Genomic DNA, 55,721 nt, shown 5'->3' on the forward strand with positions numbered 1-55,721 from the left:
CACCCGGACGCCCAATCCCACCCGAACGCCGACGCCCACGCCCACGCCCCCGCCCACGCCCCCGCCGACACCCACGCCGACGCGAGCCGGCACGCGGAGGAGCAGCCGGCCACCCCGCGGCTGGCCGCGCGCGTGGCCTTCCGCCGCTTCTGGCCGCTGACCCGGGGTGACCGCCGCTGGCTGGTGCTGATCTGCGTCTGCGTGATCGTCGCCGCGCTCACGGAGACGGCCGCGATCCTGCTGTTCTCCGACCTGACCGACCACGCCCTGCGGCAGGGCTCGCTCAGCGCCTTCTGGTCCCCGGCCGGCCAGTGGTTCGCCGTAGCGGTCCTCGGCGCCATGGTCGGGTACGCCGGGAACTCGCTCGCGGTGTGGACCGCCGAGCGCTTCGTGCTGCGCCTGCGCGCCCGCGTGTTCGGACACGTCCAGGACCTGCCGCCGCACTTCTTCCAGCGCCACCGCCAGGGCGACCTGGTCGAACGCCTGACCGGGGACGTCGAGGCCATCGAGCAGATGGTGGTCTCCGGCGTCGTGGGCACCGTATCCGCCCTGTTCAGCACGGTCTTCTTCGCCACCGCCGCCTTCTGGCTGCGCTGGGACCTGGCGCTGGCCACCTTCGTGCTGGCGCCGCTGTTCTGGCTGGCCGCCCGGCGCTTCTCCGGCCGGATCAAGGCCGTCGCGCGCGAGGAGCGGGCCGCGGACGGCGCGATCACCTCGGTCGTCGAGGAGTCGCTGGGCAACATCGTGCTCACCCAGGCATACAACCGGAAGGCCGCCGAGGAGAAGCGGCTGCGCCGGGAGGCGCGCGCCTGGATGCGCGCGTCGGTTGCCGGGGCGCGGATGAGCGAGCTGTACGAGCAGCTGGTCGAGGTCATCGAGACGGTGTGCGTCCTGGCCGTCATCGGGCTCGGCGCCTGGGAGATCTCCCAGGGCCGGATGACGATCGGCCAGCTCCTGGCCTTCGCCGCCTTCCTCGGCTACCTCTACCCCCCGATCCGCAACCTCGGCCAGCTCGGCCTCACCCTCACCGCCGCGACCGCGGGCGCCGAGCGGCTGCTGGACGTCCTCGACGCCGAGCCCGCCGTGGCCGACCCGGCGCCGGGGGCGGCCGTCGCGCCCTGGCCGGTGCACGGCACGGTGGAGTTCAAGGGGGTCGGCTTCCGCTACCCGGGCGCCGACCGGCCCACCCTGGGCGGGGTCTCGCTCACGGCCCGGCCCGGGGAGTTCGTGCTGATCACCGGGGCGAGCGGGGCCGGCAAGTCGACCGTCTCCAAGCTGCTGCTGCGCTTCTACGACCCCGCGGAGGGCTCGGTGCGCCTGGACGGGGTGCCGCTGGACGCCGTGCCCCTCTCCTTCCTGCGCGAGAACGTCACGCTCCTGCCGCAGGAGACGCTCATCCTGCACGACACCATCCGCGAGAACATCGCCTGCGGCCGGCCGGGGGCCACGGACCAGGACATCGAGCGGGCTGCCCGGGACGCGGCGGCCCACGACTTCATCACCGCCCTGCCCGACGGCTACGACACCCGGATCGACCCGCACACCGCGCGGCTGTCCGGCGGCCAGCTCCAGCGCGTGGCGATCGCCCGCGCGATGCTGCGCGACTCGCCCGTCCTGGTCCTGGACGAGCCCACCACCGGGCTCGACGCGTTGGCCGCGCGCCGGGTGGTCAGGCCGCTGCGGCGGCTGATGTCCGGCCGTACGACGATCATGATCACACACGATCTGAACCTGGCACCGGACGCCCACCGGATCCTCGTCCTCGACCACGGGCGCGTGGTGGAGACCGGGACGCACCGGGAGCTGCTGGCCCTGGGCGGGGCGTACGCGCGACTGCACGGCTCGCACAACGGCACAGACACAGACACAGACACAGACACAGGCACGGACACCGGCATCGGCACTGGCACAGGCACAGGCACGGACACCGGCATCGGCACCGGCACCGACACCGGCACCGGCACCGGCACTGGCACTGGCACCGACGAGGCGGAACCCGGCCGCGACATCGGCCGGGAGATCGGCGGCTGTCCTGGCAGAAGGCTGACGTGACAGAAGGCCGACGCGCGGAAGCCGCTGACACGGGAAGCGGCTGAACGGGAGACGGCCGACGCGGCAAGCGGCCGACGCGGCAAGCCAACGGTCAGCCGAGTACCGGCGGCTCCGGCCGCTCCGGCCGCTCCGGCCGCTCCGGCGGCACCGGCGGCTCCGGCGGCTCCGGCGGCTCCATGGGCGCGCCCGGCAGCCGGATCCAGGCCACCGTCCCGCCGCCCGGCGCGGGCCGCAGCCCCACCTGGCCGCCGGACTGCTGGACCGTGCGGGCGACGATGGACAGGCCGAGCCCGGAGCCCGGGAGGGCGCGGGCGGACGGCGAGCGCCAGAACCGTTCGAAGACATGGGGCAGTTCGTCGGCCGGAATGCCGGGGCCATGGTCGCGCACCGTGAAGTCGCCGTCTTTGAGCACGACCTCGATCACACCACCCGAAGGGCTGAACTTCACGGCGTTGTCGAGCAGATTGACCAGCGCCCGCTCCAGCGCCGCCGGCTCCCCCCGTGCGTACCAGGGGCTCAGCGAGGCGTCGATCGTGAGGTCGGCGCCGCGCAGCCGGGCCCGCTTCAGCGCGGTCTCCGCCACCTCGTGCACAGCGACCAGCTGCGGCGGTCCGGTGCCGGGCAGCACGTCCGGGCGGGCGAGTTCCTGGAGGTCGCCGATGAGCGCGGCCAGCTCGGTCATCTGCGCCTTGACGCTGGCCAGGAGCGCCTTGCGGTCGTCGGGGGGCAGCGGCCGGCCGGTCTCCTCGCTGCGCGCGAGCAGTTCGATGTTGGTGCGCAGCGAGGTGAGCGGCGTGCGCAGTTCGTGGCCGGCGTCGGCGATCAGCTGCTGCTGCCGTTCGCGGGAGGAGGCGAGGGCGGCGGTCATGGAGTTGAAGGAGCGGGAGAGCCGGGCGATCTCGTCGTCGCCCTCGGCGGGGATGCGTACGGCCAGGTCCTCGGTACGGGCCACGTGCTCGACCGCATCGGTCAGCCGGTCCACGGGCTTGAGCCCGGTCCTGGCGATCCACAGGCCGGCGGCCCCGGCGCCGACGACGCCGCCGCCGGTGACCAGGAGCATGACCAGCGCGAGGGTGTTGAGGGGGCCGGTCACCTCGTCGAGGGGGCGGGAGACGGACACGGTCAGCACGCCCTCGCGGCCGTCGGCGCGGACCCGCATCTGCTGGGTGTAGACGCGGACGGCCTGGCCGGAGGTGGTGGTGCCGTCGCGGGTGACCTGTTGCAGCCGGCCTTCCGCGACGGCGATGTCCTGGGCCGTCACGTTGACCGCCTTGGGGCCGATGACGCACCGCCGGCCGTCCTGGTCGACGAACTGCACCCAGGCGGCGCCGGGCCCGAGGTGGTCGTCGGTCTGCGGCTTGGTGGAGCAGGGCAGGCCGACCAGGCGCTGGACACGGTCCGGGGACGCGCTGTCGCGCAGCTTCTGGTCCAGCGCGCTGGTGAGCTCCTGGCGAGTGAGGAACCAGCACGCGAAGGCGGCGACCGCCACCGCGACCGCCACCGCCACGGCGGTCAGCAGTGCCAGCCGGGAGCGGAGCGGCAGCCTGCGCAGCCGGCTCGTCACGGCGTGCCGCCCTCGGCCGTCCGCAGTACGTATCCGACGCCGCGGACGGTGTGCACGAGCCGCGGCTCGCCGCCCGCCTCGGTCTTGCGGCGCAGGTACATCACGTACACGTCCAGCGAATTGGACGACGGCTCGAAGTCGAAGCCCCAGACGGCCTTGAGGATCTGTTCCCGGGTGAGGACCTGGCGGGGGTGGGCGAGGAACATCTCGAGCAGGGTGAACTCGGTGCGGGTCAGCTCGACCCCGCGTCCGCCCCGGGTGACCTCGCGGGTGGCGAGGTTCATCCGCAGGTCGGCGAAGGTCAGCTCGTCGCCGCCGGCGGCCGGGACGGCCCCGGCGGCGGCCGCGTATGTGCTGCGGCGCAGCAGGGCGCGGATGCGGGCCAGCAGCTCGTCCAGCTCGAACGGTTTGACGAGGTAGTCGTCGGCGCCCGCGTCGAGCCCGGTGACCCGGTCGCCGACCGTGTCGCGGGCGGTGAGCATCAGGATGGGCACGGTCACGTGGGTGGCGCGCAGCCGCCGGGCGGCGGTCAGCCCGTCCATGCGGGGCATCAGCACATCGAGGACGATCAGCTCGGGGTCGTACGCCCGGACCTTGTCCAGCGCGTCGAGGCCGTCCACGGCGGTCTCGGTCTCGTAGCCCTCGAAGGCGAGGCTGCGCTGGAGGGCCTCGCGGACGGCCGGCTCGTCGTCGACGATCAGGATGCGGGCGGGCTGGTCGCCGTGCTCGGCGGGGCTCATGGGTCGGGTTCCTCACTCATGCCAACACTCGGTGTCAACGCCGGTCAGCCGCGGTCGACGGCGGTCGACGGCGGGGCGTCGACGAAGGCGTCATTGAAAGGCGGGGTTCCGCTGCTTTCAGCCTCGCACGGGCGGACGCGCCCGATGATCCCGGCGGCGACCCGGCGCGCCCGTGAGGCGTGGCTGTCGCCGCGCGCCGTCAAGGCCTGTCAGGCGTTGCTGTCGCCGCGCGCCGTCAAGGCCTGTCAGGCGTTGCTGTCGCTGCCACCGGCGCGCAGGTTGTCGAGGTCGGCCTTGACGGTGTTGATCGGGATGGAGAACCCCAGGCCGATGCTGCCCGCGCTGCTGGAGTTCTGGTCCGAAGCGGAGGAGTACATGGCCGAGTTGATCCCGATGATCTGGCCCTTCATGTTGATCAGCGCGCCGCCGGAGTTGCCGGGGTTGAGGGAGGCGTCCGTCTGGATGGCCTTGTAGGTGGTGGTCGAGGAGCCGACATCGCCGTTGTACTGGCCGCCGCCGAACTCGAACGGCCACTGTCCGCGGCCGCCGCCCGGCGCCTGCTGCCCCTGGCTCTCGTCGGTCGAGACGGTGACGTCCCGGTCGAGCGCGGAGACGATGCCGCTGGTGACGGTGCCGGTCAGCCCCTCGGGGGAGCCGATGGCGACGACCTGGTCGCCGACCCGGACCCCGCTGGAGTCGCCGAGCGTGGCGGGCCGCAGGCCACTGGCGCCCGAGACCTTGATCAGGGCCAGGTCCTTGCTGCGGTCGGTGCCGACGACGGTCGCGGACTTCTTGCTGCCGTCGCTGAAGGTGACCTTGATGGTGTCGGCGCCGGAGATGACGTGGTTGTTGGTGATGATCTCGCCACCGCTGGTGATGATCACGCCGGAGCCGGTGGACTGGCCGCTGCCGGAGGTGGCGCTGATCTCCACGATGCTGGGGCTGACCGCCGCCGCGACGGCGGCGACCCCGCCGGTCTTGCTGGAGGTGGCGCCCACGACGGTGGTCGTCGTGGTGGCGGCGTCCGGCTTCTCGGCGGCGTCCGTGACCAGAGCCGCTGTACCGCCGCCCACGAGCGCCGAGACCGCCGCCACGGCGGCGATCAGCAGGGCGGACCTGGGGACGCGCCGCTTGCGGTGGCCGCCGCCGGGTGGCGTGGGGACTGCCGCGGGGCCGGCGGGGTGACCGTGGCCCGCGCCCCCGCCCCCCGGCCACACGGTGATTCCGGAGGGGGTGGTGACGGGATCCTGCGGCCGGTGCGTGGGCGGCGCGGGGTAGCCGGACCACGCGCCGTACGGGTGCTGCTGGGGCTCGTGATCGCCGGTGCGGGGCGTGTTCTCCGTCATGTCTACGACTGTGCGCAGCGAAGATGAGAACTTTCTGAGTGCTCGCTGAGAAGCCCGGCAGAAGCCGGTATGCCCGGGATAAGGGACGAGGGCTACCGAAGACAACTCGGCGCGAGGCGCGGCGCGGGCGCCGGACGAGGCGGAACGGCGCGAGGAGCAGACAAGGCGGAACGGCGCGGGTCCCGGACGAGGCCGAACGGCACGAGGAACAGACAATGCGGAACGGCGCGGGTCCCGGACGAGGCCGAACGGCACGAGGAACAGACAATGCGGAACGGCGCGGGTCCCGGACGAGGCCGAACGGCACGAGGAACAGACAAGGCGGAACGGCGCGGGTCCTACGCGCAGCCGCAGGACCGCCGCACCACCAGCGCCGACGGGAACTGCCGCACCCGCTCGCGCCGCGAGGACACCGGCCGTACCGCGTCGTCCAGCACCAGGTCGACCGCCGCGCGCGCCATCGCGGGCCGGTCGGAGGCGACGGTGGTCAGCGGCGGGTCGGTCAGCGCCGCCTCCTTCACGTCGTCGAAGCCGGCGACCGCCAGCTCCCCGGGCACATCGATGCGCAGCTCGCGGGCCGCCCGCAGGACGCCGATCGCCTGGTCGTCGGTGGCGCAGAAGACGGCCGGCGGCCGGTCGGGGCCGGACAGCAGCCCCAGGGCGACCTTGTAGGCGTCGTACCGGTTGTACGGGGCCTGGAAGAGCCGTCCCTCGGTGGAGCGCCCGGCCTCCGTCATGGCCCGGCGCCAGCCCTCGACGTGGTCGGTGACCGGGTCGCCGACGGTCGGGGTGATCTCCATGCCGCCGATGCACGCCACGTACTCGTATCCGTGCTCCAGCAGATGGCGCACGGCGAGCTGCGCGCCGCCGATGTCGTCCAGCACCACGGCGACGTCGTCGATCGCCTCGGGGCGCTCGTGCAGCAGCACGACCCGGGCGTCCCAGGCCTCGATCTCGGCGGCGGCGTTCTCGCTGAGGCCCTGGCTGATGAGGATCAGCCCGGACACCCGCATGCCGAGGAAGGCGCGCAGGTAGTGCACCTCGCGCTCGTCGAGGTAGTCGGAGTTGCCGACGAGCACCATCTTTCCGCGCTCGGAGGCGGCCTGCTCGACGGCGTGCGCCATCTCGCCGAAGAACGGCTGGCGCGCGTCGGGCACGATCAGCCCTATGAGGTCGGTGCGCCGGCTGGCCATCGCCTGGGCGACCCGGTCCGGCCGGTAGCCGAGCTCCTTGATCGCGGCGAGTACCCGCTCGCGCGTGGCCGGGGCGACCGGCCTTGGTCCGTTATTGATGACGTAACTGACGACCGCGGTGGACGTCCCCGCCAGCCTTGCCACATCATCCCGTGTCACCTTGGCCACGCGCGGCAGTCTACGCGGGTCCAGCTATGTGTTGGCCGGGCGTGCGACGCCCGTTTTCACGTTCCGGTCGCGCTGCACCCCGGCGGTCGGCGCTTCGCCGTGCGCGGCCCTCGCGGCCTCGGACCGCCGCTTGGCCTCGTCGGCACCGCGGTCGCCCTTCTCCGGGGAGACGAAACGGTAGCCGACATTCCGCACGGTGCCGATCAAGGACTCGTGTTCCGGGCCGAGTTTGGCCCTCAGCCGCCGTACGTGCACGTCGACCGTGCGGGTGCCGCCGAAGTAGTCGTAGCCCCACACCTCCTGCAACAGCTGCGCCCGGGTGAACACCCGACCGGGGTGCTGGGCCAGGTACTTGAGGAGCTCGAACTCCTTGAATGTGAGATCCAGCACACGGCCCTTGAGCTTGGCGCTGTACGTGGCCTCGTCGACCGAAAGGTCGCCGTTGCGGATCTCCATCGGGCTGTCGTCGGTCGTGATCTGCTGGCGGCCCATCGCCAGCCGCAGCCGGGCCTCGACCTCGGCGGGGCCGGCGGTGTCGAGCAGGACGTCGTCGATGCCCCAGTCAGCGGTGACGGCGGCGAGGCCGCCCTCCGTGACCACGAGGATCAGCGGACAGCCCGGGCCGGTGGAGCGCAGGAGCTGGCACAGGCTGCGCACCTGGGGCAGGTCGCGCCGGCCGTCGATGAGGATCACGTCCGCGCCGGGGGTGTCCACGAGGGCCGGGCCCTCGGCCGGGGCCACCCGCACGTTGTGCAGGAGCAGCCCGAGCGCGGGGAGCACCTCCGTGGAGGGCTGCAGCGCGTTGGTCAGCAGCAGGAGGGAGCTCACCGGTCACCACCGCCCCTGGCCGCCGTCTTCTTATGGTCGTACACGCTTCGCTCGCCCATTACGTCGGTTCCTCCTCGGTCCCTGCGAGAGGGGGCACCTCCCAGGCCCCTGGCCTGGGGGAGTGTGCGGCTACTGGCTAGTACCGATACTGCTTCGTGCGGAAGGCGCTCGAAAGCACAAAATGCGCCTGAAAGCACAAAAGGACCCGGGGGCTGCTTTGCCCGGATCCTCTTCCCAGAAGAATAACCCACATGACACGTGGGCTTAAGGCGTCCTCCGCGCCGTCTCCCCTTCCCCCGGCCACCGCGCGAAGGCGCCTGACCGGGCTGCTGACGGACGACGGGGTGCGCATCGAGGCAGCGTACGAGCCCCTGGCGCCGGGCGCGGCGGATACGGCTGACCTGGGCGCGGCGGATACGGCCGACCGGGCGAGGGGCGGCGGCCTGGCGGGGGGCAGCCTGGCGGCGAGCGGCCTGGCGGCGGGCAGCCTGGCGAGGGGCGGCCAGGCGAGCCGCGACCTGGCGGCGAGCGGCCTGGCGGCGGGCGGCCTGGCGAGGGGCGGCCCGGTGACGGGCGGCCCGGTGACGGGCGGCCAGCCGAGGGGCGGCCAGGCGAGCCGCAACGTGGTGACGGGCGGCCCGGTGACGGACGACCCGGTGACGGACGACCAGGTGGCGGGCCCGGCGATCGTGGTGGCGCACGGCTTCACCGGCGCGCTGGAGCGGCCCGCGCTGCGGCGCGCCGCTGCGGTGCTGGGCCGGCACGCGGCCGTGGTCACGTTCTCCTTCCGGGGCCACGGGCGCTCCGGCGGGCGCTCCACGGTCGGCGACCGGGAGGTCCTGGACCTGGCCGCCGCGGTGCGGTGGGCGCGCCGACTCGGGCACCGGCGGGTCGCCACAGTCGGGTTCTCGATGGGCGGCTCGGTGGTGCTGCGCCACGCGGCGCTGTACGGGGCGGGTGCGGGGCCGGGGTCGGGGCCCGGATCGGGTGCGGGGTCGGGTGCGCAGCCGGGGGCGGGGGCTGCGTCGGAGCCGGGTATGGGACTGGGGGCATTGGAAGCGAAAGGGTGCGCGGGGGCGCGCGAAGCGGCGCACGCTGACGTGGTGGTGGCAGTGAGCGCCCCCGCCCGCTGGTACTACCGGGGAACCGCCCCGATGCGCCGCGTGCACTGGGCGATCACCCGCCCGACCGGGCGCCTGGTCTCCCGCTACGGGCTGCGTACCCGCATCGACTCCCGCGGCTGGGACCCCGAACCCCTCTCCCCGGTGGCGGCGGCCCCGCTGATCGCCCCCACGCCGCTGCTGATCGTCCACGGCGACCGGGACCCCTACTTCCCGCTTGACCACCCGCGGACCCTGGCCGAAGCGGCGGACCCGTCGTCCACAGAGCTGTGGATCGAGCCGGGCTTCGGCCACGCGGAGAACGCGGCGGACGCCGCCCTGTTGGACCGGATCGCCGCCTGGGCCACGGCCCACCTATGAGCACGCCGGCCGCCACACACCCCCGCCCTGCTGCACCGACGCACCTGCTGCACCAACGCACCTGCTGCACCGACACACCTGCTGCACCGACGCCCCGCCTGGGCCACGGCCCACCTCGCGAAATGCCCCCGCTCCGCCGGGCGCGGAGCGGGGGGACGCGGAAGGGGAAGGATGCGGAAGGGGAAGGATGCGGAAGGGGGAGCATGCGGGGGAGGCAGGCTCACTCCGTCTCGGCCAGCGGCTCCGCGAACTGCGCCTCGTACAGCCGGGCGTACGCCCCGCCGGCCGCCCGCAGCGCGTCGTGGGTGCCCTGCTCCACGATCCGCCCCGACTCCATCACGAGGATCACGTCCGCGTCGCGGATCGTGGACAGGCGGTGGGCGATCACGAAGCTGGTGCGGCCGGTCCGCAAGGAGGCCATCGCGTGCTGGATCAGCACCTCCGTACGGGTGTCGACCGAGCTCGTGGCCTCGTCCAGGACCAGGATCGCGGGCTCGGCCAGGAACGCCCGGGCTATGGTGATCAGCTGCTTCTCGCCGACGCTGATGTTGGAGCCCTCGTCGTCGATCACCGTGTCGTAGCCGTCCGGCAGAGTCCGTACGAAGCGGTCGACATGCGTGGCCTTGGCCGCCTCCACGATCTTGTCGAAGGAGGCGTCCTGCGACCCGTACGCGATGTTGTCCGCGATCGTCCCGCCGAAGAGCCAGGTGTCCTGGAGCACCATGCCGATGTTGGAGCGCAGCTCCTCCCGGCTCATGGCGGCGATGTCCACCCCGTCCAGCGTGATCCGCCCTCCGCTGACCTCGTAGAACCGCATCAGCAGATTGACCAGGGTGGTCTTCCCCGCGCCGGTCGGGCCGACGATCGCCACCGTCTGGCCCGGCCGCACCGACAGCGACAGGTCCTCGATCAGCGGCTTGTCCGGGTCGTAGCGGAAGGAGACGTCCTCGAACTCCACCCGGCCGCGCACCCGCTCCGGCCGCACCGCCTCCGCCGCGTCCGGCCGCTGCTCCGGCGCGTCCAGCAGCTCGAAGACCCGCTCGGCCGACGCGACGCCCGACTGCACCAGGTTGGCCATCGAGGCGACCTGGGTGAGCGGCTGGCTGAACTGGCGCGAGTACTGGACGAACGCCTGGACGTCGCCGATCGACAGCGCCCCACTGGCCACCCGCAGCCCGCCGACCACGGCGACCAGCACATAGTTGAGGTTGCCGATGAACATCATCGCCGGCTGGATGATCCCGGAGATGAACTGGGCCCGGAAGCCCGCCTCGTACAGCTTCTCGTTCTGCGCCCGGAAGAGTTCCGCCGACTCCTTCTGCCGGCCGAACACCTTCACCAGCGAGTGGCCGGTGTACATCTCCTCGATGTGGGCGTTCAGCTTGCCGGTGGTCTTCCACTGCGCCACGAACTGCGGCTGCGCCCGCTTGCCCACCTTCGTCGCCACCACCACCGACACCGGCACGGTCACCAGCGCGACCAGCGCCAGCAGCGGCGAGATCCAGAACATCATGGCCAGCACGCCCACGATGGTCAGCAGCGAGGTCATGATCTGGCTGAGGGTCTGCTGGATGGTCTGCTGGATGTTGTCGATGTCGTTGGTGGCCCTCGACAGCACCTCGCCGCGCGGCTGCTTGTCGAAGTACGACAGCGGCAGCCGGGCCAGCTTCGCCTCGACGTCCTCGCGCATCCGGAAGACCATGCGCTGCACCACGACCGTGGCGATCCGCGCCTGGAAGAGGTTCAGCAGCGAGGAGAACGCGTAGATCGCGGTCACCCACAGCAGCACGGTCCCCACCGCGTCGAAGTCGATGCCCTGTCCGGGCACCACGTCCATGGACGCGACCATGTCGGCCACCGTGCCCTGGCCCGACCGCCGCAGCCCTTCGACCGCCTCGGCCTTGGTGGCGTCGGCGGGCAGCTGCCGCCCGATGATGCCCGCGAAGATCAGGTCCGTCGCCTTGCCGAGGATCTTCGGGCCGAGCACCGACAGCGCGACGCTGACCGCGCCCAGCGCGAGCACCGTCAGCGCCATGCCGCGCTCGGGCCGCAGCAGCTTCAGCAGCCGGCGGCTCGAGCCCTTGAAGTCCATGCTGCGCTCGGTCGGCTGCCCGCCCATGAACCGCCCGGGTCCAGCCGCCGGCGCGGGGCCCCTCCGGGGCGCCGCGGCGGCGGGCGCCGGGGCGCTCTTCTCACTCATGCCCCTCTACCCCGCTCAGTCTCGGCACGCTCCAACGCGCAGGCTTCCCTCGTCACTGCTCGCTCCTCCGTCGCTGCGCGGCTCCTCAGTCCAGCCCGCGCAGCGCGCCAAGACACGCTCATGCCCCTCTACCCCGCTCAGTCCCGGCACGCTCCAACGCGCAGGCTTCCCTCGTCACTGCTCGCTCCTCCGTCGCTGCGCGGGACACGCTCATGCCGCCTCCTGCTCGGTGAGCTGGGAGAGCACGATCTCCCGGTAGGTCTGGTTGTGCTCCATCAGCTCGGCGTGGGTGCCGGTGCCGACGACGCGCCCCTCGTCGAGCACCACGATGCGGTCCGCGCCCCGGATCGTGGACACCCGCTGGGCGACGATGACGACCGTCGCGTTCTCCGTCTCCGCCGCCAGCGCGGCGCGCAGCCGCGCGTCCGTGGCGTAGTCCAGCGCCGAGAAGGAGTCGTCGAAGAGGTAGACGGACGGCCTGCGGACCAGCGCCCGGGCGATCGCGAGCCGCTGCCGCTGGCCGCCGGAGACGTTTCCGCCGCCCTGCGCGATGGGGGCCTCAAGGCCGCCGTCCATGCGCTCGACGAAGTCGCGGGCCTGGGCGATCTCCAGGGCGCGCCACAGCTCCTCGTCGGTCGCGTCCGGCTTTCCGTACCGCAGGTTCGAGGCGACCGTGCCGGAGAAGAGGTACGGCTTCTGCGGGACCAGCCCGATGGTCTCGGCCATCACGACCGGGTCCATGTCCCGTACGTCCACCCCGTCCAGGTGCACACTGCCGTCGGTCGCGTCGAACAGCCGGGGCACCAGCCCCAGCAGGGTGGACTTGCCGCTGCCGGTCGAACCGATGACGGCCGTGGTCTGGCCGGGCCTGGCGACCAGGGAGACGTCGCGCAGCACGGGCTCCTCGGCGCCCGGGTAGCGGAACTCCACGCCCCGCAGCTCGAGCAGCCCCTCGCGCCGCAGCGGCGGGACGGGCTTCAGGGGCAGGGCGACGCTGGTCTCGGTCTCCAGCACCTCCTGGATGCGCTCGGCGCACACCTCGGCCCGCGGCACCATCATGAACATGAAGGTGGCCATCATCACGGCCATCAGAATCTGCATCAGATAGCTGAGGAACGCCGTCAGCGCGCCGATCTGCATGTCCCCGCTGTCGATGCGGTGCCCGCCGAACCAGACGACGGCGACGCTGGAGAGGTTCACCACCATCATCACGGCGGGGAACATCAGCGCCATCAGCCGGCCGGCCTTCAGCGACACGTCGAACAGGTCGGTGTTGGCCTCGGTGAAGCGTTTCCGCTCGTGCTCGTCGCGGACGAAGGCACGGATGACGCGGATGCCGGTGATCTGCTCGCGCAGCACCCGGTTGACCGTGTCGATGCGCTCCTGGACGCCGCGGAACAGCGGACGCATCCGCCGCACGATCAGCGACACGATGACGCCCAGGACCGGCACGATGAGCAGCAGCAGCCCGGAGAGCGGAACGTCCTGGTTGAGCGCCATGACGACGCCGCCCACACACATGATCGGCGCCGAGACCATCAGGGTGAACGACATCAGGCACAGCATCTGCACCTGCTGCACGTCGTTGGTGGTGCGGGTGATGAGGGAAGGCGCGCCGAAGTGGCCCACCTCGCGGGCGGAGAAGGACTGCACACGGTCGAAGACGGCGGCGCGCACATCGCGGCCGAGCGCCATCGCCGTGCGGGCGCCGTAGTAGACGGCGCCGATGGAGCAGACGATCTGCGCCAGCGTGACGGCGATCATCACGCCGCCGACGCGCAGGATGTAGCCGGTGTCTCCCTTCACGACACCGTCGTCGATGATGTCCGCGTTGAGCGTCGGCAGATAGAGCGTCGCCAGCGTCTGCACCAGCTGCAGCACGACGATCAGAGCGATCGATCGGGTGTAGGGCCTCAGGTATGCCCGTATAAGTCGGACCAGCACACCGGAACCCTAAGCGAGCACCCCGGGCCGCGACCGGCGATTTACCGGTCTGCCGCCGGACCCCGTCATCATGGGGGACGGCAGATGACGGGAGAGGGATCGCGATGGCGATGAAGAACACGGCGGGACCGCCGGCCGGCACCATCCGGTACTGGGCCGCGGCCAAGGCGGCCGCCGGCACCGCCGAGGAGCCGTACGCTGCGGCGACGCTCGCCGAGGCCCTGGACGCCGCCCGGCGGCGGCACGCCGCGCGGCCGGAGTTCGCGCGGGTGCTGGGGCGGTGTTCGTTCCTGGTCGACGGCGACCCCGTCGGCACCCGTGATCACAAGACGGTCCAACTGGCCGAGGGCGGCACGGTCGAGGTGCTCCCGCCGTTCGCAGGAGGGTGACCCCGACGTCATGAGCAACCACTACGACCCGTACGGGTCGGCGGAGCAGCCGCCCTACCAGCAGCCGTACCAGGGCCAGGAGGGCCAGCAGGGCCGGCAGCACTACGAGGGCCAGCCGGGCTACGAGGGCCAGCCGGGCTACGAGGGCTACGCCGGGCAGGAACAGCACGGCCATCAGCACGGCCATCAGCACGGCCAGTACGGCTGGCCTGGGTACGAGGGCGCCGCCGCGTCGTACGACGGGCAGCAGGCGTACCAGCACCCGCAGCAGCAGGGGTACGCCCAGCCCCAGGCGTACCCCCAGCAGCAGACATACCCGGAGCAGGGATACGCCCAGCAGGGATACGCCCAGCAGGGACATGCCCAGCAGGGGTACGCGCAGCAGGGGTACACACAGCAGGGGTACGCCCAGCACGCCGAGCCACAGCAGTGGCACCCGCAGGACGGCCAGGGCCACCAGAGCGGCCAGGCATACCAAGGCCCGACGCAGCAGAACCAGACGTACCCAGGCCAGAGCCACCAAGGCCAGGGGCAGCACGGCCAGACCCACCAAGGCCAGGCGCAGCAGGGCCGGACGCATCAGAGCCAGGCACAGCACGGCCAGGCGTACCAGCAGCCATACGCCCCCTCCTGGGACGGGGGCGGACAGCCGCGCCAGGGCCCCGGACCGGGCGGCTACGGGACGACCGACACCGTCCAGTTCGCGGCCGCGCCGCACCACGCCGCCCAGGCAGAGCCCATCGGCCCCAGGCCCACCGCGCCGGCCCGGCTCGTCCCCAACGTCGTCCCCGAGCCCGCCGCCGCCCGTCCCGCCGCCGCCCGTCCCGCCGCCGCCCGTCCCGCCACCGCCCGTCCCGCCGAGGCCGCCGCGTCCGAAGCCGCCGCCCGTTCCGCCGAGGCCACCGCGCCCGAAGCCGCCGCCCGTTCCGCCGAGGCCACCGCGCCCGAAGCCGCCGCCCGTTCCGCCGAGGCCACCGCGCCCGAAGCCGCCGCCCGTTCCGCCGAGGCCACCGCGCCCGAAGCCGCCGCCAAGCCGCTCACCGCCGCGCAGCGGGCCCGCGCCGAGGGCCGCTCGCCGATCATCGCGCCGGGCCTGACGCCCGCCGCCCTGACCGCCGTGCTCGCCGCCCTCCTCGCGGTCACCGCGCCGCTGGCGCGGCCCGCCGTGGCCGTGGTCGTGGTGCTGCTGCAGGCGGTCACCGCGGCCGGCTGGTTCCGGCTCAACGGCATGTGGCCCGCCCGGCAGGGCATCGCGCTGGCCTTCGCGGGCGGCCTGGCCGCGGACATCGGCCTGCTGACCACCGAGCGCGCGCACGCCCCGACGGTGATCATGGGCACGCTCGGTGTATGGCTGCTGCTGGTGCTGATCCTCCAGCTGCGCAGCCACGCCTCGCCCGACGAGCGGCTGTACGGCCTGACGGCGACCGTCGCCTCGACCGCCGTAACCGTGATCGCGGCCGGGCACCTGGCCGCGGTGGCCGAGTCCTCGGACGCCGTCGTGGTGGGGGCGGCCGCCGTCGCGGTGGCGGCGCTCGTCCGGGCCCTGCCGCTGCCGGGCGCGGTCACCGTGGTGCTGGCCCTGGCGGCGTCCGCCGGGGCGGGCCTGGCGGCCACCCGGGTGACCGACACCGGCACCACCGGCGCCGTGTCGCTGGGCCTGGCGGCGGGGGTGTGCGCGCTGATCGGGCTGCGGGTGGCCAGCTACGACTATCCGTCCCGCTTCGTCCACATGACCGCGGGCGTCGCCCTCCCGCTCGCCGCCGCGGCCCCGGCGATCTATGTGATCGGCCGGGCGCTGGGGTGACCCGGACCTCGCCACACGTGTGACCGGCCCGGGCACGGGTGTGACCGGGCACAGGTGTGATCGGGCCCCGGTGTGATCGGGTCCGGGTGTGATCGGGTCCGGGTGTGATCGGGCACGGGTGTGATCGGGCCCCGGTGTGATCGGGCCCCGGTGTGATCGGGTCCGGGTGTGATCGGGCACGGGTGTGATCGGGCACGGGTGTGATCGGACCCGGGCACGGGTGTGATCCGGGCCTCGCCACCCGGCGACTCCCACACCGCGGCGGTTAGGCTCGCAGCCTCAGGCGCCGGCCTGAGCCAGAGCATGGGGGACCCAACGCAATGCGCGCACTGAGAATCACACTGATCGTCTTCGTCGTCCTCGGCGTCCTGTTCGTCGCCGCGGACCGCCTGGCGGTCTACCTGGCGGAGTCCGAGGCCGCCGACAAGATCAAGAGCAGCCAGGGGCTGACCAGCACCCCGGACGTCTCGATCAAGGGCTTCCCCTTCCTGACCCAGGTCGCCGGCAAGGAGCTGGACGAGGTCGAGATCGGCATGGACGGGCTGACCACGGACGCGGGGGGCGGCCGTTCGGTGCGCGTCACCGAGCTGACGGCCACGCTGCACGATGTCCGGATATCCAGCAGCTTCTCGTCCGCCACCGCCGACAGCGCCACCGGGTCCGCGCACATCAGCTACGCGGACCTGTCCACGGCCGCGGGCCAGGGGATCACGGTCGGCTACGCCGGGGAGGACCAGTCGGGCCGCGGCCGCGTCAAGATCACCGGGCAGCTCCTGGGCTTCAGCGTCAGCACGCTCTCGACGGTCACCATCGTCAACGGCGACACGATCCGGCTGCACGCCGAGTCCGTCCCGGGCGGCAACATCCCCGGTGCGGAGCAAAAGGTCCGGCAGCGGACGGACATGGAGCGGAAGATCGACGGTCTGCCGACGGGCATGCGGCTGGACAAGGTGGAGACGACCAAGGACGGCATAGACGTGTCGGTGGTGGGTAAGAACGTCGAGCTGGCGGGCTGACCGACCCGGCGGGGTCCACGACGAGACCCATAGCGGGCTCCGTGCCGAGACCCGTGCCGAGACCCGTGCCGAGATCCGTGGCGGGGTCCATGGCGGGGCCCATGGCGAGGTCCGTGGGGGGCCCATGGCGAGGTCCACGCCGAGAGGTCCAGGGCGTCGTCCACGCACTGAGACGATCCCGCTCGCGCTGATGGACATCCAGGGGCGCCCGGCACCCCGTCGACCGCCCCACAGGGCGCCGCACGGCCACGCCATCCCACATTCCGGACAATCTCGTCTCACGATACGACACCCCGGTGACATGCCCGGCCGTCCGTCCCTACGATCGGACGCATGAAGCGACAGGCGGATCTCACGAAGCGGCGGGCAGTAGACCTGTGCCGCGTGGCCGCCATGCTCTGTCGCGCCGCCTGACGAGGACGCGCGGCCTGCCCGGCGTACGGCCCGCGCTCCTATCGGCCCGTCAGCCGAGCCCGCCCGACTCCGTTCCCGCGCCCGCTACCGAACCCCGCGTAGCCCGCGTTCCGACGCGTACCCGTACCGCCGCAACTGCCCCGGAGGAGAGAAACATGAGCCGCAGTGACGTCCTGGTGGACGCCGACTGGGTACAGGCCCACATCGATGACCCCAAGACGGTCATCGTGGAGGTCGACGAGGACACCTCTGCCTACGACAAGAACCACATCAAGAACGCCATCCGCATCGACTGGAAGCAGGACCTCCAGGACCCGGTGCGCCGCGACTTCGTCGACCAGGCGGGCTTCGAGAAGCTGCTGTCCGAGAAGGGCATCGCCAACGACGACACGGTCGTGCTCTACGGCGGCAACAACAACTGGTTCGCGGCTTATGCCTACTGGTACTTCAAGCTCTACGGCCACCAGGACGTGAAGCTCCTCGACGGCGGCCGCAAGAAGTGGGAGCTCGACTCCCGCGACCTGGTCGCCGAGGTCCCGTCCCGGCCCAAGACCGAGTACAAGGCCAAGGCCCAGGACACCTCGATCCGCGCCTTCCGCGACGACGTCGTGGCGGCCATCGGCTCGCTGAACCTGGTGGACGTCCGCTCCCCCGACGAGTTCTCCGGCAAGCTGCTCGCCCCGGCGCACCTCCCGCAGGAGCAGTCGCAGCGGCCGGGCCACGTGCCGTCCGCCCGCAACATCCCGTGGTCGAAGTCCGCCAACGACGACGGCACCTTCAAGTCCGACGACGAGCTCAAGGCCCTCTACGAGGGCGAGGGCGTCGACCTGTCGAAGGACACCATCGCCTACTGCCGCATCGGTGAGCGCTCCGCTCACACCTGGTTCGTCCTGCACGAGCTGCTCGGCCAGCCGAACGTGAAGAACTACGACGGCTCCTGGACCGAGTACGGCTCGCTCGTCGGCGTGCCGATCGAGCTCGGCGCCAACGGCTGACCCTCCTCCCTCCCCGAACGTCTCCCCCGAACGTAAGGACAGTCCCCATGTGTGGAGCAACGGCCGGCGGCCCCGACGCGTCGACCATCAAGCCCGGCGAAACCACGATCCAGGGCTCGGTGACCCGTAACGGCGAGCCGGTCACCGGCTACGTGCGGCTGCTGGACAGCACCGGCGAGTTCACCGCCGAGGTCCCCACCTCGGCGACCGGACAGTTCCGCTTCTACGCCGCCGAGGGCACCTGGACGCTGCGCGCCCTGGTCCCGGGCGCGACCGCGGACCGCACCGTCGTCGCCCAGAAGGGCGGCCTGGCGGAGGTCGCCATCGCGGTCTGATCGCCGGTCTGGTCGGCGATCTGGTCGGCGGCCTGGTCGGCGGCTTGGTCGCCGGACGGACCGCAGTCTGATCGCGGCCTGACCGCGGTCCGACCGGACCGTACGGACAGCGGCGCGGAACAGCGCGGACAGCACGGCCGGAGGGCCGCACCCCGGGGTTGGACGCCTCGGCGGGGTGCGGTCCTCCGGGTCGTTCCGGAGTCGTTCCGAAGTCGTTCCGGAGATCGTTCCAGGGTCGTTCCGGAGATCGCTCCGGAGCCCTTCCGGAGCCCTTCCGCCGCTGTCCACGTCTGTCCCGGGCGGCGCCCCGGACGTATCCTGGGGATATGTACGCGCGACGCCGCCACGCATACTTCATCCTGATGGGCGCGTGTCTGACGCTGTTCGTCTCGGCGTGGGGATTCGTACGCCTATGGTCCGTCCCGGCCGCGGTCGCCATGTGCGTCGTCGCCATGGTCATCCCCCCACTGGCCGCCATCGTGGCCAACCGCAAGGGGCCGGAGGACCGGTGGTGGGACGAGTCGGGCGACGAGGAGTCCGACCGGTGGTGGCGGGAGCTGGACGAGTACCACCACCGCCGCTAGGAGCGGCGGGAGCGGTGCCCAGCGGACGAGTGCTCCGTAGTCGTTGAGCGCTCACCAGCCGAGATGAGCGCCTCGCTCACCAGCCGAGATGAGCGCCTCCGTAGTCGATGAGCGGCCCAGCCGAGACGAGCGCCCAGCAGCCCACAAGCGCTCAGTAGACGAGCGCCTGCACGCCGTCCGGCATGATCTCGCTGACGAACACCTGCGCGCCCGCGATCCGGGCGCCCCCGATGAGGTCCTTCTCCTCGATGTCCCGGCGGGCCGCGCACTGCGAGCACACCGTGATCGTGCCGCCCGCGAGGATGCCCTCGATCAGGTCCGGCAGCGGCGCGGCGTGCGGCAGCTCGAACTCGGCCGCGCGTCCCGGGAGCGCGAACCAGGTGGACTCCCCGGTCAGCCACAGCGACACCTCCACGCCGCTCGCGGCGGCCACCGCCGCGACCGTGAACGCCTGGGAGCACCGCTCGGGCGCGTCCGCGCCCGCCGTCACCTTGATCACCAGCTTCTTCGCCATGGGGCCAGCCTAGGCCGAGCGGGAGACCTCGAAGAGCCGGTCCGCGGACCGGCGACTAGACTCGGCCCCGGTCCATGACCGTTCCGCGAGTCCCACCGGAACACCCCACTCCTCCAAGGAGCGCGCTCGTGCTTGAGGCAGTCTTCACCACCCTGATGATCCTGGTCGTCGTCGCCACGCTCGGTTTCGCCGCACTGACCTGGAAGAAGCTGTACCAGGGCCAGCGCTGACCCGCCCGGCTGCCCGGCACCCCGTCCGCCCCTCCCTTCCCTTCTCCCTCCCCACGGATCGCCTGAACTCATGATCGAGATCCCGTCCGACCTCCACCCGGACCTCGTGCCGCTCGCCTTCCTCCTCGGCAACTGGGAGGGCGCGGGCGTCTACGACTTCCCCGGGACCGAGAAGTGCAACTTCGGGCAGGAAGTGACCTTCACCCACGACGGGCGTGACTTCCTGGAGTACGTCTCGCACAGCTGGGTGCTCGACGGCGACGGCAAGAAGGTCCGCCCGCTGGAGACCGAGTCCGGCTACTGGCGGATCGGCGAGGACCGCAAGGTCGAGATCGTCATGATCCGCGACCAGGGCGTGGTCGAGGTCTGGTACGGCGAGCTGGCCGAGGGCAAGCCGCAGATCGACGTGGTGACCGACGCCGTGGCCCGTACGGCGGCCTCCGGGCCCTACTCCGGTGGCAAGCGACTCTACGGCTACGTCAAGAGCGACCTGATGTGGGTCGGCGAGAAGGCCACCCCGGACGTGCCGCTGCGGCCGTACATGTCCGCGCACCTGAAGAAGGTCGTGGACCCGCGCGAATGGGCCAAGGACCTCAAGGACCTCCCGGACGACGGCATCGCCTTCTTCCGCTGACGCACGGGCGTCCGGGCCCCCGCCTACACTGGCACCGTGGCGACCACCGACTGGAAGACAGACCTGCGGGAGCGCGGCTATCGCCTGACGCCGCAGCGCCAGCTCGTGCTCGAGGCCGTCGACCACCTCGAGCACGCCACCCCGGACGAGATCCTCACCGAGGTGCGCCGCACCGCCAGCGGCGTCAACATCTCCACGGTCTACCGCACCCTGGAGCTGCTGGAGGAGCTGGGGCTGGTCAGCCACGCCCATCTCGGGCACGGCGCTCCCACCTACCACCTGGCCGACCGGCACCACCACATCCACATGGTCTGCCGGGACTGCACGGATGTGATCGAGGCCGATCTGTCGGTGGCCGAGCCGTTCACCCGGCAGCTTCGGGCGAGCTTCGGTTTCGACACCGACATGAAGCACTTCGCGATCTTCGGCCGCTGCGCCAAGTGCTCCGCCGCCCGCGCGGCCGACGGCCCCGGCCCGCGGGACGCCTCGGAGCCGGACCGTGCGGTCGAGTCCTAGGCCGGGCCGGGTCGTAGGCTGAGCGCATGAAGAGCCCTTTGCTGTCGCTGCCCGGCGCCGTCCCCGGCGAGGGCCCCGACGAAGGCGTCGCCGCGCACTACGGCGACCTGTTCCGCGAGCAGCGCACGCTCGCCGACGGCTCCGGCTTCGTGGACCTGTCGCACCGCGGTGTGGTCACGGTCAGCGGCCCGGACCGGCTGAGCTGGCTGCACCTTCTGCTCACCCAGCACGTGAGCGAACTCCCCGCCGGCCAGGCCACGGAGGCGCTGATTCTCTCCGCGCACGGCCACATCGAGCACGCGCTGTACATAGTCGACGACGGCGAGACCACCTGGGCCCATGTGGAGCCAGGCACCCAGGGCGAGCTGATCGCGTACCTGGAGAGCATGAAGTTCTTCTACCGGGTGGAGATCGCGGACCGCACCGAGGAGTTCGCGGTCGTGTACCTCCCGGCGGGCAGCATCGCCGAAACCCCCGAGGGCGCCGTGGTCCGCGAGACCCCGTACGGCCGGGACCTGTTCCTGCCCCGCGCCCAGCTGGAGTCCTTCGCCGCGGCGAGCGGTCCTCCGGCCGGGGTGCTGGCGTACGAGGCGCTGCGCGTCGAGGCGCACCGCCCGCGGGTCGGCCTGGAGACCGACCACCGGACGATCCCGCACGAGCTGGGCTGGATCGGCACCGCCGTGCACCTCCACAAGGGCTGCTACCGCGGCCAGGAGACCGTCGCCCGGGTGCAGAACCTGGGCAAGCCGCCCCGGCGGCTGGTCTTCCTCCACCTGGACGGCAGCGAGGTGGCCCTGCCCGGCCACGGCGCGCCCGTGCGGCTCGCCTCGGACGGCGCGGAGGGACGCCCGCTGGGCTTCGTGACGACCTCGGCCCGCCACTATGAGCTGGGGCCGATCGCGCTGGCGCTGGTCAAGCGGAACGTGCCCGTGGACGCGCCGCTGATCGCGGATACGACGGCCGCGGCACAAGAGGTCGTCGTCGAGCCGTAGCCCCACCGGCCGCCCGCCCAGCCAGCCGTCCGGCCATCCGGCACCGGCCGCCCGCCCATCTGACCACCCCGGCGCCGGCCTCCCGCCCCACCGGCCGCCCACGCCCCCGGCCGCCCACGCCCCCGGCCGCCCGCGCCCCCGCCGGGGCGCGCCTCAGACCTCGACGATCACCGTGAACGGGCCGTCGTTCGTGAGCGAGACCTTCATGTCCGCCCCGAACCGGCCCGTCTCCACCTGCGCGCCCAGCTCCCGCAGCCGCGCCACGACCTCGTCCACCAGCGGCTCGGCGACCTCGCCCGGCGCGGCCGCGTTCCAGGTGGGCCGACGGCCCTTGCGCGCGTCGCCGTAGAGCGTGAACTGGCTGATGACCAGCAGCGGGGCGCCCAGGTCCGAGCAGGACTTCTCGCCCTCCAGGATGCGCACGGACCACAGCTTGCGGGCCAGCTGCGCCGCCTTCTCCGGAGTGTCGTCGTGGGTCACCCCGACCAGGACGCACAGCCCCTGTCCGACGATCTCCCCGACCGTCTCGCCGTCGACGACGACGCTCGCCCCGTTCACTCTCTGTACCACAGCACGCATACGGTCAATCATGCCCTGACTCCTTCCGGGGCCGATCGGGTGGAAGCGCGCTGCGAACGAACCGCGCACAGTGGCACGATGCGTGCAGGCGGTGCGCAATGGGCACAACGCGATCAGCTCGCGTCGCACCGCATGGAGGGGACGGAAACCGCATGATCACATCCGGCACCGGGCAGCCGCCCGGGCCCGCACCGACGCGCCCGGAGGACGGCGACCTGCTCCGGGCGGCCACCGAGGCCCTGCAGCAGCCGGGCCTGCCCGCCATCCAGCCGGCCCGGCCGCCGAGCCAGCGCGGCGGCCGCCAGGCCGACTCGCTGCCGGGCTCGCTGCCGGGCTCGCTGCCCGGCCCGGCGGCGCCGAGACCGGCCGGGCTGCGCCTGCCGGAGCTGCGGGCGCTGCGCCGCTCGGCGCAGCGCGAGGAGGCGGACCTGAGCTATGTGCGCAGGCTGCTGCAGGGCCGGATCGACATCCTCCGCGCCGAGCTCGACCGCCGCTCGGCCCCCGGCTCGCCGGCGGCGGCGGAGGACCGTCCTCCGGCGGCGCTGGTGGACCTGCTGCCGGAGATCCTCGTCGACGGCCCGCCGGGGCACCGCTCCTCCGCCCGCCATGTGACGCTCGACACTCCGCGCGGGGCGGAGTACCGGCGGCTGGCCGAGGAGACGCTGGCGGAGGTCGGCCTGTCCGACCTCGAGGCGCGTACGGACGAGGAGTTGGCCGACGCGATGGGCCGCCTCGTCGGGTACGAGCGGCAGGTCTCGCGGCGGCGGCGGGAGCTGCAGCGCACGGCGGACGACTGCGGTGCGGAGATCACCCGGAGGTACCGCGAGGGAGAGGCCCACGTGGACGACCTGCTCGCGTAAGCCGTCCGCGCCGGGCGTGATCGATATCCAGGTGCGCCCGGCGGCACCGGCCGCCTACCGTGGGGCCCATGGCTCCAGAGATCCGTACGGTCGCCGACTCCGACCTCGCCGACTGGATTCGCGCGCTCCACACCGGCTTTCTGCGGCCGCCGCACGCGAGCAAGGAAGAGGTCGACATCCGGCGGGGGCTCATCGGCGGGGAACTGGACCGTGCGCAGGGGGCCTTCGACCGGGGGCGCTGTGTGGGCACCTTCCGCAGCTTCGCGCAGCGGCTCACGGCGGTCGGCGGGGCGGAGGTGGCGGCAGACGCCATCAGCAACGTGTCGGTCTCGCCCACCCACCGCCGCCAGGGGCTGCTCAGCCGGATGATGGACCGCGATCTGCGCGCGGCCAAGGAGCGCGGCGAGGTGGTGGCGTCGCTGATCGCCGCCGAGTACCCGATCTACGGGCGGTACGGGTTCGGCCCGGCCACCTGGGTCACCGAGTGGCGGGTGGACGTGGCGCGCGCCGGGCTCGACGCGCGCTACTCGGGGCCCGCGTGCGGCGGCCGGGTGGACTTCGCCGACGGCGCCGAGATACGGGAGCTTGGCCCGGCGCTGCACGAGCGGCTGCGCGCCCGGCAGCCCGGGGTGATCGACCGTCCCGAGAAGTGGTGGCGGATCAACACCGGCCTGCTGTCCTTCCCCCACCAGCCGTGGACGGAGCCGTTCTACGTCCTGTACCGCTCCCCCGACGGCTCCGTGGACGGCTTGCTCGCCTACACCGCCAAGAGCGCGTGGGAGGGCAAGCGGCCCGGTGACACCGCCACGGTACTCGGGATGATCGCGGTCACCCCGGACGCCGAGCGCGCGCTGTGGCACTTCCTGCTCTCCGTCGACTGGATCACCCATGTCGCCACGGGCCACCGCCCCCCGGACGACGTGCTGCCGCTGCTCCTGGGCGACCCGCGGGCGGCCGAGGTCACCACGTACGCCGACTTCCTGTGGCTGCGGCCGCTGGACGTGCCCCGGCTGCTGGAGACCCGTACGTACCCCGTGCCGGGCTCGCTGGTCCTGGAGCTGCGCGACCGCGCGGGCCTGGCCGGCGGCCGCTTTCTGCTGGACGCGGGGCCCGACGGGGCCACCTGCGCGCCGACCACCCGGTCCGCCGATCTGACCATGGACATCGGCGAGTTGGGGACGCTGTGGCTGGGCGACGAGTCCGCGGTGCGGCTCGCCGCGCTGGGGCGGGTCACCGAGGAGCGGGCGGGCGCCGCGGCGCTCGCGGACCTCCTGCTGCGCACCCCGCGCCGCCCGTGGTGCCCTGACATCTTCTGAGCGGGCCCCCGGCGTCACGCCCCCTACTTTCCGGCTCTCCGGGCTTCGCTGGCTTTCCCGGCTTCGCTGGCTTCCCTGGCTTCCCGGCTTTCCCGGCTTCCCTGGCTTCCCGGCTTTCCCGGCTTCCCTGGCTTCCCGGCTTTCCCGGCTTCCCTGGCTTCCCGGCTTTCCCTGGCTTTCCCGGCTTTCCCTGGCTTTCCCGGCTTCCCGGCTTTCCCTGGCTTTCCCGGCTTCGCTGGCCGAACAGTACGGCCGGGTCGGCCAGGTTCCCGCGCTACCGGGCCATGCTGGACCGCGACGGCTCGTCCGTCCCGCAGGACACCGCGATACTGGGGGACGAATCCTCCGTCGAGCAGCAGTCGCGGGAGCCGACCGACGCGGGGGCGACCGAGTTCGTCGCCTCGCCGGTCGGCGCGTCCGGGGAACAGGCTTGCACGCTCGCCTTTTTGGCGGAGCCGGCCGCGTTCTGATCGCCGATTCCACATACCCCGGGGCCGTCCGAATCGGAGCAGGACTTCAACAGCCGCCGGGCGCCCGCCCCCTGCTCGCCGAGCCGGTCGTACGGGTTCGCCAGAGCGCACTTGTTGATCGACAGGCAGCCGCAGCCGATGCACTCGGTGAGGCTGTCGCGCAGATTCGACAGCTGCGCGATCCGCTCGGTGAGGTCGGCGTGCCAGCACTCCGAGATCCGGGCCCAGTCCTCCCTGGTCAGGACGTGGTCCTGCGGGAAGAGCGAGAGCACCTCCCGGATCCTGGCCAGCGGGATGCCCACCCGCTGCGAGGAGCGGACGAAGGCGACCCGGCGCAGCGTGTCGCGGGTGTAGCGGCGCTGGTTCCCCGAGGTGCGGCGGCTGTGGATGAGCCCTTCGCGCTCGTAGAAGCGCAGCGCGGAGGCCGGGACCCCACTGCGCTGGGACAGCTCACCGACCGTGAGTTCATGGGTCTTCCACGATATCTGGCTCATGGAAAACGAGCGTAGCTTGACTTCAACCAATGTTTAAGTCCCAGGCTGTGCTCATGGTTACAGCCACTGAGACAGCCGCAGCCCCCGTCACCCTCACCGACCCCGCCCCTGTCACCGACCCCGACCCGATCCACCTCGCCGTCATCGTCGGCAGCACCCGCGAGGGCCGCTTCGGCCCGAAGGTCGCCGACTGGTTCACCAGCCGCGCCGCGCCCCGCGCGGACCTGCGCACCGATGTGATCGACCTGGTGGACACCCCGCTGCCCGGGACCCTCAGCTACCGGCCGAGCCCGGAGGCCGCCGAGGCCCTGGCGGCCGTGGGGCCCCGGCTGGAGGCCGCCGACGCGTTCGTCGTGATCACCCCCGAGTACAACCACAGCTACCCGGCCTCCCTGAAGAACGCCATCGACTGGCACTACACGCCCTGGCGGGCCAAGCCGGTCGGCTTCGTCTCGTACGGCGGGATCTCCGGCGGCCTGCGGGCGGTCGAGCACCTGCGGCTGGTCTTCGCCGAGCTGCACGCGGTCACCGTCCGCGACACGGTCAGCTTCCACAACGCGGGGGACCTCTTCGCCCCGGACGGCACACTGAAGGACCCGGAGCGTCCCGAGGCGGCGGCCACGACCATGCTCGACCAGCTGGCCTGGTGGGCACGGGGGCTGCGCGAGGCCCGCGCCGCCCGCCCGTACGACGCCTGACACCGGCCACCCGGCCAGCCTTCGTCCCTGTCCCTGTCCCTGTCCGTGTCCCCGCCCTCGTCCCCGCCCTCGTCCCCGCCCTCAGTCCGCGACCAGCCCACGGGCCGGACCCGGACCAGCCCTGGAACAGCCCCCTGGCCAGATTCTTTCGCATCGCGGCCATACGGCCACTCGTTGGGCCGGGGACCGTTTCCCCACCATGGTCCGCATGAATGTGTTGTGGATATTCGCCCATCCGGAAGAACGGTCGCTGAGCGGCGCCCTGCGGGACGAGGGGCTGCGGGCCCTGAGCGAGCTGGGCCACCAGGCCCACGTCTCCGACCTGTACGCCATGCGCTGGAACCCGGTCGTGGAGGCCGCCGACTTCGGCCACGACCCGGCCGAACGCCTGGTTGTCAGCGCGGCCTCGCAGCGCGCCCACACCGCCGGGGAGCTGAGCGAGGACATCCGCGCCGAGCAGGAGAAGATCGCCTGGGCGGACGCGCTGATCGTGCAGTTCCCGCTGTGGTGGTACGGGATGCCCGCCATCCTCAAGGGCTGGTTCGACCGCGTCTTCGTCAAGGGCTTCGCGTACGGAGTCACCGACCCGAGCGGGCGCACGCTGCGGTACGGGGACGGCAGGCTGGCCGGGAAGCGCGCGATGGTCCTGCTGACAGCCGGGGCCCGCGAGCCGAGTCTCGGCCCCCGGGGGATCAACGGCCAGGTGGACCAGCTGCTGTTCCCGCTGCAGCACGGCACGCTCTGGTACAGCGGGGCCTCCGTCCTGCCGCCGCTCGTCGTCCCCGGCGCGGACCGGGTCTCCGCCGAGGAGTTCCGGACCCACGCCGGGCGGCTGCGGGAGCGGCTGGCCTCCCTGCCGACCGCGGAGCCGCTGCCCTTCCGGCGGCAGAACAGCGGGGACTACGACGAGGACCTGGTGCTCCGCCCCCACCTGGCGCCCGGCCGCACCGGCCTGGCCGTGCACTACGCGCCGGGCACCTGACCGGGCGGGGGTTGGAACGGGCCGGGTCGGAACGGGCCGGATTGGAACGTGCCGGATTTGGATCGGGTGGGGGGCGGGCCGGGTGGGGCGGATCAGATCGGGGGGCCGGATCGGGTGGCCCCGGATCAGATCGGGTGGGGGCCGGGCCGATCGAGGACCGCGCCGGGCCGCAGGGGCCTGGCGATCAAGGCGCGTGGCGCCTGGCATCATCCGGCTCATGCAACAGCGCAACTCCCGGCCGGATCAACCCAGTCCAGACGCCACACGCCCCGACCCCACGCGCCCTAACTCCCCAGGCCCCGACCCCGCGCGCCCCGACCCCACACGCCCTAACTCCCCAGGCCCCGACCCCGCGCGCCCCAGCCCCACACGCCCTAACTCCCCAGGCCCCGACCCCGCGCGCCCCAGCCCCACACGCCCTAACTCCCCAGGCCCCGACCCCGCGCGCCCCAGCCCCACACGCCGCGAACCCGCGCAGCGGCCGCGCTCGCGGTCGCTCGCGACCGGCCAGCGGTCCCTGGCCGATCCCTCGATCGGCTATCCCCTGTGGCCGCCGCTCACCAGCGGCTGCCCGCGCACCTCCACCGCGGCCGTGGCGTACCCGCTGGAGGTGGACTACGCCTACGACCGGGTGCCCGCCGACCTGTTCGGACGCCCCGCGGCACACGGCCTGGAGCGCTGGGCGCCGCTGCTCCCACCGCTGGCCGCCCCCGGTCTCGGCGAGGGGAACACGCCGCTGGTCCAACTGGCCGACGGGGTCCACGTGAAGGACGAGTCGCGCAATCCCACCTGGAGCCACAAGGACCGCCTCAACCGCGTCGCCGTCAGCGCCGCCAAGGCGAGCGGGGCGCGCGGCGTCGTGGTGGCCTCGTCCGGCAACCACGGCGCCGCCGCGGCGGCTTATGCGGCCCGTGCCGGGCTGCCCTGCGCCGTGTTCGCCTCCCCCGACGCCCCGCCCGCCGTGGCCTCCTTCGTGCGGGCCTACGGGGCCGCGGTCCTCACCGTGCCCCGCGAGTCGGTGCCCGCGCTGGCGCGGCGCGTCATCGAGGAGTTCGGCTACCACCCCGTCAGCAGCTTCACCGAGACCGCCCACACCGGCCACCCCTTCGGCCCCGAGGGCTACAAGACGGTCGCGTACGAGATCTTCCTCGACCTGGGCGAGGTCCCGGAGGCGGTGTATGTGCCCACCGGCTACGGCGAGTTGCTCTTCGGCGTCTGGAAGGGCTTCCACGAACTGACGCTGCTCGGCCTGGCCGACCGCACCCCACGGCTGTACGCGTGCGAGCCCGCCGCCGGGGGCCCGCTGGCCACCGCGCTCCGCACCGGCCGCCCCGCCACCCGGGTCCCGGTCGGCCCGACCGAGGCGTACGGGATCTCCTGCGCCGTGGGCGGCTACCGCGGGGTGGTCGCCGTGCGCGAGAGCGGCGGCGCGGCGCTGACCGTCACCGACGAGCAGATGGCCGCCGCCCGCGCCGAACTCGCCGGCCAGGGCATGTGGGTGGAGCTGTCCTCGGCCGCCGGGCTCGCCGGGCTGCGCGCGCACCGGGACGCGGCCGGCCGCCCCGGGGAGGCCGCGGGGCCCGTGGTGTGCGTCGCCACCTCCAGCGGCTTCAAGGACAGCGCCACCGGCACCCGGAGCTATCCGCCGATGGCCGCCGACTGGGACACCGTCGCGGCCGCGCTACGCGATCTGCCCGGCTGAGCGGCTGAACAGCTGAACAGCTGAGCGGTTGTGCGGCTGAACAGCTGAACAGCTGAGCAGGGAGCGCCTGAACGGCTGAACGGCTGAACGGCTGACCCGAACGCCGAAGCGTCGTCCGGGCGGCTACAGCGCGGCCAGGGCGGCCAGGATGTCGGCCGGTTCGGCGCGCGCCGTGTAGTCGGTGTCGACGAAGGCCCACCGGATCACCCCGTCGCGGTCGATCACATAGGTGGCGGGCACCGGAAGGGTGCGCGGATGGCCGCCGTTGACGCGCTGCAGATCGAAGCCGAAGGAGTCGTACACGGCGGCGAGGTCGTCCGGCAGGTCGAAGGCGAGCCCGTACTGTTTGGCGGCGTCGGAGCCGATGTCGCTGAGGACGTCGAAGGCCAGCTCGTGCTTCTCGGTCAGCGACAGGGACTCGTCGGGGACCTGCGGCGAGACGGCCACCAGGCGCGCGCCGTGTGCGGTGATCTCGTCGTGGTGGCGCTGGAGGGCCCGCAGGGCGAGGTTGCAGTACGGGCACCAGGCGCCGCGGTAGAAGGTGAGGACGACCGGGCCGTCGGCGAGCAGGCCGTCCAGGGTGACCGTCCGCCCGGTCGCGGCGGGCAGCGCGAAGCGGGGCGCCCGGTCCCCGACGGCCAGGGCGCGGGCGGCCTGGCCGGATTCGGCGAGCTCGCGGCCGGCCCGCTCCATGACCTCCCGCGCCTCGGGCGGGATCTGCTGGTACCGGGCGTCGAAGAAGGCGCGCAGTTCGTCGTTGAGGCTCATCGGGGCCGTTCCTTCCGTCACTTCCGTCACTTCCGTCACTCGTCACGTCCGCCGAGCATCTTGGAATAGTCGTTTCAAGATAGCGACGGCCATGGGCCCCGTCCATGGCCTGGGCGCGATATCTTGGAATCTCCATTTCAAGATGGCTGGATCGAGACACCGAGGAGGAACGACGTGCCGGACATCAAGCACTTCGATCCGGACGCGGTCCTCGAGACCGTGGTCCGGCTGTTCTGGCGGGAGGGCGTGGCCCGGACCGGGATCCAGGACGTGGTGACCGCGACCGGGCTCAACCGTTCCAGCCTGTACGCCACCTTCGGCGGCAAGCAGGAGCTCTACCGGGCCGCGCTGCGCCGCTATGTGGAGCAGTGGTCCCGGCCGGCGTTCCGCCAACTCGCCGAGGACGGGCGCGGCCTGCCGGCGATCGCCGAGTTCTTCGACGGGCTGATCGCGGTGCGGTGCTCGGGCGAGTACGCGCGGTGGGGCTGCATGGTCGTCAACGCGCAGGCCGGGGCCGAGAACGGCGACCCCGAGGTCGGCGCCCTCCTGGACCACCACCACGAGCAGCTGCGGGATGCCCTGCACACGGCGCTCACCGGTGCCGCCGCCCAGGGGCAGCTCATCCCCGGCGCCGACCCGGGCTCCGCCGCCGACGTCCTGGCCCTGCTCGCCTACGGGGTGAACCTCCGCTCCCGCGCCGGAGCCGACGCCCGGGCCCTGAAGGCCACGGTGGCCACCGCCCTGAACGCCCTCGGCGCCCAGCCGGCGGCCTGAGAGCCCCGCCACCCGCACACCGGAAACGAGTGCGCCCACAACCCCTACCTGCCGGGGCCGGGCGCGCCCATACCCACCTGCCGGCGCCGAGCGCCCCCACAACACCCACCTGCCGGGGCCGGACGCGCCCATACCCACCTGCCGGGGCCGGACGCGCCCACAACACCCACCTGCCGGGGACCGAGCCTGCTAGTCCACGGGCCGCACGACGTCCGCGACCACGCAGCTGACGTTGTCCGGGCCGCCCGCGCGGTTGGCGAGGGCGACGAGCTGGCGCACCGCCCCCTCCGGGTCGGGGGCCGAGCCGACCACCCGCCGTACGTCCTCGGCCGGCACCACGGCGGACAGCCCGTCGGAGCAGAGCAGATAGCGGTCCCCGGGCCAGGCATCGTGCAGGCGGATGTCGGCGGTGGCCGCGTCCCGTCCTCCGGTCAGGGCCCGCAGCAGCAGCGAGCGCTGCGGGTGGGAGGTGGCCTCCTCCGGGCTGAGGCGCCCCTCGTCGACCATCGACTGCACGACGGTGTGGTCGTGGGTGATCTGGAAAAGCTCTCCGTCCCGCAGCAGATAGGCGCGGGAGTCGCCGATGTGCACCAGGGCCAGCCGGGACCCGGTCCACAGCATCGCGGTGAGCGTCGTGCCCACCTCGTGCGGCGCGGGGCCGGATCCGGCGATGTCGCGCACGGCCCGGCCCGCCTGCTCGACGGCTTCCTCCAGCGCGTTGAGGAGCTCGCCCGCCGGGACGACGCCCGTCCCCACGTCCTCGGCGTCCACGCGGCGGAGCTCGCGCACGGCGGCCGCGCCGGCCGGGGCCCCGGCCGCGCCGAAGCCGTCGGCGACGGCGAGCAGACGGGGTCCGGCGTAGGCGGTGTCCTGGTTGCTCTCGCGGACCAGGCCGGTGTCGGAGAGCGCGGCGTAACGGATTTCCAGCGGCTCGGCGGCCTGCTCGACTGTCGGGGACATGAGGGGGTCCTTCCACGTCAGATGGTCGATGAGGAAGGCGGCCAGGTCCCGCCGGGCGGCGGTCTCGGCCTCGACCCGGGCCCAGAAGGCCCGCACCTCCCGCGCCGCCGCGGCCGCGTCCCGCTCCCCGAGGTCGCAGACCTCGCGGATGCGGGCCAGCGGCATGCCCAGGCGGCGCAACCAGGCCACCAGCCGCGCCCGTTCGAGCTGCCCGGGCGCGTAGAGCCGGTAGCCCGTCACCGGGTCGACGCGGGCCGGGGCCAGCAGGCCCAGCTCGTCGTACAGCCGCAGCGCCTTCGGCGACAGCCGGGACGCCTTCGCGAACGCCCCGATGGTCAGCAGGCTCATGCGCGCCCCTCCTCACCCCGGGCACCCCGCCCGGCCCCTCGATGCTGTGACCTGCCCCAAGGTGAAGGTCAAGCCGGCGGCCCCGCCGAGATGCGGCAGGGTGGTTGTCACATTCGCGGGCCCAGCGGTGTCTTCACGTCGGCGGTCTTCACGTCGGCGGTCTTCACATCGACGGGCCGCGTACAAGGAGGACACCATGGCCAAGGAGAACACCATGGCGCGAGGCGTTCCACAGGCGGAGCTCCCTACCGGGACGAGCGTGGCCGCGGCATGAGCGAGGACCCGTTCGTCACCCATCGCAGCCTGCTGTTCACGGTCGCCTACGAGATGCTCGGGTCGGCGGCCGACGCGGAGGACGTGCTGCAGGAGTCCTGGCTGCGCTGGGCCGGCGTCGACCACGCGCAGGTGCGTGAGCCGCGGGCGTACCTCATCCGCGTCGTCACCCGGCAAGCCCTCAACCGCCTGCGCACGCTGTCGCGCAGCCGCGAGGACTACGTGGGCGAATGGCTGCCGGAGCCGCTGCTGACCAGCCCCGATGTCGCCGAGGACGTGGAACTGGCGGAGAGCGTCTCGATCGCGATGCTGACCGTACTGGAGACCCTCGGGCCGGCGGAGCGGGCGGTGTTCGTGCTCCGCGAGGTCTTCGACATGCCGTACGGCGAGATCGCCGAGGCCATCGGGAAGTCCGCGGCCGCGGTACGGCAGATAGCCCGGCGGGCGCGCGAGCACGTGGCGGCCCGGCGGCCGCGGACGCGGGTGAGCCGGTCGGAGCAGGAGGCCGTGCTGGAGCGGTTCCTGGCGGCGCTGCGCACCGGGCGGCTGCAGGAGCTGATGGAGATCATGGCGCCGGACGTGGTCATGATCGCCGATGGTGGCGGGCTCGTGACCGCCGCGCTGGCCCCCCTCCACGGCGCCGAGCTGGTGGCGCCGATCCTCGCCCGCGCGAACCGGGTGGTGAACGCGCTGGAGACGGCGACCGTATGGCTCAACGGCGAGCCCGCGGGCCGGATCGAGTTCGACGGCGAGCCGGCCGCGGTGAGCCTGGTGGTGGAGGACGGCAGGGTCACCCGGATCTACGTGGTGCGCAACCCCCGGAAGCTGACGCGCCTGGACGCCCCGGCCGACCTCGCCCGGTGAGCGGAGGCCGATCCCGCCCGGTGAGCGCTGACCCACCACGCCCGGTGAGGGGAGGCCGTTCGTGCTCGCTGAGCGCTGACCCACCACGCCCGGTGAGGGGAGGCCGTTCGCGCCCGCTGAGCGCTGACCCACCACGCCCGGTGAGGGGAGGCCGTTCGCGCCCGCTGAGCGCTGACCCACCACGCCCGCTGAGCACTGACCGATCGCGCCCGGTGAGCAGAGGCCGTTCGCGCGCGCTGAGCACTGACCCACCACGCCCGGTGAGCACTGACCGCTCCCCCCGGTCGGCCGATCCCCCGGTCGGCCGATCCCCCTCCGGTCGGCCGATCCACGCCCCCGCCGGGCCTCAGCTCTCGCGCCCGGCGGCCCGGGGCTGCTCGGCGCGCTGCTCGGCGCGGTGGGCGAGCGCGTCGACGATGCGTTGCCAGGCCGGTGATGCCTCGGAGATCCGGGCGGAGACCAGCTTCAGGTACCCCGCCCGGTCGCCGTCCCGTTCGTGCTTGGTCTCCCATGCGTCCAGGTCGTCGATGAGCTGGTCCAGGCGCGGATCGCTCGGATCCCAGTCGAATGACTGATCGCAGGCGAGATACAGGCGGACCGTCTCGGGGTCGTCCAAGCCGGCGTTCTTGTCCCGTATCCGCTGCGGCATGACCTGCGGGTCGAGTGCCTGCATCAGGATCCACGAGTCGCGTTCGAGCCGCACTCTCCGCTCGCTGACCCCGAGGCCGCGCATCCGGTCCAGGATGGCGACCACCTCGGGGGGCAGGACGAGCCTCTCGCCACCGGCCAGTTCGGCGATCCTGCGGCGGTATTCGGCGAGCTGGTCGATCTTGCGCCGCAACTCGGCGTCGATGTCGGTGATGGCCGCGGCGAACTGGGCCGGCTGTGCGTGCAGCAGCGCGTCGATACGGGTCAACGGCACCCCGGCGTCGGCGAGGGTCCTGATCCGGATGAGGTCCACCGCCGCCTGCGCGCCGTAGCGGCGGTAGCCGGAGGCATCGCGCTCCGGCTCGGGCAACAGGCCGACGTGGTGGTAGTGGCGAACGGTGCGCACGGTCACCCCGGCGGTCGCCGCGAGCTGGCCGATCGTGAGCACCGTCCCCCTCGGGTCTTCGTACGACGTGGTCGTGCCGAGTCTAGGCGCGGGTCTGGGCGCGGGTGTGGGCGCGGGTGTGGGCGCGGGTCTGGGCGCGGGTCTGGGCGCGGGTCGCACGGTCGACGACGTCGCGGATCGCCTGGACCACGGCATCGGGGCGGTCGAAGCACAGCCGGTGGTGGGCGGTGTCGGAGAGGATGCGCTGTTCCCCGTGCGAGACTCCGCTCACCAGGGCCGCGTCCAGTTTCGTCCTGCCCTCGCGCATCCGCCGCAACGTCTCCTCCGGCGTCAGCGCCTTCTGGCCGGGGTCGGTGCCCACCACGGTGAGAGCGACCACCGGCACGTCGGGGATGTCCGGACCCGCCCGCAGTTCGGTGGCGAGGTCGGCCAATGTGCCGCGCTCGGCGATGCCGACGTGCATCCACTGGTCACTCGTCTTGGCCTCGAGCAGCGCCTGCCGCAGGTCCTCGGGATAGTCCGCGAGCAGCTCGGCGAACATCTCCCGCAGGGCCGGACGCAGCTGTTCCAGCTGCTCCCGGCCGGGCGCCATCCGCTCGACCGCGTCCAGACCGGCCTCAGGAGGCATGAAGTCGTCCCAGTCGCGGTGGAAGGCGTCCAGCCAGACCAGCCCGGCCACCTCCCCCGGGTGGAGCTGCGCGAACCGGTGGGCGTAGAAGCCGCCGAGGGAGTGCGCCACCAGAACGTACGGGCCTGGGATGTTCTGGGCGGTCAGCAGCTCGCGCAGTTCCGTGGCGACCGCGCCGGCGGTGCGCGGCAGCGGGACCGGGTCGCTGTAGCCCGTGCCGCCACGGTCGTACACCACGGCGGTGGTGAACCGGGAAACCTCCTGCTGCACCCCGAAGTAGTCCAGGCCGACCGCGCTCGCACCCGGCAGGAACACCACCGCCGGCCCGCCGCTGCCCGACCGGTGCACGAAGACGCGGCGGCCGTCGATCTCCTGGAAACCTCCGACCGGCGGCGCGATCCGATCGGGAGACGTGGTCTCGTTCGTCATGCGACAAGGCTCCAACCCTGACGCAGGGTCAAGGTCAACCTCTTCCCTTCGCGACCTCTCGCACCCGGTCGCACCGCCGTCTCATTCCGTCCTATCCCGTCCCACCCCGTCGCACCGCGTGGCGCCATGCCCGGCAGAGATAGCGCCATCCATGGCCCCACATGGCTCCCGATGGCGCCATTCATGTGCCATAGTGACACCATAGGCAAGGCGCCCCGGCCTCACAGGCCGAGGGGCGCCCGGTTTCGCGGTGCGAGCGATCAGCGGTACGAGCGATCAAAGGGGTCGGATGATGGAGACAGTGCAGAGCCGACGGCAGGCAGCCCCCGGCGCACCCGGCGCCTTCGCCGCCTTCGCCCGCTTCGTACTCTGCGGCGGCGGAGTGGGGCTCGCCTCCAGCTTCGCCGTGGCAGCCCTCGCCTCCTGGATCCCCTGGGCCCTGTCCAACGCCCTGATCACCGCGGCCTCCACGCTCCTCGCCACCGAGCTGCACGCCCGCTTCACCTTCGGCGCGGGCGGGCGCGCGACCCTGCGCCAGCACGCGCAGTCGGCCGGATCCGCGACGGCCGCGTACGCGGTGACCTGCGCGGCGATGCTCGTCCTGCATCAGCTGGTCGCCGCGCCCGGCCCGATACTCGAGCAGGTCGTCTACCTGTCCGCCTCCGCGCTCACCGGCGTCGCGCGCTACGCGGTGCTGCGGCTCGTCGTCTTCTCCCGGAAGCACCCGAAGCCCGCGACCCCCGCCCGCACCGCCCGCACCGTCCGCACCACCCACCCCGCACCCGCACCCGCGACCCGCCCCGTACCCGCGGCCCTGACCCGCGCCGCGGCCCCGACCGGCCCCGCCGCGCTCTGCCGCGCCGCCTGACAGCCCCGCCACACGGCCACGGCCACGGCCACGGCCACGGCATGACCGCGGCATGACCCGCGACACGACTGCAAGCGAATGCTTGCAATAGTTAGCACCAGTGCGGCAGCATGGGGGCATGGCATCGCTGAACGTCGGCAACCTCGGTGAGTTCCTGCGTGAGCAGAGACGCAGCGCGCAGCTCTCGCTGCGCCAGCTCGCCGATGCCGCCGGGGTGTCCAATCCATATCTGAGCCAGATCGAGCGCGGGCTGCGCAAGCCGAGCGCCGAGATCCTGCAGCAGCTCGCGAAGGCGCTGCGGATATCCGCGGAGACCCTCTATGTGCAGGCCGGGATTCTCGACGAGCGGGACCGGGACGAGACGGAGACGCGCAGTGTGATACTCGCCGACCCGTCGATCAACGAGCGGCAGAAGCAGGTGCTGCTGCAGATCTACGAGTCCTTCCGCAAGGAGAACGCACCCGGCCCCGCCGCGGGCCCCACCCCCGCCGGCAGCGCCGACGACGACGCCGAACCCTCGAACTGATCCGGGAGGACCAGCACCATGGCCATCACCGACGATGTGCGTAAGACGCTCACCGACCCGACCCCCCTGTACTTCCTGGCGGGCACGGCCGACCTGACCGCCCAGAAGCTCAAGGAGGTGCCGTCGGTGGTCGAGAAGATCGTCGCCGAGGCCCCCGAGCGCTTCGCGGCCGTACGGAACACCGACCCCAAGGCCGTCCAGGACCGCGTCACCCAGCAGGCCAAGGAGGCCCAGGAGAAGCTCACCGAGCTGCTGGGCACGCTCGACACCGACCTGAAGAAGCTCCGCGACACCGCCCAGGAGCTGGCGCTCCAGGGCGTGGGCCGCGCCGCCGAGCTGGCCGTCAAGGCGCGCGAGCGGTACGACGAGGTCGCCGAGCACGGCCAGGAGGTCGTGAAGACCTGGCGCGGCGAGGCGGCCGACGAGATGGTCGAGGTGGCCAGCGCCATCGAGCCCAAGGACGGGTCGGTCCCGGTCGCGGGCGGCGAGTCGTCCAACGGGTCGAAGCCCGTGGTCAAGCCGGCGCCCACCGCCAAGAAGACCCCGCCCCGCAAGCCGGCCCCCGCCCCCGCCCCCACCGCCAAGAAGACCCCGCCGAAGCCCCAGGGCTGAAAAGCGAGGCCGAGAACCAGGGCCGGGAACCAGGGCCGGGAACGCCCTGCGTGCCCGGCCCTGTCAGCGGGTACGGTGGCGGAGGAACGCTTCTCTCTCCATATCTTCCAGGTGGTCTAGGCGGTGGACGGCGTGCTGGTACAAGGGTTTAACCAGGTGCTCTACTGGGTCTCCTGGGGGCTGCTCCTCTTCAGCCTGTTCGCCTTCATCGACGCCGCGATCCGCCGTGAGGACGCCTATCGGGCCGCGGACAAGCAGAGCAAGCCGTTCTGGCTGGTCATCCTGGGAATCGCCGCCGCGGTGAACTTCTTCATGGGGATCCTGGACTTCCTGCCGATCATCGGGCTGATCGCGACCATCGTGTACATCGTCGATGTGCGGCCCGCGCTCCGGCAGATCTCCGGCGGCCGCAACTGGCCGCGTGGCCGTGGCTCCAGCTCCGACGGCCCGTACGGGCCCTTCAACGGGCGCTAGGCCGCCAGGCCGCCAGGCCACCAGGCCACCAGGGAACCGAAGGCCCCCGGCGGGGGTGGCCGGCCGGGACGACGGGCTCAGCCGCGGTCCAGCAGCAGCACGGCCAGGTCGTCCGTCAGCTCCCCGCCGTTGAGCGCCCGCACCTCGGTGACGGTGTTGTCCAGCAGTTCCTCGCCGCGCAGCCCCGCCGCCAGCCCGCGGGCCACGATCTCGACCATCCCCTCCTGGCCCAGCCGCTGCACACCCTTGCCGACGCGCCCCTCGATGAGCCCGTCGGTGTACATCATCAGGCTCCACGAGCCGCCGAGCTCGATCTCGCGGCGCGGCCAGCGGGCGCCCGGCAGCAGGCCGAGCGCCGGGCCGTTGTCGTCGGCGGGCAGCAGCCGGGGCGCCAGCCCCGGGCGCAGCGCCAGGGGCGCGGGGTGGCCGGCCAGGCACACCCCGGCCCGCCGCCCGTCCGGCGCGATGTCGACGGTGCACAGGGTGGCGAAGATCTCGTCGTCGGCGCGCTCGTTCTCCAGGACCTGCTGGAGGGTTCCGAGCAGCTGGTCGCCGCAGAGCCCGGCGAAGGTCAGGGCGCGCCAGGCGATGCGCAGCTCGACGCCGAGGGCCGCCTCGTCGGGGCCGTGCCCGCAGACATCGCCGATCATCGCGTGCACGGTGCCGTCCGGGGTGCGGACGGTGTCGTAGAAGTCGCCGCCGAGCAGGGCACGGCTGCGGCCGGGCCGGTAGCGGGCGGCGAAGCGCAGACCGGAGCCCTGAAGCAGCGGGGTGGGCAGCAGCCCGCGCTCCAGCCGGGCGTTCTCCTGGGCGCGCAGCCGGGACTCGGTCAGCTGGCGCTGGGCGAGGTCGGAGCGCTTGCGCTCGACGGCGTAGCGGATGGCGCGGCTGAGCAGCCGTCCGTCCAGCTCGTCGCGGAAGAGGAAGTCCTGGGCGCCGACCCGTACGGCCTCGGCGGCGCGCTCCCCGTCCTCCACGGCGGTCAGGACGAGGACCGCGTGGGTCGGCGCGAGCCGCAGCACCGCGTGCAGGACGTCGAGCTCGTCCTCGGCCTTCTTGTCCGGGCCGGGCAGGGCCAGGTCGAGCAGGATGCACTGGACGTCGTCGGTGAGCAGCCGCTCCGCCTCGGTGAGGTTGCGGGCCGTGCGGATGCGGACCCGGTTGCCCTCGGCGTCCAGCAGTTCGGGAACGGTGAAGGAGCCGGCCGGGTCTTCCCCGATCACCAGCAGGGTGAGCCCGTTGTCGGGCGGCGCGGTGGGGCGGGCCTCGGTGGCCTCCACCTCCAGCTGCCCGGTCGCGGGTAGGGACATCGCTCGATTCCTTCTCTCCCCCCGAAAGTGCGGCGCTCCATCGACCTGACGCGGCGCCGGACACCGAGAGGCGACCATAGCGCTAGGGCGGGTCCCAGCGGAATGACCTTCGGACAGCCACTTTTGTCATATGCCAAGCAGGAGGCGGGAGTTGAGCGGGCGAGACCGGGCGGTGGATGACGAACATCACGCCGACATGCGGACAAATAATCCCAGCCTCCGCGACGGGGCGTACCTCAGCCTCCGCAAGGCGTACCCCCGCCTCCCTGCCGGGGCGTACCCCATCCTCCGCGAGGGCCTCTCGCGGCCTCCCTCACCTTCCCTCAGGGCGTACGACGCCCAGGATCGGCATGGAGCCCGCCCCGGCGACCGTGACCTGCCGCCCCGGGCGCGGCGCGTGGATGATCGCGCCGTTCCCCACGTACATCCCCACATGGCTCGCGTCCTTGAAATAGATGATCAGATCCCCCGGCCGCATCCGCTCGACGCCCACCTTCGGCAGCAGCCGCCACTGCTCCTGCGAGGTGCGCGGGATCGAGCGGCCGCCCGCGGCCCACGCCCGCTGCGTCAGCCCCGAGCAGTCGTAGGTGTCCGGGCCCTCCGCGCCCCACACGTAGTCCTTGCCGAGCTGGGCCGTCGCGAACTCCACCGCCCGCCGCCCCTGCGTCGTGCCCTTGCCGCCGATCTTCCGCAGTATCCCGGAGTTGAGCCAGGTCGTCTGCGCCCGGCGCTGTTGCTCCTCCTCCAGCTGCCGCAGCCGCTCCCGCTCCTCGGCCCGCAGCCGCGACTCCAGCTCCCTGGCCCGGCGGAGCTTCGCCCGGATCTCCTTCCGTGCCGCGGCCTTCTTGGCGCGGCTGGAGTCGAGCCGCTCCCACTCCCGGGAGGCCGCCTTCGCATAGCGGTCCAGCGTGGCCTGGGTCTTCTCCAGCTGGTTCATCAGCCCGACGGTCGCCTGCTGGCCCTTGCGCGCCAGCGTCACGTCGTCGAGGAAGCCCTCCGGGTCGTCGCCGAGGAGCAGCTGCGCCTCTGGCGGGATTCCGCCGCTGCGGTACTGGGCCCGGGCGACCGCCCCGGCCCGCTTCCTCAGGTCCGTCATCCGGTTCTGGGCCTTCACCACGGCCTGCGCGATCTTCACGATCCGCTTCTCCTGGCGCACCTGTTTCTCCCGCGCCAGGTTGTACGCGTCGGTGGCCGCCTCGGCCTTCCGGTAGAGGCTCTCCACCTTCCGGTGCACCTCGTACAGGCCGCCACCGCCCGCGGCGGCCGCGCCCCGGGCCCCCTCCGCCCCGGGCGCCGGGTCGGTGGGCGCGGCCTGCGCCCGCCCCGGCACCGCCGACATCCCCACGGCGCAGACGAACGCGGTGACCGCCGCGAGCCCCGTGCCTCCTCCCCTGCCGTCCCGCCTCACCTTCCGCTTCCTCATCACCTGCGGACCTCCACGAGCCGTCGCGTAACCCGCGCGCCAGAGCTGACTTACCGGTACGTAGGGACGGATAGTGACATGCCGTACCGCAATCCGACAGAGTCACGCGCCGTTCACCCCCGTCTCACCGCAGCTCTCCCCAGCGCGCGCCCCCCTCCGCGCCGCCGCTCATCCGGAATCGAGGCCTCAGCTGGGCCACCACCCTGACGGCCGAGGTTCACCCTCCGTTCATTCACCCCCATCGGCTGCTTCACCTGATCTGCCTAATTTCGGCCCTACGGAGTGCTCGCCGCGCCCATGGTGTGACCGGCGCGCATCTGAGCAGAACAAGCAACGCTCATCATCTACCTCTTCGTGCGCCGTCCCCACCGGCGGCTCCTGGAAGGAAAACCCGAAAGTGAAGCTTCAGCGCAACAACCGGCTTCGCGCCATCGCCGCCGGTGCCCTCGCCCTCTCCGGCGCCCTGGTACTCACCGCCTGCGGTTCCGACGACAACAGCGGCTCCTCGGGCGGCAACGGCACCAAGGCCGCCGGCGACATCAAGTGCGAGGGCAAGGGCCAGCTGCTGGCATCCGGGTCGTCCGCCCAGAAGAACGCCATGGACCTGTGGGTCAAGAACTACGGCGGCGCCTGCAAGGACGTGAAAATCAACTACAAGGCCACCGGCTCCGGCGCGGGCATCCAGGAGTGGCTGCAGGGCAAGACCGCCTTCGCGGGCTCCGACTCGGCGCTCAAGCCCGAGGAGGTCGCCGCCTCCAAGAAGATGTGCAAGGGCGGCGGCCAGGGCATCAACCTGCCGATGGTCGGCGGCCCGATCGCGGTCGGCTTCAACGTCCCCGGCGTGGACAAGCTGACCCTCGACGCCAAGACCCTCGCCCTGATCTTCGACTCGAAGATCAAGAAGTGGAACGACGAGGCGATCAAGAAGCTCAACAAGGGCGTCAGCCTGCCGGACCTCAAGATCCAGGCGTTCCACCGCTCGGACGACTCCGGCACCACCGACAACTTCACCAAGTACCTCAAGGCCGCCGCCCCCTCGGCGTGGCCGCACGAGCCGGGCAAGGCCTGGGCGGGCAGCGGCGGCCAGGCCGCGGACGGCTCCTCCGGCGTCTCCTCGCAGGTGAAGCAGGTCTCCGGCGCGATCTCCTACTTCGAGCTGTCCTACGCGACCGCCAGCAGCATCAAGACCGTCGACCTGGACACCGGCGCCTCCGCCCCGGTCCAGGCCACCGTCGACAACGCCTCCAAGGCCATCGCCGAGGCCAAGATCAAGGGCACCGGCAAGGACCTCGCCCTGGACCTGGCCTACGACACCAAGGCAGAAGGCGCGTACCCGATTACGCTGGTGACGTACGAGATCGCCTGTGACAAGGGCAACAAGTCCGACACCCTCGCCGCCACCAAGTCGTTCCTGACCTACGTCGCGAGCGAGGACGGCCAGGCCTCCCTGAAGGACCTGGGCTACGCCCCGCTGCCGACCGAGATCGCCACGAAGGTCCGCGAGAGCGTCGCGAGCCTCTCCTGACCTGAGTGCGGCCGGCTCCCACCCCATGGAGCCGGCCGCACCGTCCGGTGCACCGCCGCAAGGAGCCGTACCCCACCGGCTCCGCAGACCGGAGAACCCATGAAAACGGATATAGAACCCACATCTTCCACGGCACCGCCCCAGGACAGGGCCCGCGGCACCGGCCGCCTCGGGGACAAGATCTTCCTCGGCCTCTCCCGGGGCTCCGGCATCCTGCTGCTGGCGATCATGGCCGCCATCGCGGTCTTCCTCACCATCCGCGCCATCTCCGCCATTTCCGAAGACCACGGGAACTTCCTGACCACCTTCGAGTGGAACACCACCTCCCGGCCGATGGTCTTCGGCATCGCCGTGCTCGCCTACGGCACCATCGTCAGCTCGATCATCGCGATGCTGATCGCGGTCCCGGTCGCGGTCGGCATCGCGCTGTTCATCTCGCACTACGCGCCGCGCCGGCTGGCCACCCCGGTCGCCTACGTCATCGACCTGCTCGCGGCGGTCCCCAGCATCGTCTACGGCCTGTGGGGGGCGCTCTTCCTCGTCCCGCACCTGACCGGGCTGTACCAGTGGCTCGACGACTACCTGGGCTGGACCAAGCTGTTCGAGTACAACGACGGCGCCCCGCGCTCGCTGTTCACCATCGGCATCCTGCTGGCGATCATGATCATCCCGATCGTCACCAGCGTCAGCCGCGAGGTCTTCCGCCAGGTCCCCCAGATGCACGAGGAGGCCGCGCTCGCGCTGGGCGCGACCCGCTGGGAGGTCGTCCGGATGTCGGTCCTCCCCTTCGGCCGCTCCGGCATCATCAGCGCCTCCATGCTGGGCCTGGGCCGCGCGCTGGGCGAGACGATGGCCGTGGCCACCGTGCTGTCCCCGAGCTACGACATCGTCCCCAGCCTGCTGGACCCGGGCGGCGGCACCTTCGCCCAGAACATCGCCGCCCACTTCAAGGAGGCCGACGGCCCCGCGCGTGACGCGCTGATCGCCTCCGGTCTGGTGCTGTTCGTCATCACCCTGCTGGTGAACGGCGCCGCACGGCTGATCATCGCCCGCCGCAAGGAGTACTCGGGAGCCGCGGCGTGAACGACGCACGCGCGGCCGCCGGGCCGCAGACGACCGCGAAAGCCGCGCCTCTTCGCCGCGCGGGCGACAGTCACATCAGCTGCTGGCGCAGCGGGGTGAACGAAAGGGGCGGCTGTGAGTAACGCAGTGATCGACAAGACGGAGCTGGCCGGGGACGCGCCGCGCCCGGCCCTGCGGCAGCCCCGGCTGCCGAAGTGGGCCCCGGTCGGGCTGGCGCTGATCTCGGCCGGCCTGGGCTGCGGCATCGGCGTCGCCGGCGATCTGAGCAGCAAGGTGCAGTGGGGCCTGATCGCCGCGGCGCTGTTCGTCCTGATCTCCTTCGCCCTGACCGCCAAGGTCGAGGGCTCCCGGCAGGCCAAGGACCGGCTGGCCACCAGCCTGATCTGGGTCTGCTTCCTGCTCGCGGTGATCCCGCTGGTCTCGCTGATCTGGGAGACCATCGACCGGGGCAGCAAGGTCCTCGACGGCTACTTCCTCGGCCACTCCATGGAGGGCGTGCAGACGATCCTCCCCGGCGGCGGCGCGTACCACGCGATCATCGGCACGCTGGAGCAGGTCGGCATCGCCACCGCCATCGCGGCCCCGATCGGCCTGCTGACCGCCATCTACCTGGTGGAATACGGGCGCGGTCGGCTCGCCAAGGCCGTGACCTTCTTCGTGGACGTCATGACCGGCGTCCCCTCGATCGTCGCCGGTCTGTTCATCCTCACCTTCTGGATCATCATCCTGGACTTCGACTACTCCGGCTTCGCGGGCGCGATGGCCCTGGCCATCCTGATGATGCCGATCGTCGTCCGCTCGACGGAGGAGATGCTCAAGCTCGTCCCGAACGAGTTGCGCGAGGCGTCCCTCGCGCTGGGCGTGCCCAAGTGGCGCACCATCCTCAAGGTGGTGCTGCCCACCGCGATCGGCGGCATCATCACGGGCGTGATGCTCGCGGTCGCCCGTATCGCCGGTGAGTCGGCCCCGATCGTGCTGCTGGTGTTCGGCGCCCAGGGGATCAACAACAACCCCTTCGAGGGCGCCCAGTCGTCGCTGCCGTACTACGTCTACGAGCAGTGGCAACTCGGCAACGACGCCTCGTTCAACCGGGCCTGGGCGGCGGCGCTGGTCCTGATCGCCTTCGTCATGATCCTCAACCTGCTCGCCCGCGGCATCGCCCGCTGGAAGGCCCCGAAGACCGGCCGCTGAGGCCACGCCACGAAGAAGAGAAGTGATTCACATGGCCAAGCGCATCGACGTCAGCGGCCTCACCGCCTACTACGGCACCCACAAGGCCATCGAGGACATCTCGATGACCGTCGAGCCCCGCTCGGTGACGGCCTTCATCGGCCCGTCCGGCTGCGGCAAGTCCACCTTCCTGCGCACCCTGAACCGGATGCACGAGGTCACCCCCGGCGGCCGGGTCGAGGGCAAGGTGATGCTGGACGACGAGAACCTGTACGGGGCGGGCGTCGACCCGGTGTCCGTGCGGCGTACGGTCGGCATGGTCTTCCAGCGCCCGAACCCCTTCCCCACGATGTCGATCTTCGAGAACGTCGCGGCGGGGCTGAAGCTGAACGGCTCGTACAAGAAGAGCGAGCTGGAGGGCATCGTCGAGAAGTCCCTCAAGGGCGCCAACCTGTGGAACGAGGTCAAGGACCGGCTGAACAAGCCGGGCGCGGGCCTCTCCGGCGGCCAGCAGCAGCGGCTGTGCATCGCGCGCGCCATCGCCGTGGAGCCGGACGTGCTGCTGATGGACGAGCCCTGCTCGGCCCTCGACCCGATCTCCACGCTCGCCATCGAGGACCTGATCGGTGAGCTGAAGGAGCGCTTCACGATCGTCATCGTGACGCACAACATGCAGCAGGCGGCGCGCGTCTCGGACCGCACGGCCTTCTTCAACCTGGCCGGCGTCGGCCAGCCCGGCAAGCTCATCGAGATCGACGAGACCGAGCGGATCTTCTCCAACCCGTCCGTCCAGGCGACCGAGGACTACATCTCGGGCCGCTTCGGCTGACGCACCGCCTCCCGCGCCGCGTGCGCCGGCACTCGCCCGGTGCGCCGCCGCGGGAGAGGAAACGTCCTGTGGTGCTGCATGGCGGTGCCACCACAGGACGAAGGGCCCGCCCCCCGATCACCCAGGGGGCGGGCCCGCCGCGTTGTCGGTGGAAGGGCTTCGTACGGTGGCCTGGCCGAAAGCCGATCCGGGCGTCAGCCGGAGGCTTCGTACGGTGACCTGGCCGAAAGCCGATCCGGGCGTCAGCCGGAGGCTTCGTACGGTGACCTGGCCGTCAGCCGAAGGCCAGGTCGACGATCCAGTAGCTGAGCGCGGCGACACCGGCCGCCGCCGGCATGGTGATGAACCAGCCGAGGATGATGTTCTTCGCCACGCCCCAGCGCACCGCGTTCACGCGCTTGGTCGCGCCGACGCCCATGATGGCCGAGGTGATGACATGGGTGGTGGAGATCGGCGCCTGGTACATGAACGACGCGGTGTACATGACGGAGGCCGCCGTCGTCTCCGCCGCGAACCCCTGCGGCGGGTCCAGCTCGATGATCCGCCGGCCCAGCGTGCGCATGATGCGCCAGCCGCCCGCGTAGGTGCCGAGCGAGAGCATCGCGGCGCAGGCGATCTTCACCCACACCGGAATCGCGTCGCCCTCGTCCTCCACACCGGCGATGACCAGGGCCATCACCACGACGCCCATGGTCTTCTGGGCGTCCTGCAGACCGTGGCCCAGCGCCATGGCCGCCGCGGAGACGGTCTGGGCTATGCGGAAGCCGCGCTTGGCCTTGTGCGGGTTGGCCTTCCGGAACATCCACAGGATGGCCACCATGACGAAGTAGCCCAGCACCAGGCCCACGATGGGCGACAGGAACATCGGGATGACGACCTTCTCCACCACCCCGTTCCAGTGGACGGTGCTGGAGCCGGCGAGGGCCGCGCCCACCAGGCCGCCGAACAGGGCGTGCGAGGAGGACGACGGAAGGCCGAAGTACCACGTCACCATGTTCCAGGTGATCGCGCCCACCAGCGCGGCGAACAAGATCATCATGCCTTGTTTGCCGGTGGGGGTGGCGATCAGGCCCTCACTGACGGTCTTGGCGACCCCGCTGCCCAGGAAGGCGCCCGCGAGGTTCATCACCGCGGCCATGGCCAGCGCCGCGCGCGGGGTCAGCGCGCGGGTCGAGACGGAGGTGGCGATGGCGTTCGCCGAGTCGTGGAAGCCGTTGGTGTACGTGAAGAAGAGCGCGACCGCGATGGTCACGACAAGCGCGAAGGTGTCCATGCCGAGGCTCAGGACTCCTTGACGGCGATCGTCTCGACCGTGTTGGCCACGTGCTCGAAGGCGTCGGCCGCCTCCTCCAGCACATCCACGATCTGCTTGAGCTTGAGCACCTCGATCGCGTCGTACTTCCCGTTGAACAGGTGTGCCAGAAGCTTGCGGTGGATCTGGTCCGCCTGGTTCTCGAGGCGGTTCACCTCGATCCAGTACTCCGTGAGGTTCGTCATGGTGCGCAGATTCGGCATCGCCTCGGCGGTCAGCTCCGCGGCCCGCGCCAGCACCTCGATCTGCTGCTCGACCCCCTTGGGCAGCTCCTCTATCTGGTAGAGGACGACCAGATCGACGGCCTCCTCCATGAAGTCCATGATGTCGTCGAGGGAGGAGGCGAGGGAGTAGATGTCCTCGCGGTCGAACGGCGTGATGAAGGAGGAGTTCAGCTGGTGGAAGATCGCGTGCGTCGCGTCGTCCCCGGCGTGCTCCGCGGCCCGCATGCGTTCGGAGATCTCGGTACGAGCGGAGGAGTCCGCCCCGAGCAGTTCCATCAGGAGTTTCGAGCCGGTAACGATGTTGTCCGCGGAGGCGGCGAACATGTCGTAGAAGCTCGTCTCCCTGGGGGTCAGACGAAAGCGCACTGGGGATCCTCGGAATGCATCGGGGTCTGTCTCGTTGATGCTAGGTGCATCATCCGGCCACGGTAACCGGCTTACCCAGTGTGACCCATAGGGCAGAGTGCTTATCACAGGGACCCGGCCCAACCAGACAGACCCGGTACCATATACCCAGCGGGGGTATATGCGGACATAGCGAGCACCACGGGAGGACGCCATGACCACCACGGCAGCCGACAGCGCCGCCCCCGCCGGCGGCGAGGAGCGGAGCCAGGCGTCCGAGCCCGCGGCGGCGGCCGCCCCCGCCGAGCACACCGGCCACGGCTACACCAAGCAGAAGGACCAGCACCTCAAGCGGCTGCGCCGCATCGAGGGCCAGATCCGGGGCCTGCAGCGCATGGTCGAGGAGGACGTCTACTGCATCGACATACTCACCCAGGTCTCGGCGAGCACCAAGGCGCTCCAGTCCTTCGCGCTCCAGCTCCTGGAGGAGCACCTGCGCCACTGCGTGGCGGCGGCCGCCGTCAAGGGTGGCGAAGAGGTCGACGCCAAGGTCGCCGAGGCCACCGCCGCCATCGCCCGCCTGCTGCGGACCTGACGGCACCGGCGCTACGACCGGGATTCCTCTTCCGGTGACCGGGCGTCTCGCGACTGAGCTTCCGGTGACTGGTTGTCCTGTGACTGGATGCCCCGCGACCGGGCTTCCTGCGGCCGGGAGTCCTGGTCCTCGGCCGGATCCGATCGGTCCGCCGCCACCTGGAGCACCTCGTCGATACGGTCCGGACTGAGCCTTTCCCCGTCCGCGCTCGACGCAGCGATCATCAACTCACCGTAGAGATCGATCTCGACGAGGGCCACGGGGTCCGGGCCCGACGAGCCGCGACGCGCAACCACGTGTTTCACCTCCTCCTGCGAGCATCTGCGAGCACTTCCGAGCAGCGGCTTCCCAGCGTAGGGATCGGTACACACTCCGCGCATGGCACGGATGGACCATTTCGCGGGGCCGAACGGCATGTGCTGGCTAGGTCTGGGTGGATTCGACCCTTCCTGTGTAGATATCCGATGACTTGGGGAGCGTGATGGCGGCCGGGGCGCCGAAGTCGTACAGCTCGGTGATGGAGGCCACCCCCAGCGTGCGCCGCGCCCCCTGACGCCCGGGGGTGCTGCCCCGCCCCGAGCGGCCGGCCCGGGCCCCGCTTCCCGTTCCGCTTTCGGCTCCGTTTCCCGTTCCGCTTCCCGTACTGCCGCTGTCCGTACCGCCGCTTCCCGTACTGCCGCTGTCCGTACCGCCGCTTCCCGTACTGCCGCTTCCCGTACTGCCGCTTTCCGTACCGCCGTGCTGGCCGGACTGGCCCTGGCCGGACTGGCCCGACTGGCCGCTCGCCTCGCTGGTCACCGTGAAGTGGTGCCGCACCTCACGCAGCCGGCCCTGGCGGTCCAGATACGCGTCGAAGGGGACCGCGCGCTCCGTGAACCCCCGCGCGGCGGCGGTCAACGGGCCCCGCACGCCCGGCGACGCGGCCCGCGCGGCCCGCCCGATGTCCGTCGTGCCCCGGTAGTGCCACACCAGCGTCCCGTCCAGCCCCTCCTCGCCCACCAGGCTCACGCTCCGCGCGCCCCGCAGCAGTTCGGCGGCCGCCAGCGGATCGGTCGCCCCGCCGGTGACCAGATTCCCGTCCGGGATGCCTGCCGTGTCCACCCGCACCCACTTGTCGGGCGGAATGCCCTCGCCCCGGTTCCTCATGAACAGCGCGCCCGAGGCCAGCAGTTCGGTGATCGGCTCGTGCTCGGCGGTCCCCATCGCGTCCTTGGGCAGCACCAGCCGCAGCCGCCCCATCCGCCTCACGAAGTCATACGCGCCGGTGCCCCTGATCGACACCCGCGTGCCGCCCGTCGCCGTCTCCATCGTCGTTCGGACCCGCGAACTCCCCGACCGCACCAGCACATCGGCGGCCCGGTGCAGCGCCGCGACCGCGGCGGCCCGCGACTCCCCGCCCGGGCGCTCGTCGGCGGCCGTCTCGGAGGAACAGCCGGTCACGGTCGCGGTCACCATCAGCCCGGCCAGCAGCCCGCCCGCCACGGCGGCCGCCGTGCGCCTCGCCCGGGCACCGCCCGTACGCCGCTGGATCTCCATCGACCGCCGACCCCCTGGCCACGCTCGTCCACGCCTTGGTACTTGTTCGTTTAACGACCGGTCCCGCCGCCCCGTCACGGGCGGGTAGCGTGGTCATGTGCTCGACTCAGGCAACCAAGGTGCCGGCCAACACCGCACGACCACCGTCGAAAAGGGATCCTTCTCCACCGCCCGCTGCTCCTGCGGCTGGTACGGACCGGCCCGCCGGGCGCGGGACAAGGCCCGTGCCGACGCGGCCGGCCACACCACCGAGCGCGCCGCCGAGCCCATCGCGGAGCCCACCGCGGAACCCGCCCCCGCCCCACCGCCGCCCCGCAGTGACCCCTCCAGCTCCCCCGCCGATAACGCCGCTTGGGATTCCGCTCCCGGATCCGCCGCTTCCACCGCTTCCGCCCCGGACGGAACCGGACGCACCGCCACGACCTCTGAGTAGGGGACCGGGCCCGCGCGCGACCGCCCGGCCAACTGGTGGGCAAACGGCGTCAAGTGGGACGGGAGGCCGCCATGAACCGGCGGACACTACTGGCAGCGGGCACGGCACTGGCGACCACGGGGGGCTGGGCCGCCGCGTGCAGCAAGGACTCGGGACAGGCGACGGGCGAGGGCGACCCGTCCGCCCGCGCCTCCGCCTCCGACGCCTCCGACGCCGGCTCGGCGTCCCGCTCCACTTCCGCTTCCGCTTCGGTTTCCGCCGGCGGCACCGACGGCAAGCCGCGGGCCGCCGACTGGACCGCGCTGGGCAAGGGCCTGCAGGGCGACCTGATACGCCCCGGCGACGCCGACTACGCCACCGCCCGCCAGCTCTACAACACCCGCTTCGACCGGCTGCGGCCCGCCGCCGTCGCCTATGTCTCCACCACCTCGGACATCGCCGAGTGCCTGGACTTCGCCCGCCGCCACGCCGCCCCCGTCGCCATCCGCAACGGAGGCCACAGCTACGCGGGCTGGTCCAGCGGCGACGGCCGGCTCGTCATCGACGTCTCCGCGCTCAAGTCCATCCGCGCCTCCTCCGGCGAGGCCCGGATCGGCGCGGGTGCCAAGCTCATCGACGTCTACACCTCCCTGGGCGCGTCGGGCGTCACCGTGCCCGGCGGCTCCTGCCCCACCGTCGGCATCTCCGGCCTGACCCTCGGCGGCGGGCACGGCGTGGTCTCCCGGGCGTACGGGCTCACCTCCGACAACCTCACCGGCGCGACCATCGTCACCGCCGACGGCCGGACCCTCCAGGTGTCCAAGGATCGCGAGCCCGATCTGTTCTGGGCCCTGCGGGGCGCCGGCAACGGCAACTTCGGCGTCGTCACGGAACTCCGCTTCCGCACCCACAAGGCCGCCGACGGCGTCACCTGCTACATGACCTGGCCGTGGTCCAAGGCCGCGACGGTGCTGCGCGCCTGGCAGAAGTGGGGCCCGGACCAGCCGGACGAGATCTGGTCGGCGCTCCACCTGGAGGCCTCCCCCGGACGGACGCCGACCGTCTCGGTGAGCTGCTTCTCGCTCGGCACCTACGGCGAGCTGCAGAACGCCGTCGACCGGCTCGCCGACGGCCCGGGCGGCCCCGGCCCCGCCAGGAGCGTCTCGCTGCGCCGCCGCGGCTATGTGGAGGCGATGCGGATGTACGCCGGCTGCGGCAGCACCGGCACCACCCAGTGCCACCTCCCGGGCAGCACCCCGGGCCGCAGCTCCTCCGGGGTCCTGCGGCGCGAGACGTACGCGGCCCGCTCCGACTTCTACGCCCGCTCGCTGAGCGAGGCGGGCGTGCGCGCGATGCTCGGCCAGGTGGAGGCCTACGGACGCCGTACGAGCGGCGGGGGCGCGGTCAGCATCGCGCTCACCGCGCTCGGCGGCGCCGTCAACCGCGTCGCGCCCCTGGCCACCGCCTTCGTCCACCGCCGGTCGCGCTTCCTGGCCCAGTACACCGCCTCCTGGGCGGCCGGCGGGGCCGGGACCGCGCAGCGCTCCTGGCTCGACGGCGTCCACACGGCGATGCGGCGCCATGCGTCGGGGGCGGCGTACCAGAACTACACGGACGCCTCGCTCAAGGACTGGCGCACCGCGTACTACGGCTCTGCGGCGGACCGGCTGACCAAGCTGAAGAAACGTTACGACCCGGACCGGCTGTTCGACTTCCCGCAGGCTCTGTGAGTCAGGCCGCCAGGTCCTTGTGACGGCGCTCGCTCCGTGGCGCCCGGGACGACCCGGAGAGTTCCGGTACGTCCTCCCCCGCGGCCTCCCCGGCCGCGGGGGCCTTCCCGGCCCGTACCAGCCAGGCGGCCCGCGAGCCGGCGATCGCCGTCGTCAGCGGGGTCAGCAGCATCATCGCGAGCGGCGCCAGCAGCAGCGCGACCGCCGTGCCCAGCGCGAACCCGCCGATGACGTCCGTCGGGTAGTGGACGCCCATGTAGACGCGGCAGAACCCTTCGAGCAGCGCGAGGCCGATCGCGGCCAGCCCATAGGTCCGGCTGACCATGAACACGCCCACGGCGACCGCCATGGTCAGCGTCGCGTGGTCGCTGACGAAGGAGAAGTCGGACTTGCCCGCGACCAGGACGTCCAGCCCCTGATGGTCCTTGAAGGGGCGCGGCCGCTCCACGAACTCCCGGATCGGAATGTTGGCGAGCAGCGCCAGGCCGGCGGCCAGCGGCGCCCACACCAGCCCGGCGACGGCGGACGGCGCGTCCTTCGGACGCCTGCGCACGCTCCACCACGCGCCGAGCAACACCACGGCGAGCCCGATGATGATCCCGTACTCGCCGACGAACTCCATGACGCGGTCGAACCAGTGCGGGGCGTCCTTGGCGAGTCCATTGATGTCGTAGAGCAGGCTGACATCAGGGTTCGACCCGTCCAGTGCGAGTCCAGCCATGTGTCGTGGCCCCTTATCTCTTGCCCGTCGCTACATGCGGCTACCGGCCCCCGTTGGCGAACGCGATCGGTAGCCGATGTCTCCGCTGCCGATCCTCTTCCAGGGAACGCCCTCATCGAGCGAGGCGTTCCGCTCTCTACCCAACGATCACCAGGACGTTACCGAAGGGTGACCCATCGTCGCAGTTCAGGGCGGAGGCTTTACGCGGAGTTCGCCGTCGGCAACGCTTTTGCGCCATCTTTGGTCACCCGCGTCGCACCGATGTAGTCCGGCGTGTCGATCTTGTCGAACCGGATCACGGCACCAGTGTACGGGGCGTTGATCATCTGTCCGCCACCGACATAGATCCCCACGTGGTGGATGGATCTCGGGTCGTCCAGGTCGTACGCGAAGAAGACCAGGTCACCGGGGAGCAGCTCGTCCCGCTTGGGATGCGGTCCGGCGTTCCACTGGTCGTTCGCGACGCGCGGCAGATCGATCCCGACGGTCTTGTACGCCGCCTTGGTCAGCCCGGAGCAGTCGAACCGCCCGCCGTCCTCCGGGGTCCCGTCGCCGCCCCACAGATACGGCTTCCCGAGCTGCTTCTGCGCGAAGTAGATCGCCGCGGCCGACTGCCGCGAGGGCCGCACCTTCTGGACGGGCGCCGCGAAGCTCTTGGCCAGGGTGGTGATGGTCTTCACATAGTTCTGGGTCTCCCGGTACGGCGGCACGCCGGAGTACTTGATCACCGCGTACGCGCCGGCGTTGTAGGAGGCCAGCATGTTGTGCGTCAGATCGCCCGGGACGTCCTTCACGTACTTCGCGAGCGAGCAGTCATAGGCGGCCGCCGACGGGATCGCGTCCCGCGGGTCCCAGATGTCCCGGTCGCCGTCCTTGTCGCCGTCCACGCCGTGAGAGGCCCAGGTGGCCGGAATGAACTGCGCGATCCCCTTGGCGTTGGCCGGGCTCTGCGCCTTCGGGTTCCAGCCGCTCTCCTGGTAGAGCTGCGCGGCGAGCAGGGCCGGGTTGATCGCGGGGCAGAGGTTCCCCCACTTCTGGACCAGCGGCTGGTACGCGGCGGGAACGGCCCCCTTGGCCAGCCCGACCGTCGTACCGCTCCCGCCGCCCGCCAGGTCGGCGGCGACCATGTACGTACCGATGACAAGGAGCGCGACGAGAGAGAAGGAGACCCCGAAAGCGACACTGACGCCCAGCCAGACCTTGCGCACCCGCCCATCCTCCCCCATCTGCACGTCATACGAACGTGTTTCCGCACGTACGGCGAAATTCCGCCGCCCGCCAGCCGAAACCATACGGGCGGGGCAGGCCGCCCGCACCCCCCTCTCCGCGTGCCCCTCCTCGTGACCCTCCTCGTGCGCCCCGCCCCTGCCCCCGGTACGCCCGGCCCCGCCCCGCGACCGCCTCCCCTGGGCGCCCGGAGCGCGTAGAGTCCGGCCCGTCCGAGCACCTCACACGCCGGATCCCAGACGCCCCTACCTCACCCCGTAAGGACCATGCGATGACACAGCTCGACTGGCAGCGGGCCACCACCCCGGAGGACGGGGAGCAGGAGGCCTACCTGGAGGTGGCCGCGGGCCCCGATGGCCGGATCTACATGCGGGAGAGCAACGACCCCGACAACATCGTGGTGACGACCCAGGCCAAGTGGGAGGCGTTCATCAAGGGGGTCAAGGCGGGCGAGTTCGACGACTTCGCGGAGGAGTGAGGGGGAGCGCGGGGAGGAGCCGGACGAGGAGCGGGGGCGGAGAGGAAGGACCGCCGAACCGCGAGCCGGAGCCCGAACCGCGAGCCCGAGCCGGAGCCCGAGCCGGAGCCCGAGCCCCCGACATCGATCATTGCCCAGCGCTCATGTGCGTGATACACACAGTAGCCAGCGGGCCCCACATTGACGCTTTCGTACGCCGACCAGGTCATCGTGGTCCACAACACGTACGAGATCCGCCAAGAAATGCCGCCAAGTCGACATGCGGAAGCGGAATCGTCAGCGAAGATAGAGGCTGGCATGTGCCAACCGACGGCGGCACGCAACTACCCATAAGGGGCGGTGAGTTCTATGTTTCTAGCGGCCGACAAGGGCGACATCGACACCATCATCGGCGGAATCGCCCCAGACTGGGGCCCCTTCGGCGACCTGGGCGGCGAGGCCCGCGTCATGATCGAGGTGGTGATGGCCGTCGCCCTGCTGCTCTGCTTCGGCATCGCCATCTGGGGCGCGGCCAAACAGCGGATCGGCGCGACCGCGCTGCGCGACACCTTCAGCGCCGAACAGGGCAAGGGCCTGATCGTCGCCGGCCTGACCGGTGTGTTCATCATCGGATCCCTGGGCACTGTCTTCACGATCGTGTACGGCATGGCCGTCTAGCGCACCACACCACCCACCCGCAGAGCCGACCCCCCACGCGCGGCGCACCCCCCGTCCCGAGGCCTCCACCCCCGAGCCCCCACCCGATCCACCTCCCCACCACGAGGCTGCTCCCTGATGCCCGCTTCGCTCCTTGAGGTCGTGTCAGCTTGATGTCCACTCACACCGTCGCGATCCACCGTCACTCCGCGCCGCTACCGTCGTATGGGGGTGGCCGCCGAGCGACCACGGCTGCGGCGGCCGACGCGGCTGCGGCGATTGGGGCGGCTGGGGCGGTCGGCGCGGCTGGGGCGGCTGTCACGGTTGACGCGGCTGGGGCGGTCGGCGCGGCTGTCACGGTTGACACGTTTGAAGGGGCGTACGTGCGATGAGTCTGGGCGGCGATGACGGATACGGCGGGGACTACGGCCAGGACCCGACCCGCACGGGCGGCCCGTCCTCCGGCGGCCGCCTGACGCGCACCCGCCTCCCCGAAGGCGACGACGACCCGTTCGCCCCACCCCGCCGAGGCACCTCCCGCCCCGGCAAGCCCAGCCGCAACCTGGTCACCGTGGTGAGCGTCGTCGTGCTGCTCATCGCGGCCATCGCCTTCGCCAACCGAGGCGGCGGAGACGACTCCTCCAACGGCAGCTCCGACGACCCCGGCGGCACCAGCGCGACCAGCGGGTCCACCGCCCCGACGGGCGAGCGCCCCGTGGAGGGGAAGGACACCGTGACGGGGATCGCGTCGGGGTTCGCCAAGACGGAGCAGGGGGCGCAGAGCGCGGCGGCGAATTACGCGGTGGCGCTGGGGTCGGCCGACATGCTCAACCGGGACCGCCGCCATGAGATCGTGCCGCGGGTCTTCACGAGCGCGGCGGCCGGACCGCTCCAGGACAAGCTCGACAAGGCCTATTCCACGGACTTTCTGCAGAAGCTCGGCCTTGACCAAAACGGCAAGGCCGCCGAGGGGCTGACCTACGTCTCACGCACCGCACCTGTCGGCACCAAGATCACGAAGTACGCGGACGGCACCGCGACGGTCGCGGTCTGGTGCACAGGAGTGTTCGGCACGGCGGGAGAGGGCTCGAAGACCCCGGTCACCAACGACTGGTTCACCATGACGCTCAAGCTGCGCTGGGTGGGCAACGACTGGAAGACCGAGAGCTTCTCCCAGCAGAACGGTCCGGCCCCCATCAACAGCGATCGTGCCGCTTCCACCGCGGATGAAATTGCCAAGGCAGTCGAGCAGTACGGAGGGTTCACCTATGCCCGCTAGCCCGCGCCGCTACGCTCTCAAGCTCATCGGCGCCCTGGCAGCCGTCCAGACGGCTACCGTACTCCTCGCCACGCGAGCTGTTGCGGCCCCTAGTCCCACGCCAGGTCCTTCAGGCAGCCCGGAGGACTGCAGTTTCCTCCACGGCACGGTGAAGGAGAACTGTGAAAAGGATGGGGGCAGCAGCGGCGGCCCGCCCGACCCCACCTCCCCCCTGGACCCCGCCGCCTCCCTCGCCCGCGGCTGCGCCAACGCCGCCTCCTGGCTCGTC

General features: G+C 71.9%; 54 protein-coding genes and 2 pseudogenes (1 of these 56 running past the window's edge). 34 read left to right on the plus strand and 22 right to left on the minus strand.

What is annotated here, in order from left to right:
* Positions 1-120: 120 nt before the first annotated feature.
* Positions 121-2,052 carry an ABC transporter ATP-binding protein gene (locus ABFY07_RS36545; protein ID WP_346178660.1) on the plus strand — a complete coding sequence of 644 codons (1,932 nt, stop codon included), beginning with the start codon at positions 121-123 and terminating at the stop codon, positions 2,050-2,052.
* 91 nt (positions 2,053-2,143) lie between these two features.
* On the opposite strand, the gene ABFY07_RS36550 is transcribed toward ABFY07_RS36545, so the two are convergent.
* The 5 genes from ABFY07_RS36550 to ABFY07_RS36570 form a co-directional block, all read right to left on the minus strand.
* Positions 2,144-3,616: a sensor histidine kinase gene (locus ABFY07_RS36550; RefSeq protein ID WP_346178622.1), complete on the minus strand. Its 1,473-nt coding sequence runs from the start codon at positions 3,614-3,616 to the stop codon at positions 2,144-2,146.
* Complete coding sequence (locus ABFY07_RS36555; RefSeq protein WP_346178623.1) at positions 3,613-4,356, minus strand: response regulator transcription factor; 744 nt, start codon at positions 4,354-4,356, stop codon at positions 3,613-3,615. Before ABFY07_RS36555 ends, ABFY07_RS36550 begins: the two co-directional genes overlap by 4 nt.
* Positions 4,357-4,601: 245 nt before the next feature.
* A complete protein-coding gene (locus ABFY07_RS36560; RefSeq protein ID WP_346178624.1) occupies positions 4,602-5,702 on the minus strand; it encodes a S1C family serine protease in 1,101 nt (366 codons plus the stop codon).
* A 338-nt stretch (positions 5,703-6,040) separates the two neighbouring features.
* The gene (locus tag ABFY07_RS36565) at positions 6,041-7,063 is read right to left on the minus strand and encodes a LacI family DNA-binding transcriptional regulator (RefSeq protein ID WP_065961183.1); all 1,023 of its coding nucleotides are present in this window, start codon (positions 7,061-7,063) and stop codon (positions 6,041-6,043) included.
* Between the two features lie 24 nt (positions 7,064-7,087).
* Entirely contained in the window at positions 7,088-7,891 is an 804-nt protein-coding gene (locus ABFY07_RS36570) for a response regulator transcription factor (RefSeq protein ID WP_346178625.1), read from the minus strand.
* A 623-nt stretch (positions 7,892-8,514) separates the two neighbouring features.
* Here ABFY07_RS36570 and ABFY07_RS36575 point away from each other — a divergent pair.
* Positions 8,515-9,372 (plus strand): alpha/beta hydrolase, encoded by an 858-nt coding sequence (locus tag ABFY07_RS36575; protein WP_428837070.1) that lies wholly within the window; start codon positions 8,515-8,517, stop codon positions 9,370-9,372.
* A 220-nt stretch (positions 9,373-9,592) separates the two neighbouring features.
* On the opposite strand, the gene ABFY07_RS36580 is transcribed toward ABFY07_RS36575, so the two are convergent.
* Together ABFY07_RS36580 and ABFY07_RS36585 are read right to left on the minus strand one after the other, a co-directional pair.
* Complete coding sequence (locus ABFY07_RS36580; protein ID WP_346178626.1) at positions 9,593-11,572, minus strand: ABC transporter ATP-binding protein; 1,980 nt, start codon at positions 11,570-11,572, stop codon at positions 9,593-9,595.
* A 210-nt stretch (positions 11,573-11,782) separates the two neighbouring features.
* The gene (locus ABFY07_RS36585; protein WP_346178627.1) at positions 11,783-13,516 is read right to left on the minus strand and encodes an ABC transporter ATP-binding protein; all 1,734 of its coding nucleotides are present in this window, start codon (positions 13,514-13,516) and stop codon (positions 11,783-11,785) included.
* Between the two features lie 104 nt (positions 13,517-13,620).
* On the opposite strand from ABFY07_RS36585, the gene ABFY07_RS36590 reads away from it, so the two are divergent.
* The 7 genes from ABFY07_RS36590 to ABFY07_RS36615 all read left to right on the plus strand — a co-directional run bounded on the left by ABFY07_RS36590 (position 13,621) and on the right by ABFY07_RS36615 (position 19,053).
* On the plus strand, positions 13,621-13,905 hold the full coding sequence (locus ABFY07_RS36590; RefSeq protein ID WP_174589010.1) for a MoaD/ThiS family protein: 285 nt from the start codon (positions 13,621-13,623) through the stop codon (positions 13,903-13,905).
* 10 nt (positions 13,906-13,915) lie between these two features.
* Positions 13,916-15,709: a hypothetical protein gene (locus tag ABFY07_RS36595; RefSeq protein WP_346178628.1), complete on the plus strand. Its 1,794-nt coding sequence runs from the start codon at positions 13,916-13,918 to the stop codon at positions 15,707-15,709.
* A 320-nt stretch (positions 15,710-16,029) separates the two neighbouring features.
* The gene (locus ABFY07_RS36600; protein WP_065961201.1) at positions 16,030-16,725 is read left to right on the plus strand and encodes an LmeA family phospholipid-binding protein; all 696 of its coding nucleotides are present in this window, start codon (positions 16,030-16,032) and stop codon (positions 16,723-16,725) included.
* Positions 16,726-17,058: 333 nt separating this feature from the next.
* On the plus strand, positions 17,059-17,139 hold the full coding sequence (locus ABFY07_RS43290) for a putative leader peptide (protein ID WP_352133573.1): 81 nt from the start codon (positions 17,059-17,061) through the stop codon (positions 17,137-17,139).
* 155 nt (positions 17,140-17,294) lie between these two features.
* A complete protein-coding gene (locus ABFY07_RS36605; RefSeq protein WP_346178629.1) occupies positions 17,295-18,134 on the plus strand; it encodes a sulfurtransferase in 840 nt (279 codons plus the stop codon).
* Positions 18,135-18,181: 47 nt separating this feature from the next.
* The gene (locus ABFY07_RS36610; protein WP_065961204.1) at positions 18,182-18,469 is read left to right on the plus strand and encodes a DUF1416 domain-containing protein; all 288 of its coding nucleotides are present in this window, start codon (positions 18,182-18,184) and stop codon (positions 18,467-18,469) included.
* A 326-nt stretch (positions 18,470-18,795) separates the two neighbouring features.
* On the plus strand, positions 18,796-19,053 hold the full coding sequence (locus ABFY07_RS36615) for a DUF3099 domain-containing protein (RefSeq protein WP_065961205.1): 258 nt from the start codon (positions 18,796-18,798) through the stop codon (positions 19,051-19,053).
* 151 nt (positions 19,054-19,204) lie between these two features.
* On the opposite strand, the gene ABFY07_RS36620 is transcribed toward ABFY07_RS36615, so the two are convergent.
* Entirely contained in the window at positions 19,205-19,567 is a 363-nt protein-coding gene (locus ABFY07_RS36620; protein WP_346178630.1) for a DsrE family protein, read from the minus strand.
* Positions 19,568-19,867: 300 nt separating this feature from the next.
* On the opposite strand from ABFY07_RS36620, the gene ABFY07_RS36625 reads away from it, so the two are divergent.
* The 3 genes from ABFY07_RS36625 to ygfZ are packed head-to-tail and all read left to right on the plus strand — an operon-like array spanning position 19,868 to position 21,939.
* Entirely contained in the window at positions 19,868-20,431 is a 564-nt protein-coding gene (locus tag ABFY07_RS36625) for a heme-binding beta-barrel domain-containing protein (RefSeq protein ID WP_065961208.1), read from the plus strand.
* Positions 20,432-20,467: 36 nt separating this feature from the next.
* A complete protein-coding gene (locus tag ABFY07_RS36630; RefSeq protein WP_346178631.1) occupies positions 20,468-20,947 on the plus strand; it encodes a Fur family transcriptional regulator in 480 nt (159 codons plus the stop codon).
* A gap of 26 nt (positions 20,948-20,973) precedes the next feature.
* Positions 20,974-21,939 carry a CAF17-like 4Fe-4S cluster assembly/insertion protein YgfZ gene (gene ygfZ / locus ABFY07_RS36635; protein WP_346178632.1) on the plus strand — a complete coding sequence of 322 codons (966 nt, stop codon included), beginning with the start codon at positions 20,974-20,976 and terminating at the stop codon, positions 21,937-21,939.
* A 153-nt stretch (positions 21,940-22,092) separates the two neighbouring features.
* Here ygfZ and dtd read toward each other — a convergent pair whose 3' ends face one another.
* Positions 22,093-22,518: a D-aminoacyl-tRNA deacylase gene (gene dtd / locus ABFY07_RS36640; protein WP_065961212.1), complete on the minus strand. Its 426-nt coding sequence runs from the start codon at positions 22,516-22,518 to the stop codon at positions 22,093-22,095.
* Positions 22,519-22,670: 152 nt separating this feature from the next.
* On the opposite strand from dtd, the gene ABFY07_RS36645 reads away from it, so the two are divergent.
* Both ABFY07_RS36645 and ABFY07_RS36650 read left to right on the plus strand, forming a co-directional pair.
* A complete protein-coding gene (locus ABFY07_RS36645; protein WP_346178633.1) occupies positions 22,671-23,378 on the plus strand; it encodes an RsiG family protein in 708 nt (235 codons plus the stop codon).
* A gap of 68 nt (positions 23,379-23,446) precedes the next feature.
* The gene (locus tag ABFY07_RS36650) at positions 23,447-24,694 is read left to right on the plus strand and encodes a GNAT family N-acetyltransferase (protein ID WP_346178634.1); all 1,248 of its coding nucleotides are present in this window, start codon (positions 23,447-23,449) and stop codon (positions 24,692-24,694) included.
* A 274-nt stretch (positions 24,695-24,968) separates the two neighbouring features.
* On the opposite strand, the gene soxR is transcribed toward ABFY07_RS36650, so the two are convergent.
* Complete coding sequence (gene soxR, locus ABFY07_RS36655; RefSeq protein ID WP_346178635.1) at positions 24,969-25,658, minus strand: redox-sensitive transcriptional activator SoxR; 690 nt, start codon at positions 25,656-25,658, stop codon at positions 24,969-24,971.
* 53 nt (positions 25,659-25,711) lie between these two features.
* On the opposite strand from soxR, the gene ABFY07_RS36660 reads away from it, so the two are divergent.
* The 3 genes from ABFY07_RS36660 (at position 25,712) to ABFY07_RS36670 (ending at position 29,040) form a co-directional block, all read left to right on the plus strand.
* Positions 25,712-26,356 (plus strand): NADPH-dependent FMN reductase, encoded by a 645-nt coding sequence (locus tag ABFY07_RS36660; protein ID WP_346178636.1) that lies wholly within the window; start codon positions 25,712-25,714, stop codon positions 26,354-26,356.
* A gap of 208 nt (positions 26,357-26,564) precedes the next feature.
* Positions 26,565-27,338 carry an NAD(P)H-dependent oxidoreductase gene (locus ABFY07_RS36665; protein WP_346178637.1) on the plus strand — a complete coding sequence of 258 codons (774 nt, stop codon included), beginning with the start codon at positions 26,565-26,567 and terminating at the stop codon, positions 27,336-27,338.
* 517 nt (positions 27,339-27,855) lie between these two features.
* A complete protein-coding gene (locus ABFY07_RS36670) occupies positions 27,856-29,040 on the plus strand; it encodes a threonine synthase (protein ID WP_346178662.1) in 1,185 nt (394 codons plus the stop codon).
* A 123-nt stretch (positions 29,041-29,163) separates the two neighbouring features.
* On the opposite strand, the gene ABFY07_RS36675 is transcribed toward ABFY07_RS36670, so the two are convergent.
* Positions 29,164-29,808: a peroxiredoxin-like family protein gene (locus ABFY07_RS36675; protein ID WP_346178638.1), complete on the minus strand. Its 645-nt coding sequence runs from the start codon at positions 29,806-29,808 to the stop codon at positions 29,164-29,166.
* Between the two features lie 174 nt (positions 29,809-29,982).
* Between ABFY07_RS36675 and ABFY07_RS36680 the strand changes: the two genes are divergently transcribed.
* A complete protein-coding gene (locus ABFY07_RS36680) occupies positions 29,983-30,582 on the plus strand; it encodes a TetR/AcrR family transcriptional regulator (RefSeq protein ID WP_346178639.1) in 600 nt (199 codons plus the stop codon).
* 189 nt (positions 30,583-30,771) lie between these two features.
* Here ABFY07_RS36680 and ABFY07_RS36685 read toward each other — a convergent pair whose 3' ends face one another.
* The gene (locus ABFY07_RS36685) at positions 30,772-31,890 is read right to left on the minus strand and encodes a MerR family transcriptional regulator (protein WP_346178640.1); all 1,119 of its coding nucleotides are present in this window, start codon (positions 31,888-31,890) and stop codon (positions 30,772-30,774) included.
* A 270-nt stretch (positions 31,891-32,160) separates the two neighbouring features.
* On the opposite strand from ABFY07_RS36685, the gene ABFY07_RS36690 reads away from it, so the two are divergent.
* Positions 32,161-33,027, plus strand: coding sequence for an RNA polymerase sigma-70 factor (locus ABFY07_RS36690; RefSeq protein WP_346178641.1), 867 nt, complete (start codon positions 32,161-32,163; stop codon positions 33,025-33,027).
* A 346-nt stretch (positions 33,028-33,373) separates the two neighbouring features.
* Here the strand turns inward: ABFY07_RS36690 and ABFY07_RS36695 are convergent, their stop codons facing one another.
* On the minus strand, positions 33,374-34,123 hold the full coding sequence (locus tag ABFY07_RS36695) for a MerR family transcriptional regulator (protein WP_346178642.1): 750 nt from the start codon (positions 34,121-34,123) through the stop codon (positions 33,374-33,376).
* A gap of 40 nt (positions 34,124-34,163) precedes the next feature.
* Positions 34,164-35,138: an alpha/beta fold hydrolase gene (locus tag ABFY07_RS36700; RefSeq protein ID WP_346178643.1), complete on the minus strand. Its 975-nt coding sequence runs from the start codon at positions 35,136-35,138 to the stop codon at positions 34,164-34,166.
* A 292-nt stretch (positions 35,139-35,430) separates the two neighbouring features.
* Between ABFY07_RS36700 and ABFY07_RS36705 the strand changes: the two genes are divergently transcribed.
* From ABFY07_RS36705 to ABFY07_RS36720, 4 genes are all read left to right on the plus strand, one after another.
* Entirely contained in the window at positions 35,431-36,006 is a 576-nt protein-coding gene (locus tag ABFY07_RS36705; protein WP_346178663.1) for a GtrA domain-containing protein, read from the plus strand.
* 118 nt (positions 36,007-36,124) lie between these two features.
* Positions 36,125-36,532 (plus strand): helix-turn-helix domain-containing protein, encoded by a 408-nt coding sequence (locus ABFY07_RS36710; protein WP_346178644.1) that lies wholly within the window; start codon positions 36,125-36,127, stop codon positions 36,530-36,532.
* A gap of 18 nt (positions 36,533-36,550) precedes the next feature.
* Entirely contained in the window at positions 36,551-37,144 is a 594-nt protein-coding gene (locus tag ABFY07_RS36715) for a hypothetical protein (protein WP_346178645.1), read from the plus strand.
* 132 nt (positions 37,145-37,276) lie between these two features.
* Positions 37,277-37,618, plus strand: a complete 342-nt coding sequence (locus ABFY07_RS36720; RefSeq protein WP_174589011.1) for a DUF2516 family protein — start codon at positions 37,277-37,279, stop codon at positions 37,616-37,618.
* Positions 37,619-37,695: 77 nt separating this feature from the next.
* Here ABFY07_RS36720 and ABFY07_RS36725 read toward each other — a convergent pair whose 3' ends face one another.
* Positions 37,696-38,928, minus strand: a complete 1,233-nt coding sequence (locus tag ABFY07_RS36725; protein WP_346178646.1) for a PP2C family protein-serine/threonine phosphatase — start codon at positions 38,926-38,928, stop codon at positions 37,696-37,698.
* 313 nt (positions 38,929-39,241) lie between these two features.
* On the minus strand, positions 39,242-40,351 hold the full coding sequence (locus ABFY07_RS36730) for a C40 family peptidase (RefSeq protein ID WP_346178647.1): 1,110 nt from the start codon (positions 40,349-40,351) through the stop codon (positions 39,242-39,244).
* 397 nt (positions 40,352-40,748) lie between these two features.
* On the opposite strand from ABFY07_RS36730, the gene pstS reads away from it, so the two are divergent.
* The 4 genes from pstS (at position 40,749) to pstB (ending at position 44,958) form a co-directional block, all read left to right on the plus strand.
* A complete protein-coding gene (gene pstS, locus ABFY07_RS36735; protein ID WP_346178648.1) occupies positions 40,749-41,876 on the plus strand; it encodes a phosphate ABC transporter substrate-binding protein PstS in 1,128 nt (375 codons plus the stop codon).
* Between the two features lie 99 nt (positions 41,877-41,975).
* A complete protein-coding gene (pstC, locus tag ABFY07_RS36740) occupies positions 41,976-42,959 on the plus strand; it encodes a phosphate ABC transporter permease subunit PstC (RefSeq protein ID WP_346178649.1) in 984 nt (327 codons plus the stop codon).
* Positions 42,960-43,073: 114 nt separating this feature from the next.
* Complete coding sequence (gene pstA, locus ABFY07_RS36745) at positions 43,074-44,150, plus strand: phosphate ABC transporter permease PstA (RefSeq protein WP_346178650.1); 1,077 nt, start codon at positions 43,074-43,076, stop codon at positions 44,148-44,150.
* Between the two features lie 31 nt (positions 44,151-44,181).
* Positions 44,182-44,958 (plus strand): phosphate ABC transporter ATP-binding protein PstB, encoded by a 777-nt coding sequence (pstB, locus tag ABFY07_RS36750; protein ID WP_065961251.1) that lies wholly within the window; start codon positions 44,182-44,184, stop codon positions 44,956-44,958.
* A 274-nt stretch (positions 44,959-45,232) separates the two neighbouring features.
* On the opposite strand, the gene ABFY07_RS36755 is transcribed toward pstB, so the two are convergent.
* The gene (locus tag ABFY07_RS36755; RefSeq protein WP_346178651.1) at positions 45,233-46,231 is read right to left on the minus strand and encodes an inorganic phosphate transporter; all 999 of its coding nucleotides are present in this window, start codon (positions 46,229-46,231) and stop codon (positions 45,233-45,235) included.
* A gap of 8 nt (positions 46,232-46,239) precedes the next feature.
* Complete coding sequence (locus ABFY07_RS36760; protein WP_065961254.1) at positions 46,240-46,860, minus strand: DUF47 domain-containing protein; 621 nt, start codon at positions 46,858-46,860, stop codon at positions 46,240-46,242.
* 193 nt (positions 46,861-47,053) lie between these two features.
* Between ABFY07_RS36760 and ABFY07_RS36765 the strand changes: the two genes are divergently transcribed.
* On the plus strand, positions 47,054-47,434 hold the full coding sequence (locus ABFY07_RS36765) for a metal-sensitive transcriptional regulator (protein ID WP_346178652.1): 381 nt from the start codon (positions 47,054-47,056) through the stop codon (positions 47,432-47,434).
* Positions 47,435-47,544: 110 nt separating this feature from the next.
* Here the strand turns inward: ABFY07_RS36765 and ABFY07_RS43295 are convergent.
* Together ABFY07_RS43295 and ABFY07_RS43300 are read right to left on the minus strand one after the other, a co-directional pair.
* Positions 47,545-47,730 (minus strand): annotated as a pseudogene (locus tag ABFY07_RS43295) (hypothetical protein); the annotation flags it as partial.
* 427 nt (positions 47,731-48,157) lie between these two features.
* Positions 48,158-48,970: pseudogene (locus ABFY07_RS43300) on the minus strand (SCO4651 family lipoprotein); the annotation flags it as partial.
* A 97-nt stretch (positions 48,971-49,067) separates the two neighbouring features.
* Here ABFY07_RS43300 and ABFY07_RS36780 point away from each other — a divergent pair.
* Complete coding sequence (locus tag ABFY07_RS36780; RefSeq protein WP_346178668.1) at positions 49,068-49,403, plus strand: hypothetical protein; 336 nt, start codon at positions 49,068-49,070, stop codon at positions 49,401-49,403.
* A gap of 71 nt (positions 49,404-49,474) precedes the next feature.
* The gene (locus tag ABFY07_RS36785) at positions 49,475-51,112 is read left to right on the plus strand and encodes an FAD-binding oxidoreductase (RefSeq protein WP_346178653.1); all 1,638 of its coding nucleotides are present in this window, start codon (positions 49,475-49,477) and stop codon (positions 51,110-51,112) included.
* Between the two features lies 1 nt (position 51,113).
* Here the strand turns inward: ABFY07_RS36785 and ABFY07_RS36790 are convergent, their stop codons facing one another.
* Positions 51,114-51,833: a phosphatase PAP2 family protein gene (locus ABFY07_RS36790; RefSeq protein WP_346178654.1), complete on the minus strand. Its 720-nt coding sequence runs from the start codon at positions 51,831-51,833 to the stop codon at positions 51,114-51,116.
* Between the two features lie 200 nt (positions 51,834-52,033).
* Entirely contained in the window at positions 52,034-53,059 is a 1,026-nt protein-coding gene (locus ABFY07_RS36795) for a C40 family peptidase (RefSeq protein ID WP_428837069.1), read from the minus strand.
* A 272-nt stretch (positions 53,060-53,331) separates the two neighbouring features.
* Here ABFY07_RS36795 and ABFY07_RS36800 point away from each other — a divergent pair, with 272 nt between their 5' ends.
* The 4 genes from ABFY07_RS36800 to ABFY07_RS36815 all read left to right on the plus strand — a co-directional run.
* A complete protein-coding gene (locus ABFY07_RS36800) occupies positions 53,332-53,538 on the plus strand; it encodes a DUF397 domain-containing protein (protein ID WP_014177694.1) in 207 nt (68 codons plus the stop codon).
* A gap of 348 nt (positions 53,539-53,886) precedes the next feature.
* On the plus strand, positions 53,887-54,195 hold the full coding sequence (locus ABFY07_RS36805) for a hypothetical protein (protein ID WP_065961275.1): 309 nt from the start codon (positions 53,887-53,889) through the stop codon (positions 54,193-54,195).
* A 367-nt stretch (positions 54,196-54,562) separates the two neighbouring features.
* The gene (locus ABFY07_RS36810; protein WP_346178655.1) at positions 54,563-55,453 is read left to right on the plus strand and encodes a DUF8175 domain-containg protein; all 891 of its coding nucleotides are present in this window, start codon (positions 54,563-54,565) and stop codon (positions 55,451-55,453) included.
* Positions 55,443-55,721 carry the beginning of a hypothetical protein gene (locus ABFY07_RS36815; protein WP_346178656.1) on the plus strand. 1,056 nt of this gene lie beyond the right edge of the window, so the window shows 279 of its 1,335 coding nt (coding positions 1-279); it begins with the start codon at positions 55,443-55,445; its stop codon lies off the right edge, out of view. The genes ABFY07_RS36810 and ABFY07_RS36815 overlap by 11 nt, the downstream gene beginning before the upstream one ends.

It is taken from the genome of Streptomyces sparsogenes subsp. cuspidosporus (assembly GCF_039532705.1).
In the GTDB taxonomy this organism is placed as follows: Bacteria; Actinomycetota; Actinomycetes; order Streptomycetales; family Streptomycetaceae; genus Streptomyces; species Streptomyces sparsogenes.

What these genes read in the sequence shown, in the direction of transcription:
- ABFY07_RS36555 (WP_346178623.1), bottom strand. Translation starts at nt 4,356, where the DNA reads ATGAGCCCCGCCGAGCACGGCGACCAGCCCGCCCGCATCCTGATCGTC.
- ABFY07_RS36560 (WP_346178624.1), bottom strand. Translation starts at nt 5,702, where the DNA reads ATGACGGAGAACACGCCCCGCACCGGCGATCACGAGCCCCAGCAGCAC.
- ABFY07_RS36580 (WP_346178626.1), bottom strand. Translation starts at nt 11,572, where the DNA reads ATGAGTGAGAAGAGCGCCCCGGCGCCCGCCGCCGCGGCGCCCCGGAGG.
- ABFY07_RS36590 (WP_174589010.1), top strand. Translation starts at nt 13,621, where the DNA reads ATGGCGATGAAGAACACGGCGGGACCGCCGGCCGGCACCATCCGGTAC.
- ABFY07_RS36595 (WP_346178628.1), top strand. Translation starts at nt 13,916, where the DNA reads ATGAGCAACCACTACGACCCGTACGGGTCGGCGGAGCAGCCGCCCTAC.
- ABFY07_RS36600 (WP_065961201.1), top strand. Translation starts at nt 16,030, where the DNA reads ATGCGCGCACTGAGAATCACACTGATCGTCTTCGTCGTCCTCGGCGTC.
- ABFY07_RS43290 (WP_352133573.1), top strand. Translation starts at nt 17,059, where the DNA reads ATGAAGCGACAGGCGGATCTCACGAAGCGGCGGGCAGTAGACCTGTGC.
- ABFY07_RS36605 (WP_346178629.1), top strand. Translation starts at nt 17,295, where the DNA reads ATGAGCCGCAGTGACGTCCTGGTGGACGCCGACTGGGTACAGGCCCAC.
- ABFY07_RS36610 (WP_065961204.1), top strand. Translation starts at nt 18,182, where the DNA reads ATGTGTGGAGCAACGGCCGGCGGCCCCGACGCGTCGACCATCAAGCCC.
- ABFY07_RS36615 (WP_065961205.1), top strand. Translation starts at nt 18,796, where the DNA reads ATGTACGCGCGACGCCGCCACGCATACTTCATCCTGATGGGCGCGTGT.
- ABFY07_RS36620 (WP_346178630.1), bottom strand. Translation starts at nt 19,567, where the DNA reads ATGGCGAAGAAGCTGGTGATCAAGGTGACGGCGGGCGCGGACGCGCCC.
- ABFY07_RS36625 (WP_065961208.1), top strand. Translation starts at nt 19,868, where the DNA reads ATGATCGAGATCCCGTCCGACCTCCACCCGGACCTCGTGCCGCTCGCC.
- ygfZ (WP_346178632.1), top strand. Translation starts at nt 20,974, where the DNA reads ATGAAGAGCCCTTTGCTGTCGCTGCCCGGCGCCGTCCCCGGCGAGGGC.
- dtd (WP_065961212.1), bottom strand. Translation starts at nt 22,518, where the DNA reads ATGCGTGCTGTGGTACAGAGAGTGAACGGGGCGAGCGTCGTCGTCGAC.
- ABFY07_RS36645 (WP_346178633.1), top strand. Translation starts at nt 22,671, where the DNA reads ATGATCACATCCGGCACCGGGCAGCCGCCCGGGCCCGCACCGACGCGC.
- ABFY07_RS36650 (WP_346178634.1), top strand. Translation starts at nt 23,447, where the DNA reads ATGGCTCCAGAGATCCGTACGGTCGCCGACTCCGACCTCGCCGACTGG.
- soxR (WP_346178635.1), bottom strand. Translation starts at nt 25,658, where the DNA reads ATGAGCCAGATATCGTGGAAGACCCATGAACTCACGGTCGGTGAGCTG.
- ABFY07_RS36660 (WP_346178636.1), top strand. Translation starts at nt 25,712, where the DNA reads ATGGTTACAGCCACTGAGACAGCCGCAGCCCCCGTCACCCTCACCGAC.
- ABFY07_RS36665 (WP_346178637.1), top strand. Translation starts at nt 26,565, where the DNA reads ATGAATGTGTTGTGGATATTCGCCCATCCGGAAGAACGGTCGCTGAGC.
- ABFY07_RS36675 (WP_346178638.1), bottom strand. Translation starts at nt 29,808, where the DNA reads ATGAGCCTCAACGACGAACTGCGCGCCTTCTTCGACGCCCGGTACCAG.
- ABFY07_RS36685 (WP_346178640.1), bottom strand. Translation starts at nt 31,890, where the DNA reads ATGAGCCTGCTGACCATCGGGGCGTTCGCGAAGGCGTCCCGGCTGTCG.
- ABFY07_RS36690 (WP_346178641.1), top strand. Translation starts at nt 32,161, where the DNA reads ATGAGCGAGGACCCGTTCGTCACCCATCGCAGCCTGCTGTTCACGGTC.
- ABFY07_RS36700 (WP_346178643.1), bottom strand. Translation starts at nt 35,138, where the DNA reads ATGACGAACGAGACCACGTCTCCCGATCGGATCGCGCCGCCGGTCGGA.
- ABFY07_RS36705 (WP_346178663.1), top strand. Translation starts at nt 35,431, where the DNA reads ATGGAGACAGTGCAGAGCCGACGGCAGGCAGCCCCCGGCGCACCCGGC.
- ABFY07_RS36710 (WP_346178644.1), top strand. Translation starts at nt 36,125, where the DNA reads ATGGCATCGCTGAACGTCGGCAACCTCGGTGAGTTCCTGCGTGAGCAG.
- ABFY07_RS36715 (WP_346178645.1), top strand. Translation starts at nt 36,551, where the DNA reads ATGGCCATCACCGACGATGTGCGTAAGACGCTCACCGACCCGACCCCC.
- ABFY07_RS36725 (WP_346178646.1), bottom strand. Translation starts at nt 38,928, where the DNA reads ATGTCCCTACCCGCGACCGGGCAGCTGGAGGTGGAGGCCACCGAGGCC.
- ABFY07_RS36730 (WP_346178647.1), bottom strand. Translation starts at nt 40,351, where the DNA reads ATGAGGAAGCGGAAGGTGAGGCGGGACGGCAGGGGAGGAGGCACGGGG.
- pstC (WP_346178649.1), top strand. Translation starts at nt 41,976, where the DNA reads ATGAAAACGGATATAGAACCCACATCTTCCACGGCACCGCCCCAGGAC.
- pstB (WP_065961251.1), top strand. Translation starts at nt 44,182, where the DNA reads ATGGCCAAGCGCATCGACGTCAGCGGCCTCACCGCCTACTACGGCACC.
- ABFY07_RS36755 (WP_346178651.1), bottom strand. Translation starts at nt 46,231, where the DNA reads ATGGACACCTTCGCGCTTGTCGTGACCATCGCGGTCGCGCTCTTCTTC.
- ABFY07_RS36765 (WP_346178652.1), top strand. Translation starts at nt 47,054, where the DNA reads ATGACCACCACGGCAGCCGACAGCGCCGCCCCCGCCGGCGGCGAGGAG.
- ABFY07_RS36785 (WP_346178653.1), top strand. Translation starts at nt 49,475, where the DNA reads ATGAACCGGCGGACACTACTGGCAGCGGGCACGGCACTGGCGACCACG.
- ABFY07_RS36790 (WP_346178654.1), bottom strand. Translation starts at nt 51,833, where the DNA reads ATGGCTGGACTCGCACTGGACGGGTCGAACCCTGATGTCAGCCTGCTC.
- ABFY07_RS36795 (WP_428837069.1), bottom strand. Translation starts at nt 53,059, where the DNA reads ATGGGGGAGGATGGGCGGGTGCGCAAGGTCTGGCTGGGCGTCAGTGTC.
- ABFY07_RS36800 (WP_014177694.1), top strand. Translation starts at nt 53,332, where the DNA reads ATGACACAGCTCGACTGGCAGCGGGCCACCACCCCGGAGGACGGGGAG.
- ABFY07_RS36805 (WP_065961275.1), top strand. Translation starts at nt 53,887, where the DNA reads ATGTTTCTAGCGGCCGACAAGGGCGACATCGACACCATCATCGGCGGA.
- ABFY07_RS36810 (WP_346178655.1), top strand. Translation starts at nt 54,563, where the DNA reads ATGAGTCTGGGCGGCGATGACGGATACGGCGGGGACTACGGCCAGGAC.